General features: G+C 42.7%; 54 protein-coding genes and 2 pseudogenes (2 of these 56 cut by a window edge). 48 read left to right on the top strand and 8 right to left on the bottom strand.

Annotation, left to right across the window (positions count from 1 at the left end; all coding sequences use genetic code 11):
* From NZ043_RS27765 to NZ043_RS27670, 20 genes are all read left to right on the top strand, one after another.
* Positions 1 to 176: the 3' portion of a hypothetical protein gene (locus NZ043_RS27765; RefSeq protein ID WP_339309795.1), read on the top strand. The gene continues 595 nt to the left of window position 1, outside the view; the window shows 176 of its 771 coding nt (coding positions 596–771); its start codon lies beyond the left edge, outside the window; it ends in the stop codon at positions 174 to 176.
* 81 nt (positions 177 to 257) lie between these two features.
* The gene (locus NZ043_RS27760) at positions 258 to 638 is read left to right on the top strand and encodes a hypothetical protein (RefSeq protein WP_339309794.1); all 381 of its coding nucleotides are present in this window, start codon (positions 258 to 260) and stop codon (positions 636 to 638) included.
* Positions 613 to 927, top strand: coding sequence for a hypothetical protein (locus tag NZ043_RS27755; RefSeq protein ID WP_339309793.1), 315 nt, complete (start codon positions 613 to 615; stop codon positions 925 to 927). Before NZ043_RS27760 ends, NZ043_RS27755 begins: the two co-directional genes overlap by 26 nt.
* 12 nt (positions 928 to 939) lie before the next feature.
* On the top strand, positions 940 to 7,842 hold the full coding sequence (locus tag NZ043_RS27750) for an NlpC/P60 family protein (protein WP_339309792.1): 6,903 nt from the start codon (positions 940 to 942) through the stop codon (positions 7,840 to 7,842).
* Entirely contained in the window at positions 7,842 to 8,399 is a 558-nt protein-coding gene (locus tag NZ043_RS27745) for a phage tail domain-containing protein (RefSeq protein ID WP_339309791.1), read from the top strand. The genes NZ043_RS27750 and NZ043_RS27745 overlap by 1 nt, the downstream gene beginning before the upstream one ends.
* A gap of 4 nt (positions 8,400 to 8,403) precedes the next feature.
* Positions 8,404 to 8,841: a hypothetical protein gene (locus tag NZ043_RS27740; RefSeq protein WP_339309790.1), complete on the top strand. Its 438-nt coding sequence runs from the start codon at positions 8,404 to 8,406 to the stop codon at positions 8,839 to 8,841.
* Positions 8,842 to 8,854: 13 nt separating this feature from the next.
* Complete coding sequence (locus tag NZ043_RS27735; RefSeq protein WP_339309789.1) at positions 8,855 to 10,039, top strand: tail fiber protein; 1,185 nt, start codon at positions 8,855 to 8,857, stop codon at positions 10,037 to 10,039.
* Positions 10,040 to 10,051: 12 nt separating this feature from the next.
* Positions 10,052 to 10,450: a hypothetical protein gene (locus NZ043_RS27730; RefSeq protein ID WP_339309788.1), complete on the top strand. Its 399-nt coding sequence runs from the start codon at positions 10,052 to 10,054 to the stop codon at positions 10,448 to 10,450.
* A 58-nt stretch (positions 10,451 to 10,508) separates the two neighbouring features.
* Complete coding sequence (locus NZ043_RS27725; protein WP_339309787.1) at positions 10,509 to 10,640, top strand: hypothetical protein; 132 nt, start codon at positions 10,509 to 10,511, stop codon at positions 10,638 to 10,640.
* Between the two features lie 108 nt (positions 10,641 to 10,748).
* Positions 10,749 to 11,891 (top strand): phage tail protein, encoded by a 1,143-nt coding sequence (locus tag NZ043_RS27720; RefSeq protein ID WP_339309786.1) that lies wholly within the window; start codon positions 10,749 to 10,751, stop codon positions 11,889 to 11,891.
* A gap of 128 nt (positions 11,892 to 12,019) precedes the next feature.
* Positions 12,020 to 12,550, top strand: a complete 531-nt coding sequence (locus NZ043_RS27715; RefSeq protein ID WP_339312895.1) for a hypothetical protein — start codon at positions 12,020 to 12,022, stop codon at positions 12,548 to 12,550.
* A gap of 12 nt (positions 12,551 to 12,562) precedes the next feature.
* Positions 12,563 to 14,779, top strand: coding sequence for a phage tail protein (locus NZ043_RS27710; protein WP_339309785.1), 2,217 nt, complete (start codon positions 12,563 to 12,565; stop codon positions 14,777 to 14,779).
* A gap of 37 nt (positions 14,780 to 14,816) precedes the next feature.
* Positions 14,817 to 15,377: a copper amine oxidase gene (locus NZ043_RS27705; RefSeq protein WP_339309784.1), complete on the top strand. Its 561-nt coding sequence runs from the start codon at positions 14,817 to 14,819 to the stop codon at positions 15,375 to 15,377.
* A 168-nt stretch (positions 15,378 to 15,545) separates the two neighbouring features.
* Complete coding sequence (locus NZ043_RS27700; RefSeq protein ID WP_339312893.1) at positions 15,546 to 15,740, top strand: hypothetical protein; 195 nt, start codon at positions 15,546 to 15,548, stop codon at positions 15,738 to 15,740.
* A 40-nt stretch (positions 15,741 to 15,780) separates the two neighbouring features.
* Positions 15,781 to 16,170, top strand: coding sequence for a hemolysin XhlA family protein (locus tag NZ043_RS27695; RefSeq protein ID WP_127549651.1), 390 nt, complete (start codon positions 15,781 to 15,783; stop codon positions 16,168 to 16,170).
* A 2-nt stretch (positions 16,171 to 16,172) separates the two neighbouring features.
* Complete coding sequence (locus NZ043_RS27690) at positions 16,173 to 16,373, top strand: holin (RefSeq protein WP_339309783.1); 201 nt, start codon at positions 16,173 to 16,175, stop codon at positions 16,371 to 16,373.
* 65 nt (positions 16,374 to 16,438) lie between these two features.
* Positions 16,439 to 17,065 carry an N-acetylmuramoyl-L-alanine amidase gene (locus NZ043_RS27685; RefSeq protein WP_339309782.1) on the top strand — a complete coding sequence of 209 codons (627 nt, stop codon included), beginning with the start codon at positions 16,439 to 16,441 and terminating at the stop codon, positions 17,063 to 17,065.
* 119 nt (positions 17,066 to 17,184) lie between these two features.
* The gene (locus NZ043_RS27680) at positions 17,185 to 17,697 is read left to right on the top strand and encodes a hypothetical protein (protein WP_339309781.1); all 513 of its coding nucleotides are present in this window, start codon (positions 17,185 to 17,187) and stop codon (positions 17,695 to 17,697) included.
* Between the two features lie 69 nt (positions 17,698 to 17,766).
* A complete protein-coding gene (locus NZ043_RS27675; RefSeq protein WP_339309780.1) occupies positions 17,767 to 18,327 on the top strand; it encodes a hypothetical protein in 561 nt (186 codons plus the stop codon).
* Between the two features lie 191 nt (positions 18,328 to 18,518).
* A complete protein-coding gene (locus NZ043_RS27670; protein WP_339309779.1) occupies positions 18,519 to 20,105 on the top strand; it encodes an SIR2 family protein in 1,587 nt (528 codons plus the stop codon).
* A gap of 161 nt (positions 20,106 to 20,266) precedes the next feature.
* Here NZ043_RS27670 and NZ043_RS27665 read toward each other — a convergent pair whose 3' ends face one another.
* From NZ043_RS27665 to NZ043_RS27650, 4 genes are all read right to left on the bottom strand, one after another.
* Entirely contained in the window at positions 20,267 to 20,593 is a 327-nt protein-coding gene (locus tag NZ043_RS27665; RefSeq protein WP_339309778.1) for a toxin-antitoxin system HicB family antitoxin, read from the bottom strand.
* 526 nt (positions 20,594 to 21,119) lie between these two features.
* Complete coding sequence (locus NZ043_RS27660) at positions 21,120 to 21,791, bottom strand: SOS response-associated peptidase (protein ID WP_339309777.1); 672 nt, start codon at positions 21,789 to 21,791, stop codon at positions 21,120 to 21,122.
* Positions 21,792 to 21,827: 36 nt separating this feature from the next.
* The gene (locus tag NZ043_RS27655) at positions 21,828 to 22,685 is read right to left on the bottom strand and encodes an ATP-dependent DNA ligase (protein WP_339309776.1); all 858 of its coding nucleotides are present in this window, start codon (positions 22,683 to 22,685) and stop codon (positions 21,828 to 21,830) included.
* An 87-nt stretch (positions 22,686 to 22,772) separates the two neighbouring features.
* On the bottom strand, positions 22,773 to 23,972 hold the full coding sequence (locus NZ043_RS27650; RefSeq protein ID WP_339309775.1) for an AIPR family protein: 1,200 nt from the start codon (positions 23,970 to 23,972) through the stop codon (positions 22,773 to 22,775).
* 787 nt (positions 23,973 to 24,759) lie between these two features.
* Here NZ043_RS27650 and NZ043_RS27645 point away from each other — a divergent pair.
* A complete protein-coding gene (locus NZ043_RS27645) occupies positions 24,760 to 25,044 on the top strand; it encodes a hypothetical protein (protein WP_339309774.1) in 285 nt (94 codons plus the stop codon).
* Positions 25,045 to 25,058: 14 nt separating this feature from the next.
* Positions 25,059 to 25,391, top strand: a complete 333-nt coding sequence (locus NZ043_RS27640) for a YolD-like family protein (RefSeq protein WP_339309773.1) — start codon at positions 25,059 to 25,061, stop codon at positions 25,389 to 25,391.
* Positions 25,392 to 25,840: 449 nt separating this feature from the next.
* On the opposite strand, the pseudogene NZ043_RS27635 reads toward NZ043_RS27640, so the two are convergent.
* Positions 25,841 to 27,024: pseudogene (locus NZ043_RS27635) on the bottom strand (tyrosine-type recombinase/integrase).
* Between the two features lie 923 nt (positions 27,025 to 27,947).
* Here NZ043_RS27635 and NZ043_RS27630 point away from each other — a divergent pair.
* The 4 genes and pseudogenes from NZ043_RS27630 to NZ043_RS27615 all read left to right on the top strand — a co-directional run bounded on the left by NZ043_RS27630 (position 27,948) and on the right by NZ043_RS27615 (position 32,967).
* The gene (locus NZ043_RS27630; RefSeq protein WP_339309772.1) at positions 27,948 to 28,070 is read left to right on the top strand and encodes a hypothetical protein; all 123 of its coding nucleotides are present in this window, start codon (positions 27,948 to 27,950) and stop codon (positions 28,068 to 28,070) included.
* A 302-nt stretch (positions 28,071 to 28,372) separates the two neighbouring features.
* Complete coding sequence (locus NZ043_RS27625) at positions 28,373 to 29,395, top strand: phosphotransferase (RefSeq protein WP_249910813.1); 1,023 nt, start codon at positions 28,373 to 28,375, stop codon at positions 29,393 to 29,395.
* A gap of 739 nt (positions 29,396 to 30,134) precedes the next feature.
* A pseudogene (locus NZ043_RS27620) lies at positions 30,135 to 30,950 on the top strand (IS30 family transposase); the annotation flags it as partial.
* A gap of 715 nt (positions 30,951 to 31,665) precedes the next feature.
* Positions 31,666 to 32,967 carry an aldehyde dehydrogenase gene (locus NZ043_RS27615; RefSeq protein WP_091029307.1) on the top strand — a complete coding sequence of 434 codons (1,302 nt, stop codon included), beginning with the start codon at positions 31,666 to 31,668 and terminating at the stop codon, positions 32,965 to 32,967.
* Between the two features lie 105 nt (positions 32,968 to 33,072).
* Here the strand turns inward: NZ043_RS27615 and lexA are convergent, their stop codons facing one another.
* On the bottom strand, positions 33,073 to 33,699 hold the full coding sequence (gene lexA / locus NZ043_RS27610) for a transcriptional repressor LexA (RefSeq protein WP_017688034.1): 627 nt from the start codon (positions 33,697 to 33,699) through the stop codon (positions 33,073 to 33,075).
* A gap of 296 nt (positions 33,700 to 33,995) precedes the next feature.
* Here lexA and NZ043_RS27605 point away from each other — a divergent pair, with 296 nt between their 5' ends.
* The 8 genes from NZ043_RS27605 (at position 33,996) to NZ043_RS27570 (ending at position 41,049) form a co-directional block, all read left to right on the top strand.
* A complete protein-coding gene (locus NZ043_RS27605; RefSeq protein ID WP_091029310.1) occupies positions 33,996 to 34,373 on the top strand; it encodes a LysM peptidoglycan-binding domain-containing protein in 378 nt (125 codons plus the stop codon).
* A gap of 95 nt (positions 34,374 to 34,468) precedes the next feature.
* Positions 34,469 to 34,678: a DUF896 domain-containing protein gene (locus NZ043_RS27600; RefSeq protein ID WP_091029313.1), complete on the top strand. Its 210-nt coding sequence runs from the start codon at positions 34,469 to 34,471 to the stop codon at positions 34,676 to 34,678.
* Between the two features lie 125 nt (positions 34,679 to 34,803).
* Positions 34,804 to 35,313: a hypothetical protein gene (locus tag NZ043_RS27595; RefSeq protein ID WP_017688037.1), complete on the top strand. Its 510-nt coding sequence runs from the start codon at positions 34,804 to 34,806 to the stop codon at positions 35,311 to 35,313.
* A 28-nt stretch (positions 35,314 to 35,341) separates the two neighbouring features.
* The gene (locus NZ043_RS27590; RefSeq protein WP_091029314.1) at positions 35,342 to 36,133 is read left to right on the top strand and encodes an HAD family hydrolase; all 792 of its coding nucleotides are present in this window, start codon (positions 35,342 to 35,344) and stop codon (positions 36,131 to 36,133) included.
* 556 nt (positions 36,134 to 36,689) lie between these two features.
* Positions 36,690 to 37,652: an ABC transporter permease subunit gene (locus NZ043_RS27585; protein WP_339309771.1), complete on the top strand. Its 963-nt coding sequence runs from the start codon at positions 36,690 to 36,692 to the stop codon at positions 37,650 to 37,652.
* 12 nt (positions 37,653 to 37,664) lie between these two features.
* Positions 37,665 to 38,537: a carbohydrate ABC transporter permease gene (locus NZ043_RS27580; protein WP_036613592.1), complete on the top strand. Its 873-nt coding sequence runs from the start codon at positions 37,665 to 37,667 to the stop codon at positions 38,535 to 38,537.
* Positions 38,538 to 38,637: 100 nt separating this feature from the next.
* Entirely contained in the window at positions 38,638 to 40,272 is a 1,635-nt protein-coding gene (locus NZ043_RS27575; RefSeq protein ID WP_091029319.1) for an extracellular solute-binding protein, read from the top strand.
* A 102-nt stretch (positions 40,273 to 40,374) separates the two neighbouring features.
* Positions 40,375 to 41,049 (top strand): GntR family transcriptional regulator, encoded by a 675-nt coding sequence (locus tag NZ043_RS27570; protein WP_091020712.1) that lies wholly within the window; start codon positions 40,375 to 40,377, stop codon positions 41,047 to 41,049.
* 96 nt (positions 41,050 to 41,145) lie between these two features.
* Here the strand turns inward: NZ043_RS27570 and NZ043_RS27565 are convergent, their stop codons facing one another.
* Positions 41,146 to 41,691 carry a cupin domain-containing protein gene (locus NZ043_RS27565; protein ID WP_047843398.1) on the bottom strand — a complete coding sequence of 182 codons (546 nt, stop codon included), beginning with the start codon at positions 41,689 to 41,691 and terminating at the stop codon, positions 41,146 to 41,148.
* A gap of 179 nt (positions 41,692 to 41,870) precedes the next feature.
* Between NZ043_RS27565 and metH the strand changes: the two genes are divergently transcribed.
* The 14 genes from metH to NZ043_RS27495 all read left to right on the top strand — a co-directional run bounded on the left by metH (position 41,871) and on the right by NZ043_RS27495 (position 56,684).
* The gene (gene metH, locus NZ043_RS27560) at positions 41,871 to 45,311 is read left to right on the top strand and encodes a methionine synthase (protein ID WP_091029322.1); all 3,441 of its coding nucleotides are present in this window, start codon (positions 41,871 to 41,873) and stop codon (positions 45,309 to 45,311) included.
* Between the two features lie 76 nt (positions 45,312 to 45,387).
* Positions 45,388 to 46,326 (top strand): ribonuclease Z, encoded by a 939-nt coding sequence (rnz, locus tag NZ043_RS27555; protein WP_017688042.1) that lies wholly within the window; start codon positions 45,388 to 45,390, stop codon positions 46,324 to 46,326.
* Positions 46,327 to 46,683: 357 nt separating this feature from the next.
* On the top strand, positions 46,684 to 47,493 hold the full coding sequence (locus NZ043_RS27550; RefSeq protein WP_047843396.1) for a TIGR01457 family HAD-type hydrolase: 810 nt from the start codon (positions 46,684 to 46,686) through the stop codon (positions 47,491 to 47,493).
* 6 nt (positions 47,494 to 47,499) lie between these two features.
* A complete protein-coding gene (locus NZ043_RS27545; protein ID WP_091029323.1) occupies positions 47,500 to 48,321 on the top strand; it encodes a DNA-formamidopyrimidine glycosylase family protein in 822 nt (273 codons plus the stop codon).
* Positions 48,311 to 49,159 (top strand): deoxyribonuclease IV, encoded by an 849-nt coding sequence (locus NZ043_RS27540; protein ID WP_091029328.1) that lies wholly within the window; start codon positions 48,311 to 48,313, stop codon positions 49,157 to 49,159. The genes NZ043_RS27545 and NZ043_RS27540 overlap by 11 nt, the downstream gene beginning before the upstream one ends.
* 19 nt (positions 49,160 to 49,178) lie before the next feature.
* Positions 49,179 to 49,517, top strand: coding sequence for a cyclic-phosphate processing receiver domain-containing protein (locus tag NZ043_RS27535; RefSeq protein WP_091029331.1), 339 nt, complete (start codon positions 49,179 to 49,181; stop codon positions 49,515 to 49,517).
* Positions 49,517 to 49,834, top strand: coding sequence for a thioredoxin family protein (locus NZ043_RS27530; RefSeq protein ID WP_062834898.1), 318 nt, complete (start codon positions 49,517 to 49,519; stop codon positions 49,832 to 49,834). The genes NZ043_RS27535 and NZ043_RS27530 overlap by 1 nt, the downstream gene beginning before the upstream one ends.
* 2 nt (positions 49,835 to 49,836) lie before the next feature.
* Positions 49,837 to 50,610: an ATP-binding cassette domain-containing protein gene (locus NZ043_RS27525; protein ID WP_091034845.1), complete on the top strand. Its 774-nt coding sequence runs from the start codon at positions 49,837 to 49,839 to the stop codon at positions 50,608 to 50,610.
* A 6-nt stretch (positions 50,611 to 50,616) separates the two neighbouring features.
* A complete protein-coding gene (locus tag NZ043_RS27520; RefSeq protein WP_091029333.1) occupies positions 50,617 to 51,666 on the top strand; it encodes an SAM-dependent methyltransferase in 1,050 nt (349 codons plus the stop codon).
* A gap of 227 nt (positions 51,667 to 51,893) precedes the next feature.
* Positions 51,894 to 53,372: a serine/threonine protein kinase gene (locus NZ043_RS27515; RefSeq protein ID WP_091029334.1), complete on the top strand. Its 1,479-nt coding sequence runs from the start codon at positions 51,894 to 51,896 to the stop codon at positions 53,370 to 53,372.
* Positions 53,373 to 53,398: 26 nt separating this feature from the next.
* On the top strand, positions 53,399 to 54,418 hold the full coding sequence (locus tag NZ043_RS27510; protein WP_091029336.1) for an SAF domain-containing protein: 1,020 nt from the start codon (positions 53,399 to 53,401) through the stop codon (positions 54,416 to 54,418).
* A gap of 76 nt (positions 54,419 to 54,494) precedes the next feature.
* Positions 54,495 to 55,208, top strand: a complete 714-nt coding sequence (locus NZ043_RS27505; protein ID WP_091029338.1) for a hypothetical protein — start codon at positions 54,495 to 54,497, stop codon at positions 55,206 to 55,208.
* A 95-nt stretch (positions 55,209 to 55,303) separates the two neighbouring features.
* Positions 55,304 to 56,035 (top strand): hypothetical protein, encoded by a 732-nt coding sequence (locus tag NZ043_RS27500; protein ID WP_339309770.1) that lies wholly within the window; start codon positions 55,304 to 55,306, stop codon positions 56,033 to 56,035.
* A 7-nt stretch (positions 56,036 to 56,042) separates the two neighbouring features.
* Positions 56,043 to 56,684, top strand: a complete 642-nt coding sequence (locus tag NZ043_RS27495) for a hypothetical protein (protein ID WP_339309769.1) — start codon at positions 56,043 to 56,045, stop codon at positions 56,682 to 56,684.
* Between the two features lie 88 nt (positions 56,685 to 56,772).
* On the opposite strand, the gene NZ043_RS27490 is transcribed toward NZ043_RS27495, so the two are convergent.
* Positions 56,773 to 57,671, bottom strand: the 3' portion of a protein-coding gene (locus NZ043_RS27490) for a tyrosine-type recombinase/integrase (RefSeq protein ID WP_339309768.1). It continues 298 nt past the right edge of the window; the window shows 899 of its 1,197 coding nt (coding positions 299–1,197); the start codon falls outside the window, past its right edge — the gene reads right to left on this strand; the stop codon is at positions 56,773 to 56,775.

The following is a 57,671-nucleotide window of genomic DNA, read 5'->3' as shown; positions in this document are numbered from 1 at the left end:
ACAACGAGATTCAATGTCAGCTCACTATTTACAAAGCCTTGGGCGGTGGTACGCTTGATGTATCACAGGAGCGTAAGAAAGCCAATACCTCCACCATGGATCTGCAAGTCATGGAGCCTGAGCGCACACCAGATAACCCGAATGGTCATGCAATGACTATCAAGTTCGGAATTTAAACCATCACACTCAACCCTGCCGGTAATCGGTGGGGTTCTTTTTTTGGTAAAAACCACTTTTCAATTAAAAGGAGAATGAACATGAGCGAAATTGAACAAGCAGTTGAAACCCAAGAAGAGAAAACGTTGGACCAGACTTTAAACATTGGCAGCACCGTACGTTTGGCTGAAGGTATCCAAAAGACTATCAAGGTCGGGACAATAAAGTTGATCCGGGAAGTACGGCAGCATGCGAAGAACCTCAGGGGTATTCGTTTTAGTTATGTAATTGGACGTGATCCCATTGAAGCAACGCAAGTTGGTGAGCAGGATATTCCAGCCATTGATTGTCCATCTATTGAGCAGGCGTATCAAAAAGCGTTCGATCTGATCTTTGTTGAGGGTCTAACGGATGAAGAATATGAGCAAGTGGACATGGAGGGCATCCAGGCATTGGATGATGTTTTGGACCGATTTCTATAAGGAGTCTTTTCCTCCAGATACTGATTCCGATGACGATGATGAGGATTCGGGGGATGTTGAAGTAGATCAACCAGGAACGGACTGGATGGGGCTATGGGCACTCTGTATCAGCAATGGAATATCTGATACAGAGTGGCCTAATATGACCATACCTAAAATCCGAGCACTGATGAATGAAAAACAACGGTCTCGTGAATTCGAAATTACTCTTCATGGCGGTTCGGTTGAAAACAAAAAGCCGAAGAAAGCAAAATACTTATCCGATCTTGGTTTCTTCCAGCCAAGGTAGGAAGGAGGCAATATGGCAGAAGGTACAAATAGAGATGTCGTTGCTGCGCGGATTAATCTAGATACAGGCAAAGTCCTGCAGTCTTTCAAAAACATCGATACTGGAGCGCGAGGAAACGCAGATGCATTTAAGGTCTTGAATGCTGAACTATCAACCGCTGAGAAATCATACAAGAATATAACTTCAGCAATGGATAAAATGGCTTTAACCTCGGATCAGCGCCGTCAGAAGATAATAGCCGAATATGAAGCTCAACAAAAGCAAAAACTTGCTCAAACTGCTTTGCTCGGTGCCAGGGCTCAACAGATCGAGCAAACTAACCGCTTGATAGATACTAAAATGCAGGCGCAACAAGCCTTGATTAAGAGAAGAAATCAACAGATTGAGCAGTCTGAACGTGAGCATCAACAAAAGATGCAGATTCTTCAAAATCGTTCAGTTAAATCGGGACAAGAGGCTGCGAAAGCAACCGGTACGGGTACAGACGAGCGCACGCGGGAACGTGTTCTGCAAGAGGAACAGAAGATACGTGTTGCTCTTACAGAACGCCAGCGAAAAGAAGAAGCTCTCCGGGAAAAAGTGTTGCAAGAGGAACAGCGGATTCGACAAGCTTTGTCTCAAACTGAACAGCAAACCAAACGGATGGGGTCCACAATGGATGCCGTCTCTAAAAGTTGGATTGGTAGCTTAGGTGACATGGCTACACACGCAGTCGTATTCCACACGATGTACAAGGCAATGCATGAAGTCACTCAAGCCATGAAAGAGGGCTTGGTGGATATTGAATCCAACATGGCGGGGTACGTCCAGACCAACGAACACTATTTTGTTCATTTTGAAGATGGAACGAACAAGATGGTTATGGATACACAAAAGCTCAACCGTGAGACGAAAGCTTTCATTCAAACGGCCCATGAACTTGGATCAAACATTCTGGATGTTACGGAATCAGCTCGTCTCTGGGGCCGGATGTACAAAGATGTTAACGTTGTTCAAGAGCTTGTGCGTCAATCTACCAAGTTGTCCACGGTGGACATGGTTGAGCTTGAGGACGCTACCAAGTCCATGGAATCTGTAATGTCTCAATATGGAGTTCATATCACCAATGCCAATGAAGCTATGGTTATTGGTAACAGGGTCTTAGACTCCTGGTCTAAGGTTGCACACGATACAATGGCACCGGCGCGTGATCTTGGGGCTGCATTCCAACGTACTGGTAAAATAGCCGCTGAAACAGGCGTATCATTCGATGTAATGAACGGTCTGATTTCCTCAGGTGTGCGGAACACTGCCTTATCCGGGGAGAACTTGGGTAACATGTGGAAAACGGTCCTTGGTACAATACGGACGGATAAAGCGGTGGATGAGATTGAACGACTTGGTGTGAAAACCAAGGAAGTTGTTGATGGGGTAGAACAGTGGCGGAAGGCCGAGGACATCCTATTAGATTTGTCCATTCAGGTGACAGACAAAAACTATGACCTCACACAATCCTATGCGGATATTTCTCGTGGGGTATACCAGTATGCAAAACTTGCCGCATCGCTTAACGTGGGGGATATCTTGCTGGGAACTGCTGCGTCTGTTGGCTCTTCCGGATCTACAATGCAGTATCTGACCGTTCAAATGGATACGATCCAACGCAAGGCAGCTCAAACCAGAACTTCACTACTTGAAATCTTTAACACTGCTGGCGAAGATGGATTGCGCCAGATGATTAAAGATGTATTAGACGGAATTGACCAACTTTTAATCGGCCTAACAAAAATCCCTACAGGAGTATACGCAGCCGCCGCAGGGTTGAGCGGTTTGTTGCTGGCATATAAAGCCCTCAGCGGTCCGATTACGTCTGTAATTGCGGCAATTCAAGTACTGAATGCTGCCAAAGCGCAAGAAACTGTTTCAACGGTCGCAAGTACAACTGCAACAGCAGTTAATTCAGCAGCAAATACGGTTAATATCGTTTCCAGCGAAGGTGTAACTATCTCCACAGTTCAACAGACTGCCGCAAGGGAAGCACAAGCTGTAGCGACCACCACGGCAACAGTGGCAACCGGTGCATTGAGCAGGGCACAGGCTGCTGCTACGGTGACCATGGCGGCGGCAACTGCGGGACTATCTCTGCTGGTCGGAGCTATTGCTATTTTTGCGATGAAAAGTGGGGAAGCCGAAAAAGCAGAACGTGATCGGATTCAGATGATGAAGGACAACGATTCAGCGAGTCAACAAATGATTAGTCAGTATCAACGTCAGATTGATTTGTTGCCGAAGATGGTCAACGCTCATAATTCCTTAAAAGCGATGATTGATGGCGGAACGCTATCCACAAGTAAACAGGAACAGGCGAAACGTCAACTGGAAGAGATATCTAAGGCTCTGGCGATGACTATAGGTAAAGAAGGATTGGCACAGCTTGAAGCAGCGGGGTTCACGGATGAGGCGACTCAAACACAAATTTCTGCGCTTAATTCGCTCATTGATAAGCAAAGGGAAGCCAGAAAAGCTGTATTAGAAGATCAGAAAAACGGTTTACAGAACCAAATGAATGAAAACATCACAGCTATTGAAAAAACGAAGGAGAAGATAGAGACTCTTGAAAATAGTTTGATCGCTGGCGGTGTGGAGTTTATGAAGAACATTTTCAGTTTCAAAAGCGTGGTCGAATCATCCAACCAACTGGAGAATTTACAATTGAAACTGGGCTCTTTAGAGACCAAAAATCGCGAACTTGAAGCATCATTAAGTGATGCGAATGTTCAGATGCAACAAATGACAGTTGAATCTGTTGAAGCTCAAAAGGAGTCAGATGCTTTAGCCGGAATAAACGGTAAGGCTTCGGATACGATTGAAGAACTGACCGAAAAACTGGTTGAGCAGACCAAGGCTTTGAGAGAATCCGTTCAAGCGAGTATTTCTTCTGTTTCTGAGCTGAATCAAGTTGCGGACACACTCTCCAAAGGACAGTCTTTAAGTGCATCTGCTGTAGCAGACTTGATTTTGAAATATCCTGAATTAGCTTCTCAGATACGAAAAACAACGGATGGTTGGATATTTGAAGGTCAAATTCTAGAAAAATTGAGGCAAGCAAAAATCAAGAAAGCCATTGATGATCTGAAGGCTGAGAGGGATTCAACACGAAGCGTTGCGATGGAAAGTTTAAAACGAATTCAATTTTATGGACAAGAGTTTGAGTCTATCTCAACCTTTGCTGAAGCGCGCGAGAAAATTAAAGATATTGATAAAGAAATCACCGAGGAGCAGAAGAAGAATGCTTCTGAATTGAATAGCACGCAGCTTATGAATCAAGGCATAGCTAATTTTCTTCAACAAAAGGCAAATGAGCAACTTGAAGCTAAAAAACAAAAACTTAATGAGTTAAATGATGTCGTTAAAAAATATGCTGGTCAACTACAATTAAGTAATGACCAGATCGAAGCCATGACTAAGCTTCTGGAAGATGACACTTACGGGGTAGAAGACAATAACAAGGCCAAAAAAGAAACCGTAGAGATTATGACGGACTTACAGAAGGCGATTGAAGGCTACAACAAGTCACTTGAAAAGCTGGATTCTCAGCAAAAACGCGTCGCGAAGTCATCCAAAGAATATCTGGATATTCTCGCCCAGAAACGTGCTGCTTTGCTGGAGGAACAGAAGCTTTACGAGCAAGGATACGACGATCCGTCGCAACTCGTATCATCACAAGCAGAAATAACAACAAGCGGGTCACCGTCTTCAGATATTACTAGAATGCTATCCACTGCTGTAGATCTGGCAAACTCCGGTGTGATGAGATATAAGAAAATAGGCGGTGAATTTACCGGTTCGTTTGATGACTTCAAACAACGAGCCTATTCAGATTGTTCGCAGTTTGTGCAGGAGATGTTTGAAACAATCGGAGTACAGGTACCACGTACCGCAGCTCAACAAGCTAAAGTGGGAACTGCGGTATCAAAGAAAAATCTTCAAGTTGGAGATCTTGTGTTCTTCAATACGAATGGCAAAGACAACTCACATGTTGGTATTTATATGGGTGATAGCAAGTTTATTCAAATGGGGGAATCCGGATTAAAGGTTTCGGATTTGAATAGCAGCTACTGGGCACCGAAATACAACGGAGCAACTCGTATTCCTGGGCTTTCGACAGATGTTGCCTACCCGACATCCACTATTTCTCAAACAACCTCTGGCGGAGTGGCATATGCCGGTAAATACGCTTCTGAGATTAATGCTGCTGCCAATCAATTTAATGTCGATCCGTATCTAGTTGCCGCTGTGATTCAACGTGAATCCTCGTTCGGAGCCAAAGGAATTACTAATGTCATGCAAGTCAATGGCATGAACAATTCAACCGTTAAACAAAGTATAGATGCTGGTACGAAGATGCTCTCTGAGCTATTGAAGAAATCAGGTGGAGATGTCGCCATGGCTCTTGGCGGTTACAACATGGGCGCTGGTATCATTGACTGGTTTAAAAAATCAGGTGGATACAATTTAGCGGATATGAAAGCTTACTCAGCTAAGTATGACAAAGTTTATGCTGGTGACGGATACGGAGATGTAGGGTATGTAGATAAAGTGTTGGCTGATTATTCTCCACAAAAGTCCAGTACAACTACACAACCTACACAGAAGCAATTGAAGGATGCAAAAAACACTGCTGATAGCGAACTGCTTCGGATTAGTGATGAACTTTATAATATTGATGTTTCGGAACTGGAGAGTAAACTCGGAATTAAAGATATGAAAGTCTCTGACAAAGAGTTGGCTTTGAAACAATCTGAATTACGACAGAAGAATATGAAGAAAGATTCAAAAGAGTACAAAGCTGAATATGAGTTGCAGTTGAAACTCAAAACAGAAATCCAGAAACTGATGCAGGAGCAGCGTCAGATGATCGAACAATCCGGGCTGAAATCAGATGAGTTGACTAATAAGCGGCGAAGCCTGACTGAGAAAATCGGGGATGTGCAGTCCGAGAAAGAAGACATGAAGGATCAGTATGCCAGCGACCAATTTGATACCGCACAGGCCAATATGGAAGCTCGTGTTGAACGCATGCGTCAACAAGGCCGTTCTGAGATGGAAATGACCAAGACGCAGCTTCAGTTTTATCAAGGACAACTCAAAAATACTGCTCTAACTGAGGAACAGCGTGTTGAATCAGCTAAACAAGTGTATGACTTGACGAACAAGATTACGGATCTGAAATTTAAAAATTCAACCAATTGGATTGATAAACAAACGGATCAGATGGAACGTCAAGGTAAGTCTGAGATTGAGATTTATCAAATGCAGGCTGAGGCATACAACCGGATGCGAAACGATACCACGCTAAAAGCAGAACAACGAGCTGAAGCTGAGAAAATGTATCAAGATACTTCCAAGAAACTGATTTCGTCTAGGTACGAGTACTCGGAAAAGTGGATTACCAAAGAAGCTACGAAGATGGAAATGTCCGGTGCTCAAAAAGTTGACATCATGAAGTGGGAGCTTCAAGAGTTTCTGAAGATGCAAGCTGATAAGACGATGTCTTCTGAACAGCTATGGGATCTAGAACAGAAAATATATAAGCAGCGTAATGATCTGGATAAGGAGTACTATTCTGCTGCTGAGAAACGAATTAATCACTTGAAGGCGATCGGTGAAATGACTACCGAACAAGAACTTGCCGAATATATGAAACTTCAAGCTTCTTACCTGGTAGGAAGCGATCAACGGATGGATGCAGATGAGAAGGTCTACGATCTAAAGAAAAAACTTATGGACGAAATGACCAAAGCTGTATCCGAATCGGTAACCAAGCAGAAAAAGTTACTGGACAATGCGAGGGATGAGGAGATTAAACGTATCCAGGCAGAGAAGGATGCTTTCACTTCGGCTCAAGAGGCCAAAATCAAAGCCATTGATGATCTGATTCAAGCCATGGAGCGAAGTAACGATCAGGATGACTATGAGAGATTGCGTGCGGAGAAAGTAGCACGTCTGGAAAAACTTCAGTCTGCTGTTGGACCAGAAGGTATTGAAGAGCGGAAACAGGTTCAGAAGGATATCGAGGATATGGATCGTGAACACGGGCGCAAGCTTGCGAAACAAGCGCTTGAGGATCAGAAAACGGCATTGCAAGAGGAAAAAACAACTCGCGAAAAAGATTTTGACGATAAAATCCAAGATGCTAAATCACATTACGATAATCTGTCAGCAGCCTTTGATGAATTTTCTTCAAATACTGAACTATCTGCTGAAAACCTGAAAAACATTCAGGTACTGAAGGAGAGTGAGAAAAACGAAACGCTCCTTGGGATGCTTGATGTGTTTGTTTTAGAATACCAGAATCGCCTTGATCAGATTGCTGCGGCAAGTGCTTCACTTGGAGTTACTGATGTCTCTGGGGGAGCTTTGGCTCCAGGCACCGCTTCGAAGGACTCTTCATATCAAAAGGAAATTGATCTTTACACCTATAACGCTAACAAGGATGCTTGGGATGCAGCTAAAGCTCGTGGCGATGCTGAAACCATGCGAATCCTTCAAGAACAAAACGAGGCCATTCGTAAGAAATATGGAATCGATAAAGATACAGGTAAACTCCAGCATTTTAGTGAAGGGGGAGTAGTCAAAGGTCCTCGTGGTGCGGCTGTTCCAGTTATTGCGCACGCTGGAGAAGCTATCCTTAATGACCGACAACAGGATTCGTTGTTTAATCTCCTAAACATACGAATGCACAGACTAGACTTCACAATGCCTGAATTCTCAGTTCCACAAGGTTCAAACGGAGTAAATCCGGAGAGAACCGGTAGTCAAATCGTAATTCAATCAGGAGATACTTATATCGCGGACGAATCGACTGCGAAGGTCTTCTGGAGTGAACGCGATAATTTGATGCGGAGGATGCAGGCAAGAGGAGGTAAGGGATAATGATCAATGCTACTGCTGACGGAAAGTCTTTTCGAGAGATTGGGCTTGGCCTGAAGAAGCACAACATCCCGGTGTTGCCACCGACGAGGGACTACAGTCTTGAAATTGCAGGACGGGATGGAGAGATCGATTTTGGTAGCACCTACGGTCCAAGAGTATTTAACCTGGAGTGTATCGTTATGGCAGACGATGCTTCCCTTGACTATCATAGAAGAGTCGCCCAAGTGGCGGCTCTTTTTAATGCTAAAAAAGGGGATATCGTATTCACTTTCGACGATTTGCCAGGAAGAAGATACATCGGAAGATATGCCGGTACTCTTGATATTGAAAAGATTCTTTTCGACGGGGAACTGACAATTCCAATCAAAATGGGCAAACATCCCTTTCCGGAAAGCGATGAAAACATGCTGGAAGAAACTATTACTCATTCTCCAGAAAAGATCAAAGTAATTTCTTTGGGGGATGAGCGAGCAAGTCCAGTGATTGTTTTAACCAACACAGGTTCCACAACAATTCAAAAGTTCAAGATTCAGAATGAATACTTGTTAGAGGGGTGATCTGATGAACATTAGTAAATATTTAGCGACCAAACAACTGAATGTAACAGCAAGAGGGGAAAAATTCACATTCCCAGACAGGCTATATGTCGCTCTCTATAATTCCGATCCGACCTGGAATGATACGGGGCAAGAGGTGTCCGGTGGAGGTTACGGCAGGCAGGTACTTACCTTTGCTGAACCGGCTCAGATTTCAGTTCAAGAGTTTCACCCAGTTACCGGGGTCTTGAGCAATATACAAAAGATGGCCATCAAATCTGCGGCAGATGTAGCCTTTGCAGTAGCGACAGCAAATTGGGGCACAGTTACACATTTTGGACTGCGGGATGCTGTTACAGGTGGAAACCTTTATTATTTCGGAACGCTCGAAACACCACGAAGCATTTTGAACAATGACATTTTCAAATTCCTGACGGGTCAAGTTGAGATCAGATTGAACTAGGGAGGTATAAACGATGCTAGAAACCATGTATCCAGCTGCGGTCAACAGCAAGCAAACAGAGCTGGCAGAAGCCATTGACGATACTCAAACAAGTTTTACGGTACTGGATGGATCTGTTCTACCACCTGCGCCTAACCTGATCACTCTGGGAACGGATGAATCAGCCGAAACGGTACTTTATACAGAGAAAACTGGAAACGAGATTACAGGAGTAACGAGAGGATTTGAGAGTGGGGCAGTTTCGTGGGCAGCAGGAACAAAGCTAGCAAGATTCTTCACTGCGCATGATCATGATACATTTCGGGAAAACATTGCTGATCTTGACCAACGACTGAGCGATATCGTGATACCTCCTGCATCTTTGACAGAACAGGGAATTGTCATGCTTTCGAATTCTACAACAGGCAACAGGGATGATGTAGCTGCTACAGAGTCGGCAGTAGCTGAGGCTTTTCAGTATGGGGTTGAGCGTAAAGCGGAAGTGGTTGCCGCGCTTAACTCCATAGGTGTATCGGCATCCACAAGTGATTCCTGGGACTCACTCATTGCTAAGATGTCCGGGGTGATCCGGGCGACGGGAACAGCGGCGGTATCGCAGGTTCTGGCTGGGGCAACGTTCAGTAACGCAACAGGTAATAACCGGACAGGGACTATGGTTAACAACGGTGCAGGCGGGACGGTAACTCCAGGTACAACCAACCAAACAAAAGCGGCTGGATACTATAGTAGCGCAATGACGATATTGGGTAGTGCAAATTTGTTAGCTGCGAATATTAAGAACGGCGTAAATATATTTGGCGTTATTGGTACATTAAACGAGGGTGTGAGATATGCGTCTGGTACATCGTCATTCTCGACCACCTCTGTCCTATTTAGAAAAACAACTACCGAGATGGCTTATGCTTATGTATTGGAAGTTAACGGTTTAGCTTTCAAACCTAAGATGATTGTCATCACGATGGAGGCTGCGGTGGGATTGACTAGTGGCTCGGGTGCATATCCGCAAAGTACCGTGTACACTGAAAGACCGATACGGACATCAGGGGCCTACTCAGGCATGTCCACCGTCACGATGACAAACGGCGATAGGTTTTATGTTGAAGGGGAATACGCTTTTGTGAGCGCTACAGGATTTCGATTGCCGATTTATGTGACGCATACTAACTACAACTTAACTTGGTATGCATTCGATATTTAAGGAGGTTCAGCAATGGAGATAGGCAGAAAAGTTTATTACGAAAAAGGAACCGGAAATGTGATATGGGTTACCAGTGAACGGTCCGGGCTAGTCACTGAGACAACAGCAGAACAAGACTTTGCTTTCTATTCAGAATTGGCCGGACGCGTTCCTGAAACGGTAGGCTTGTTGCAATTGGAATTCGATGATTACGCGGCTGATTATGATGCTGGTGGTCAAATCACTCGGATTGATCTGGAGACAATAGAACCATTGTTTACGTATCCTGATCCAACCGATCCAGAGACGCCGCAGGAGCCACGTTCAGCACTCAGTAAACAGGTGGATCAGTTAGCGGCAGAAAGCAATGCAAACCAACTGGCACTCATGGAACTTCATATGATGCTGCTTGGCGAGATGCCAGATGCGTAATAATCTCGGCAGGCTGCTGATCCGTTGGGCCGTATCTCTCATGAGAGGGGGTGACACCATGTTAGCTGTATACGTAATGATGATTCATAAGGGCTTGATCAAGTTGGAGCAAGTGCCAGTAGGTAGCCGGGATAAAGTGGCTGCTGTATTGGAAGTGGCAGAGATGGACGAAAACGGAAATATCGTGTAACAGGCGTTCCAATTATGGAGCGCTATTTTTATGTCTGATTTCAGACCATTTAACAACTTACGAGCTATGTCGTATAGACCTAATAACAACAAAATGGAGGAATTAATAATGCCAATTGAAACGAATCGTTTAAAACTGCCCCTACCTTTGGGGAATGAGAGTGTGAGTCGTGTTGGGATCAATAATATCTTTGAGAAGATCGATGAGGGTGTTGCAACACGAGAAGAAGTAGAAGAACTTCGCCAATCCGTAAGCGAGATGGACATTCCAGACGCATCACTGACTGAAAAAGGTAAAGTGCAGTTATCGAGCAAAACAAACGGGAACAGAGAAGATGTTGCTGCTACTGAAAAGGCAGTTGGACTGGCTTTTCAAGCTGGAGTTGAGCGAAAAGCGGAAGTGGTTGCCGCGCTCAACTCCATAGGTGTATCGGCATCCACATCAGAATCATGGGATTCCCTAATTAACAAGTTGGCAGGAGTAGTAAGAGCTAAAGGGAATGCTGACCCTTCTGATGTACGCGCGGGAAAAAGCTTCTCTAATTCGAATCAAGTTGATATTGTAGGGACTTTGCTAGAACAGACAACAGATACATTGACAATTACGCCAGGGGTGAATACCAAAACGAATCCTCCTGGGATTTACGGCGGCGACATTATCGTCGCGGGGGAGCCAAATTTGGTTCCTGGGAATATTGTCAAGGGGGTTAAGATATTTGATGTTGAGGGGACATATAATCCAACTGATGTAATTCAATGGGGTGCTGGTAACAAACTTATTCAGGGTGCAACAAGGACGGAAACTTTCTATCAGGTATACCCACTATCCGAAACTGGAATTAATATTCTTTACTCAACCGACTACCTTGAGTTAACAGGTGCTGTCGGGGGTGGGTCTAATCTCCAATCATACTTACACCTGGCATATCAAAAAAGCAATAATGTATGGCAGTCCCTAGTCGTATTAGATGGTACAGGGTTTAGTGTTTCAAACTCAGGTGGGACAGGTACAGCCAACTATGTTCAATATATTAACGCATTGGTCATTGACCCCCAAAATGGATACATGACATACCAAAGGTCAACATCCAAAACATTATCTAACTTCTCACCAGTAGTGAAAAACTTCCCAACTACTAACTTAAAAAACCTATCGATTGTTATGAGCATAAGTACAACGGTACCGCACGCTAATACCCTAATGAAATTATACCAGAGTGGTATAACCACACTATCACGCGTGTTCACATAGGAGGTCAATGATGAATATTGTCACACACTACGGTACTAGTAAGGATAACGTTAAAGTAAGGCGTACCTAAATGGTGCGCTTTTATTATGCCCTCTGGAGTGGTCAGGGGGCTTTTCCTTTTGAAAGGGGTGAAGGCCATGTTTAACAGAGGGGCTTTTAACCGCATGGCCTTTAACCGCCAAATATCCGTATTCGTCTTTGGCCGGGCAGTTGCTGACATATCAGGATCTGCCGTAGCTGCTGCAACGATGGAAATGACGGGTTCGGCGGTTATGGATGTCAATGCGGGAGCGACAGGGGATTTTGTCCGAGAAATTTCGTTTGCGGCGGTTATGGATGTGGCTGCTGGCACAAAGGCAGATTTCATTCGAGAGATTACCAAACGAGCTATCATGAATGTCGGTTTTGGAGCAGTAGCCAAAGGGAGTCGGTACCATGTGGAATTCCTTGAATTCACCGGACCTTTCAAACCAGGTGATCAAGTTGTTATCGATGCCAATTCGTACAAGATAACTCAAAATGGAGTGAATGCTTCACATTTACTTGAAGGAGATTTCTTTGATTTAAACCTTGGAGAAAACAATCTCACATGGACAGATCCTGAAACAGGTAGAAACGTTCTGATCCGTGTTACACATAGAGACAAATTCCTGTATTGATCGGGGTGAATCATGCCTAATCCAACAATGAAAGTATTCGATAAGAACATCCGACGTGTAGGAACGTTGGTTGATAGTTCAGATATACAACGAAGAAGACGTATTAACAGTGACTATGAGGTAACATTTATGGTCCCAATGACCTCAGATGATTACCGCGAAAAAATAGCAATCAAAGGCCACGTTCAAGATGAGCGTGGCCAATTTTATGTTATTCAGTCTAGAAGCCGGTCCCGTGAAGGTCGTAAACTCATGGCTTCGATCTATTGTAATCATGTCATGTTCAAGCTTAATGACTTCAAGTTTCCCTATACCTCGTACATTGATGAAGCTTATGGCGTACATCTCAATGAACTTACGGAGTTGATTACAAAAGCTACAGGTGGGAGATTTACTTTTGTTATCCACGATACGTTTGATCTACATGACGTTAAGGATTTTGGAAGAGGAACATGTCTTGAAGCCCTGAATAAAATCATTGATATGTATGAATGCGAGGTAGAACCCGACAATTTCGTGATCAACCTCAAGAAGAGAATCGGAAATGATCACGGATTGCAATACCGGCTCAAAAAGAATATCGTATCCTCCTCCTTCAAGGACAAAGGTGAATCTCTCGTCACTAGAATGTATGCACAGATGAAAGATGGTCGGACATTCATTGGTATGGATGCATCCTTATTGACTGACCTGGAGCGTAGTCTACTATCAAGCGTACCTGGAACAATTGTGAATGGAAAGCTGGCGGTCAATTATCTCATATCTCCTTTTGCACAGTACTGGGCGAGTGATTCGGTTCCATTTTACGATGGAGAGATCATCGAACAGGATATTGAGGAAGCAGAGGACTTGCTGAGGGCTACACGTAAAGCGTTGCTTGAACAGGAAGTTGTTTCATTGGAAGCGACCATATCGACAGCAGACTTGTTCAAAATCGATCACACCGAACCCAAGCCTCATTTGGGTGATGATGTCATGTGTATTGACCCTGATATGGGAATGAACCGCCTAAAAGCCCGAATCACAGAACTCACAGAGTATCCATACAGTTTAGACAAGCATGCTGAACCGACGATCTCCAATATTAATTTAAGAGATTACGATGATATTATCAGTGACCTGGAACGAAATAAGAATATCACAAACAACCTGTTTTCAAACGGGAAGATCCGGACGGATGTCTTTGAATCATTCGCTAAGCAAGCGGTCATTGACATCAACAACAGCAAAACCGAACTGATCTATCCACCAGAAGGTGGGATACTTGCTCAAGAGAAAACGAATCCTCTGGAACAAGTCAGATTGACTTCTAAAGGGATAGGGATATCGACAGATGGCTGGAAATCGATACGAGCAGCAATCACAGCACGGGGAGTTGTGGCGGAGCAAGTAGTAGGTCAACTCGGTAACTTTGTCTCCATGCTGATCGGTAACGGTGAGGACATTGTACAGATCAATACAAACGGTATTGCAGCAGGAGCATCGTCATTTAATAGTGCGCCTTTCCGTTTAAACATGAAGGGCGATTTGATTGCGAATAGCTTAACCGCTAACTATGCCAACATTGAGTACTCCAACTTTAAAAACGGGGCAATCGTTGGTTCATCAATAAATGTAGGCAATGGGATGTTCACAGTTACTTCAGGAGGGATTATGTCCGCAGTAGGTGCGAACTTCTCTGGCTCTATAACGGCCTCTACTGTAACAGGAACAAATATCAATGGTGGTACAATTACTGGGGCATTGATCCGTTCGGCAGCAACTGGTAGACGAATAGAGCAAGACTCCCAAGGATTTCGTTCGTATGATGCTGGTAATAGAGTTCGAATTCAAATCGCTACTACTGAAGATGCTACTGCGGCGGCAATTATTTGGAGGGACACGAACGGATCTTCTGTCGGGGAGATTAATTCATATCAATCGAGCGGACAACTTTCTATTATTAGTAATAATTTATTTCTTGGCTCTAATAACTCCGGCAATCCAATTAGGCTCCAAGGAGCTGTTACATTTAGCGGGGCAGCAACGTTCAATTCTGGTGCAACAGGATTAACTATTTCAAGTGTGACAGGTCTTCAAGCGCAATTAACATCGTTACAATCGCAAATTTCAAGCCTGACATCTGCTTTCAATACTCATACTCATTCCGTGACTACAGCTAACCACAATCACGGCAATCCGCAAAACCAAACATCTGGTGGTGGAACCTTTACGACTTCGACCCCGTAGGGTAATATAGGAAAAAAGAACCAACGGAGGTAGAGTCATGAAAAAGTTTGCACATAAGGTTGCATATATTGCTGGCGGCATTATCATAGGTATTGTTTTTTCGACATCGGCCGGTGCATTTGCTGATCAGGTCAAATCACTTGTTGGAAAAAAGGTTACGGGTGAATACACAATCATTGTAGATGGTAAAAAATTATCAGACAAAGGAGCTCTTATTGATAGCAAGGCAAACGTGCCTGCTCGTGCTTTGTCTGAAGCATTGGGAGCTGATGTATCTGTGAGTGGTAAAATAATTACTATTACGTCTGAAAATTCTATCCCAGTCGGTACAGAAGAGACATCTCCTGTTTCTAATACCTATTCGGGTAAGTCAAAAGCATATCTTGAGTCAATGCAGAATGAATATAAAACCAAAATAATCCCACCTATTGTACAAGGCAGAAATGATGTTGTAAAAGGATTGGAGGAAGTCCGCAAGAGCGAAAATGTAGAAGCGATAGCCAAATGGGAAAAGTCTCTTTCTGAATATGATGCTGAGATAGCGAAATATGAAGCAGAACTAAAACTAATTGCTGAAGCATTACTTACTGCTAAATAGAATAAGTCTCTGAGGGTCCGTTATCGACGGACTCTTTTTTTTGTTTCTGTGACTATAAATCCGTAGCCACTCCGTAACAAAGATAAAAGATAATAAATACATGAAGCCCTATTCCTTAATTGGAAGGGGCTTATTTTCGTATAGAGAGGAGGAAAGGTCTTGGCAAAGATGACACATACACTCCAAGTTGAATTGGATTTGAATAAACCGGTTGAAGAATTGACCCAAGTAATCTCTGCGGTTCTTAGCTCGCATCCACTTAATCAAAAAGAGATTCTGACAGCTTTAGATTTGGAGATTGGGAATGCACTGGCAGCAATTGAGATTCAAGAACAAAAAGAATGCACAAAGACAATTGAATAGGGCAGGAAACATTTCCTGAACAGAGAGATGGGGGAAAACGATGGAAGCCATACCAGGAGGTGTGAATGACATGCAGGATGTGAACACGATTGTTGATTTAAAGGTCCAACTAGCTCGGATTGAGGAAGCGTTGAAACCTTTGGCTGCTTTGGCTCCAGGCGTAGCTGAAGTCAGAGAAATAGCCAAGGAAGCATTGCAGGCGGTCCAACAAATGACTCTTCGAATTGTTGAGATCGAATCCGCTCTGAAGAAGACAGCCGATGTTGCTCATGATGCAAAGCGCGATGCAGCAGATGCATTGTCGCGTTTAAATAAGCATGACGAGGACCAAAAGTGGTTGAAACGTACCGTGTACGGAGCGGCTTTAACTGGAGTGACTGGACTTATTGTTGCGGCTGTATGGGCCGGAATTAAGTTAGGGGGAATGTAATTATGACAAATAAATGGTGGCAAGCAGCAGGCGTTCGAGCTATCAAAACAGGGGCCCAGGTAGCAATTGGTGTTATCGGTGCAACTACTGTATTCACAGCAGTGGACTGGCGTGTAGTGGGGGGAACAGTCGTATTATCGGTAATCACTAGTCTACTCACAAGTTTGGCTGGGTTGCCAGAAGTAAGCAAAGGAGATGAATAGTAATGCAGTACCGTAAAGACCACATACCGAGATCCACGACAAATAGTCGCCGTTCGGGGATTTCTATGAACCCGAAAACGATCACCATTCATAATACGGGGAATGCCAATAGCTCGGCCGCCAATGAGCGTGCCTGGCTCACTAACCCTACCAATGTTCGTCAGGCCAGTTATCACATTGTTGTGGACGAGAAAGAAGCAGTTGAATGTATTCCGCTCAATGAGAATGCTTGGCATGCTGGAGACGGCAGCGGTGCTACTTCGGGAAACCGGACATCGATCAGTTTAGAAATCTGCGAGTCAGGCGACTACGCTCAGACCTTGGAGAATGCTACGGAGCTGGTGGCGAAGATGTTGGAGGAGCGTGGGTGGGGTGTGGATCGGCTGAGGCGCCACTTTGACTGGTCCGGTAAGATATGCCCACGTCTGATGTATGATGACGGCAAATGGACAGGCTGGTCTCTCTTCAAGGCTGCTGTGAATGTGAAGCTGGGGCAGATCGATAAACAGAAGGAGGATGAGGCTGCTATGGATAAGGCAACTGTTATTGTGAATGGGAAGAAGATCAAAGATGGTGTGTTGATCAAGGGGGAAACGTTTGTGCCGCTGCGTGCAGTGGGAGAATCTATTGGTGCTAAGATCGGCTGGGACAACAAAAGCAAAACGGCTACGCTAAGTACGTCAAAATACTGAGCAATGCGAATCTTTTTTTGGCTGAAAAGGTACGAGGTTAGTATCGTACCTTTTCTTAAATTTACAACTTGCACGGATATTGGTATTATCAAGAAGAAAAGAAGGAAGGAGGAGAAATCATGTTATCAGAAAAAGCGGTGATGTCTCTTACTGAGGGATTGTCTATCCTAAATGAAGAGATAAAAAAAGAAAAATCTACAATGGATATATTATGGAGGACTGTTCAATATCAGACTTCTAGACTTCATAGCAACTCACAGCCACTCGAAGAGGTATTAGATTCAATTTATGGACCTCCTGTAGGAGACGCAATTGAAATATTGATTTCAAACGAAGATAAAGATGGAGATTTAAAAGAGTACATAGTAGAAAACAAATCTTATTACCTGTCCTTAAGAGAAAACTTTCAATATGCATACTTAGCATCAGTAAGAAGTTATAATATCTCACCCTATGCATTGATGAACGTAGAATCTGTAACTGCTGATCAAAATTTATTTCGGTTTATGAGAGTTGACGGCTCATATATGGATTTAGATCTAGATGTTTCATCATTTATGAATCTTAATAATTTAACTATAATTGAAATGCTTTTGGTCTACAGAGAAGAGGCTACATCTTCTAGATTCTAAAAAAGGTATTCTAAATTATCTTGAGGGTTTAAACAAGCACGTAACTAAATTTCTAAACGAGGAATCGAAATGAGTGACCCTTTATTCAATAACGTTCCGATTGATCTGGAGCAGAGAAGAAAAACTAAGAGGTCAAATGGTCATTCAGCCCAAGAGAACGACGATATTCTAAAGAATATTGATTCTTTTTATTTTGATGTGGCTAAACATAATGTAAGCGACCCAGGAATGGCTGAAATAAGGCAAGGGTATTTACAAACCGCATTTACTTACCCGCAAAATAGTAATGGAAAAGAAGGTGATAGCATGGATGAGTCTAATAAATGGACCCTTGACCACTTAACCCGTGATGCCCGTGAGCGTGAAGAAAGGTATTATAAGGATGCTCAGGAGAGGGAAAAGCGCTATCGTGAAGACATGCTTGAACAGGATCGCAGATGGAGACAGGAGTCTAAAGAGCGTGAAGATCGCCTTTTATCAGCTATAAATGATATGAAGTCAGATCTACGTTCCGATTTCAAAGATGTTAAAGATGAAGCCAAAACAACAAAATTTACTGTTATAGGTCTCACTATTTCGGTAATATTGGGTGTAGCTGCTATGGTAGTTGCTGTTGTTCTCGCCAAATAATCAAAAGTAAAATAATAATTCTGGTATTATAATCTAAATCCGGAAGAATCGGTAAAAGGACCTCACTGGCTATGGAGCAGGTGAGGTTCTTTTTAATTTAATTAGATGAGTAAAGTACAATAAATAATAAAATTATAACACTGTACTCATTTAATGGTATATTGTACTTAAAAAGCTAAGGAGGGAGATATATGAGTAACAGCTTAGAATCTTTTTTCTCCAATCTTAAAGAAATAAATAGATTGCCTATCATGTTTATCGGTTCAGGGATGGCCAAAAGGTATACTTCCAATAGCTTTGATTGGAAGGGCTTACTGATCAAATGTATTTCTGCTTATCATGATATGCCAGACAGAAAATATAAATGGTATATAGAAAAAATTAAGTCTGAACATAATGTTGAAAACGATAGTCACATGATGTATAAGCTTCTCGGATCTTACATACAATCTGACTTTAATATGGAGTTCTATGAAGGAAAGTTTGAATTAGAGGGGATTGGTGATGACCAGATTCCTTTAAAGTATTTCATTAAAACAACTTTGGAAAATTATTCAATCAAAGATGAAATGAAGCCAGAGCTTGAGCTGTTGAGACGACTCAAAGATAAAATGTTGACGGTTATAACTACAAATTATGATACATTCTTAGAAGATTATGTATTTACGAGCCATGAGAAGATAATAAAACAACAAATTTTCACTGGTTCAGAGCTTGGAACCCTTATGAAGATTCATGGCTGTGTGACTGACCCAGATTCAATGATCCTTACCCAAAATGATTATGAAAATTACTATAAAAAAAGCAAAGTGCTTGCAGCAAAGGTTATCAATATGTTTGCAGAAAATCCTGTTCTATTTTTTGGATATTCAATCACCGATGAGAATATCAGGGACTTTTTGCATGATGTATATTCATGCTTAGAAACTAATGAAGAATTGGATCATTTCGAAAAACGCCTAGTTATAGTAGACTATGATCCATCAAAATCAGAACCTGTAATCGGCCCTCACACTATCGACTTTAATGGAACTCGAATAAATATGTCTAAGATATCAATATCAGATTTTTCCCAATTGTATCAGCAAATGATAGGTTTAAAGACATTTACTCAACTTCGGGAAATAAGGCGATTAAAAAACCTTGTATATGATATCGTCCATGATTATCAAGGTGAAAAGAAGCGTGTCATAAATCTTATGAATGATGAAGAAGATGGAGGAGATGAAGTTGTAGTAGTAATAGGTAGACCGTCACAGGCGATGGAACTTACTGGAGTGACTGGCGTGCGAAGCGATCAAGTATTTATGGACATACTCTATGACGATCTTGCCTCAATACTTCCTATTGAAATATTTGTTGAAAGAGGGCTTCCTCAGCTACTAAAAGGAAATTCTGTTATCCCTGTTCACAAATACCTATCCAGACTTCCATCGGAGAAAGATATTATCCTTGATAAAAATGTAACTGAAATGAGAGATAAGAATCCTGAGGATCTTCTAACAAAAAGTATGATAAGGGATTTTGAGTCATATGAGGAGTATAGATTTGATTCTTTAGATGAAATTTATCTATCCAATGTTCCTAAAACGAAAAAACTTCATTTTCTATTATTTTGGAGTATTGCGGCACTCCCTGAGGAAATAGAAGAAATAAGAGAATTCTTAATTAGACATTATGAGGAATTAAATGCGAATGTAAACTCAAGAACAGTTTTAAGAAAGTTGATCATTGTGTTAGACATTAAGGAAAATAAAGAGAGCACCCTACAAGGGTAGCATTAGTCCGACTAATACGCCTCATAAAGTGCTCATTTCATAATCATACGTTACCATAACAGAATTTATTCGTCAATACTTCGAATAACCACAATTTTTTCAATTAAAACACAGTCAAAAGAGCCCTTATAACCTTAATTGGTCAGTAGGGCTCTTTAAGTTTATCTACTCAATTTGTATAGGCAGTATTGATTCAAGGAGACACTCTCCGCAGCTGCACGTTCAACCAATTGCCGATGCAGACTCTTTGGAATCCGCAGGTTAAACTTCTCGCTGTACTCATCCTCACCGATCGGCTCAGGAATGACGTCTCCAAATTCTAACTTTACCGCCAGATGTCCCTCCATTGCTTCCCGAACACTCTCGTATTCTTCAGCAAAGGTATCTCCGTTGCTTTGGCATCCATCTAATTCCGCAACAGTTGCGAAGAAATAATGACAGCTCTCGTCTTTAACGGGTCTGATTTGTATCATATATGGGAGGGTCATGTAATACGCTAATCCCTTGTTTTGCTATGATTTTCCATTATTATTCGGCTAGGATATCATGTGGATTAAGGAAAGGGGAGGTGCTACTCCGCAATCCGGTCCAGTACGTCTTTGACGTATGCCGCCTTTGGCTTTTCAATAGGTACTTGCTTTACCTAATGTATTCGTATTAAAATAATTAGGTAGGTTCCCAAGTAGCTGCCCAAGAAAGAATATTCAAATGAAGCAACATCGTTCAAAGAGAAGTTTTATGGAGTGGGCTTGGATACTATTGGTTACTGTGTTATCGTTTAAAGTGATTTTGGAGATTTTAAAGCTTTTTAATTAAGCCAACAATTAACTAAAGCTACCTACAAATAACTATGGGATTTTATTTGGGCACTGATTTTTTATAATCAGTGTCCACAGGTGCAATATAAAATAAATTTGATTTTTGATTTATGTTGCTTTTGTCTCAAAGAACATAATCTTAGAAGTACCAAAAAGAGCAGTGAGGAATTTTTAGACCTCACTGCTCTTTTTCTGTTTAACCTACTTCATTAATTAAACCCTCATAGTTATTCCGTACATTGCCGACTTCCTTCGGCACCTCGTACGCTCGCATTTCTGACGCTTGATATGGCTTGAGTAGTCCAAGTAGCGACTGAACATCGTCATTATCTCTTCCGAGCCATTCAGACTCATCCTCAGGGCGCAGGATCACTGGCATACGATTATGAATGTCTTCCATGAGACTATTCGGTTCTGTAGTAATAATGGTGCATGTGTTCAGCTTGTTCCCGTCCGGATCTGTCCAGGTATCGTACAGTCCAGCAAGCGAGAATAAACGGTCATCCTTCATCAAGAAGCGCATTGGACGCTTTGCCGATTCTTCTTTCTTCCACTCGTAAAATCCATTTGTCGGAATGATACAACGCTTTGAACTGATCAGGCGTTTAAAGGAAGGCTTCTCAACCAGCGTCTCGGCCCGGGCATTAATCATCTTGTTACCGATCTTGTCATCCTTTGCCCAGGAAGGCACAAGACCCCACCGTAACGAACTCAATCGATTACCGTCTTTACTTCCGATAATGGTTGGGATGTACTGCATGGGTGCAGCGTTGTAATTAGGTTTGTACTCAAAGCCATCAGCTATAGAAGCATAGTACCTGTCCATTATCGCATCTATGGGGTCAGTGATCGTAAATCTACCACACATACAAAGCACCTCCTGTATTTTCTTTACAATATATAATCACACGATAAATTGATCAAACACAGGAATACGCAGCAAGCCTGATTTGGTCCAGTTGCGCATTTTAACTCTGGCCTGAATTCGAGGTTCCAGGTAAACGTTGTTCTTGTCTTCACCTGTTATCAGCTGCTGGCAAACTCCACGGAATGCTTGCTTATGTTTTGGACTGGGACCATGTTCAATAATTCCCACTGGACGCATTTTGCCGGTTGGATCTGGGACGGCAGCAAGCCACCCGAATTCGGATTTTTTGTATCCCGTGATGTACACATCTGTATAGGACCAGTTAATAACCTTCAGCCAATCCTTGGACCGTCTGCTGACGTACTGACTGTCTTTGCGTTTACCAACTACGCCTTCCATACCCATAGTCTCTATCTGAGTGTATAACTCCTCTCCAGCGCCTTCAATGTGGGGTACAATCCCAAAGTTTCTGGTGGGAAGTGTGAGGCCTCGGAGAATTGCTTTGCGTTCCATGAGGGGGAGCTTACGCAGGTCCTGACCCTTGTACTGCAAGATATCGAATATGGCGAACGTGGCTGGTAGCGTCTTGGGGAACTGCTGAACCTTTGAATGCTGCCGAGTGCTGAACCGGCTCATGACTGCCTCGAAGTCGTTTAATCCAGTCTCCGGATCGGTGCAAGCGACCTCGCCGTCCAAAATGATATCAGAGTCAAAGGGCAGTAGTAACTCGGGATACTGACGAGTACAATCGTTATTGTGACGTGTATATAACCGGACGTCGCCGGATTGTTGAGAATATATTAAGCGGTGCCCATCAACTTTAGGTTCAAAAATAAACCCTGAATGGCTGAATGGACCTGCTGCTGTTTCGAGCAGCATCGGAAAAATAAACATAAAAACACCTCACTCCGATTATAGCGCGGGGCTAAGCCGAAGTGAGGTGGTAAGTGTAGGTAACACAGGCCAGCATGAAGTCTTGAACTATCTTAGGTTCATTTGTTTCATCAAGTAGCTATTGAGCACATTTTGATACAATTGTTTCCAGTGATTAGTATCTTTACCTACAGCACCTGGGTTGTTTCCTAGTGTTCTGCTACGTTCAACTGATTCTACAACTAAGTCCTTTCCCAACTCATCAAAATACTCAAAAGGATTAGCTCCTTCACGCCATTCATATTGATCATTTTTTTCAACAAGAAGTGCTCGGAAAGCTCCTACAATTGGATAAATGAATCCTTTAGGGGATCGGTATTCGATAGTGTTTCCGTAATACTTCGTCTTGGATCTAATGCAATCGACACCTTTTATTCTACCGTACGCTCCATTACTGTGGGCCTCACGATACTTTCTGTCCATTTTACTTTCTATTTCATCATAAAGCTTAAAGATATCCACCATAACATTTCTCATTTTGTAGTATGGGTTATGCTTTTGTTGATTGACCATGTTATTATCGTATGTCTCGATATAATTCTTGATACAAGCTTGCTTACCGCTGAAGGAGGTAACAGGCATACCACTCATGTCAGGGTATTTTTCAAGGTTGAACATGTGTAATACGGTTAAAATCTCGCCAACTTCGATCGGCTTTTCTTCATTTTCTTTATAAGCTATTAGCTCACTGAATGGCTCGTTTTTTACTGTTTCTTTAATTATGACGTCGAATTTATCTTTAAGCTCCGCTATAGCGCTATCCTGAACCTGAACAGACGTATTTCTCGCTGCCGCCACGTCTTCAAAGATATCTTCAATCCCTGTTAAGATTTCTAGTTTTACAAATTGTTTCTTACCAGGCTCAATGCTTTCTCGGTTTTGTAAGATAGTTTTGTAAGTATGGCCACCATCAACATTTCCATGAAGTTCTTCATTTTCGAAAAAAATAGTGAGCATGGAATTCACATTGTCAAATTTAATCTCCTTGGCCGATAGAAGCAAACCTCGGTTTAGTAGAAAAAATGCGTTATTATCACCGATGAGCCCTTCTTTAATACGCCCAGCAACCTTAGTGCGCAAATTCTGCTCACGTGGGTTGGTTTGTGTTGGTATGTTATCAGGAATCTCTCGCACATCTACCAATGTTATGTAAGTCTCAGGTGTTTGCTTTTTAGTGACTGGATCAATCTGGCCGTAAGGATTCGGGATCTTTCTCAAACTCTCAACTCTAAACTGAACTTGTTTCATTTCTATTCCTCCTAATTTTCATAAGCTGATCACTGAAGCAAGTGATAGCCTCGTTTGAGTACAAGCCCATTGTAATATATGGAAATGAAATTAGCAACGCGATATTGACACACTTTAGTGTGTTTGATAATCTATAGTGGGTGATGATTTATGTACATTAACGAAAATAAATTTCTATTATCTATTGGTGAGGGTATCAGAATCGAGCGAAACAGAAGTGGTCTGAGTCAAAGAGAACTAGCAGAACAAGCAGGAGTCCACAAAAACTTTATCGGGCTAATAGAGAGAGGTGAAAAGGCGCCAACGGTTATTACTCTTAACAGAATCTGCAACGCATTAGGCATAGGAATCGGAGATTTCTTTCAACAGTTAAATCTTTAATTGCTATTATAAGACCGTCTGCTCTCTCTAATTAGAGAGCAGACGGTCTAAGTCTACTTTTTGGCGCGACTTCTTCGTATTCAAGACTCTCCAACACGAAAAGACCGGAGTATCTCCGGTCATTCTTCTTTCCTTTACATAACATTTCCCGCAACACATCACTCCAGCTCCTCTAATGAGTTACTCGACAGGCAAAAGAACAAATGTGCAAAGTCAGCGTCTTTGTGAACCAGATCATGCCCGCATTGAAAAGTGTACAGGAATATAGTTGCATAAAATGGTGTATGCTTTTATTACCTCTCCCATAGCGATTTAGTGGTATCGATTTACCTGGTCTTATGACTGGGTATTTTTACTGTTGATAAAAGAACATGTGTTCGCATATAATAATCACGAGGTGATTAACATGTTAACGGACTATCAACGTAAGGTCCTGCGGATCTTATATAACTACAAAGGTGGACGGCGTAGATTTCCTACAATCCATGAACTGACTGTCAAAACAGGTAAGCATAAACCAAACGTTATGGCTGCTTTGGACGCTCTTGTGGCTGCGGAATACATTCTTTGGGAAGACAGGTCTGACACGGCTAACATAGTGATCTTGGAAGGCTGGGAACGTGAGGGAGAACGTCCTAAGGTAGACCATACACCATCGTCTGGGAACATTGACTATTGGACTCAATACTAAGAGGGGGGCTTGTCGTGCGTAGCAGACTGAAGGATAACGGGTTGTATGAGACATCCAGGATGATGATTATGCCTGAACACAGAGAGGCATGGTTGGCTCAGTGTGAGCAACAAAAGAGACGTGGCAAGCCAAATTTGGACGATCAGGAAATGCAGCGAATCAGTGAAGTACTTGTTGACTCTTATAATAGAAGTAGTACGGTTGATTTGATATTATTTAACCCTTTCTTCGAAGAGCCGATATCAGGAGTAGTTGTGGGATTAAACTTTGCAAGGTGTGAAATAAAGTTGATGTTAGAGGATGAGTTCCGCTGGGTTTCTTTAGCCGAAATTGTCTCTTTTAATTAATGAGATTGTATCGCTTGGGAATTGAGAGCTTATACTTTATAATATCTGTATAAGCATATTATTTAATTAGGAGATTTTTGATTTAACCAGCGTTATATAGACTAGATTTATTGCATTTAATGTCAGAGTAGTAATGCAATCAAAGTGAGTATCTGAAACGAGTTTCTTCATTATAATAAGAAAAAAAGGGCGCCCACAAAAGCGCCCACAAAATGCCCACAAAAGTCTGAATAATTATGATTAGTTCTGATAAGCTGATCACTGATAATACTTGTTTTAAGCCGATTTATTATGGTGGGTGATCCACTTTGAAAGCATGGAACATAAATAGAACACAAGTCCACCAATGGGAACGCGATCAATATATTACTTTGTACTAATTGAAAAAACCTTGTAACTACGGGGTTTTGAAGTATCTAGCCGGGGGACGTTTTGAGGAGATTGCACTTCTATTGAGGTTGCGTCCCCCAAATGTCCCCCGGTTTTTGATTTTCTGATCCAAAAATACGGGAAGTGTACTCTTCATATTTATCAATGTTCCGCTTCTCTAGCTTTTTAGAAATATGAGCATACACATCGGATGTAATTTGCACACTGCCATGCCCAAGTTGCTCTTGTACAAATTTTATGTCTGCCCCAGCTTCAAGCATGACCACGGCATAGGTATGTCTCAAGGAGTGAATTGTTAATTCCTCACTCAAACCAGCCTTTCTCAAAATCCTCTTCGAAGCATTAAAGAGACTAGATTTAGGCATCGGACTACCGTCGTTTTTGCACAAGACTAGGTTCAAATCGTGTCTGTACATTGACTCTCCTAAATTGATCTTATTTTGATTCTGCCATGAAGCATGATATCTTAAATCATTAATAATTCCGTTACTTACACTAATTGTGCGGGTAGAATTTCGCGTTTTTGTATCTCCGAAAAGTTCGTCCTCGTCTCCGGCTTGAAAATCGAGTGTTTCATCCACGCGGATCGTCTTTTCTTTGAAATTGATATCCGACCACCTGAGAGCGGCAGCTTCACCTTTTCGTAAACCCGTTTCAATGAGCACTTTGAAGAAAATCCAATAAATGTACGCGTCACCTCGAGCCGTATGAAGAAATTTGGGAATGTCCTTTGAATCAATGAATTGGATCGTCTTCTTTTTGTGCTCTCCTTTAATAATTGAACCTTTACATGGATTGCGTAATATTTTCCCTTGAATCAATGCATGCTCTATGGCTGAGTATACTGTTGAGTTAATGATCTCGACCGTTCGTTTACTGAGTCCCTTTTTAAATAGAGAGTCCAAAAAGACTTGATACATATCTGGTTTTAAATCCTGGAGCATCAGACGCTTAAAATAAGGTTTGATATGGGTGTTAAGATTGTTATCATGTAGTTTGATTGTGTTCTTTCTTACAACACCTTTTTGTAATTATCAATCCAATTACGAATGTAATTTACCAAAGGAATGTCGGACTGTTCAAACCCTTGTTTGAGATGCCTTAAAAATTCAGCAGCAGCTAGTTCAGCCTCTGGTTTAGTTCGAAAGCCAGCCTCGGATTTCTCCTTTTGTTGTTGAGTGAACGGATCGGTGTACTTTAACCGATACCTCCAGCCGCTTTTTAATTTCTTAAAACTTGCCAATTTCATTCCTCCTACTAGAACGGTAGTTTTTTTTTTTTTTGTATGTAAAACCGCCTCACAGCGGTATAAGCGTAAGTTAATCAATTTTGAGCAGAGCAGTGAAATGTTTTTGTTGAAAGATGAAAAAGGAAGAACTTCGAATAAGAGTCGGAAAAAGATATTTTAAAAAAAATCATCAAAAAACGAGCCTTCGGTAACTAAGGCTCGTTTGTGCAGGAGTCATATTTGGCTCCAATAACTATGTTTGGATTAGTGCAGAAGTTTCTTGCGGAAAAGTAACTAAAACAATTCTACCCTATTTCACAGGATTTGACCATACTTTAGCTTTAAAGCTGGAGACCAGAAATTGTACCGATTGCCGAAAAGGACAAGGAAATGATCTGATTACCGATTAGATAAGTATTTAACTACTTGTCACTGCTCTAATTCATTAAGCTAGCGGGCAGTTTAGTTTAAGATTAAACTGCGGTGAACCATATCATCGCTAGTGATAAAGCAGAGAATTGAACTGGATATCGCATCGGCAACGCTGAGTTTGAAGGAAGGAGCTTAAAGTATTCACGTACTCGATACATGTGGAGTGTCTAATATTGATGGTTCGTAAGGAATAGATGAGATATGACGGTTTAGCTCAAACGACTTAATTGTATAGTGTTGACACTTCGCCCACTTGGAGTAATATGTTACTATTGAGATAGCATTCTATTTCCGATGAAGACATATTTTAGTTTGAATGTTATTTAGGAAGGAGAGACACTATGACAATGTTCGAGATATGTTCTATGCAAAGTCTATTTTATGAACAACGGCGGTTGTTTGTATAGAGCTAATAATATAAGTAACCGCTTAAATCTGGATAGTGATAATTGTTATAGAGTAGACTTTGCTACCTTAAAATTCAACTATTTTAAGGAGCGGCTATCATGAGATATGTAAATGCCGACATCATCTTTCCGGAAGAATTACTAAATGAAATACAAAAGTATATGAACGGTGAATTGGTTTACGTCCCTAAATCAAAAGCTTTGCGTAAAAAATTGGGGTGAAAATTCAGGCAGCAGAAAAATTATAATCTTAGAAATGATGAAATCCGGCGAAAGTTTCTCGATGGTGACACTATCGAGAAACTTTCAGATCGATTTTGCCTTTCAAGCGATACTATTAAAAAGATCGTTTATACAAAATAATAGCTTAACAAAAGTCGCATTGGAAGAAATTCCAATGTGACTTTTTTGTGTATAGTATAGTTTAAATTGTTTATTACATATTTTCAAGCTTTTACTATCGTTATAATAACATATAAGAGAAGTAGTTGATTTACTTCATAAAAACTGCAGGGGGATAACAAATGAATGATTTTTTTAGATTTGATACTGATGAAGAACGGCGGGCGTTATTAATCAGAGCAAGGAAAGTCGCTTTATCTGCAATTCGAAAGTATGACTTAGAATGGGATAACATCCAGTTTATTCAACTATCCGGCGATACGATCACGTATAAAATTGAAACCAGTACAGATAACAATTATTTACTTCGCATTCATTCGGACCGATTAAGCAGAGAGGAAATTCGTTCGGAACTCCTACTGTTACAAGCACTGAACAAATCGAAAGATCTAAAAGTACCAGAAGGGATGGCAAATTGTGATGGTATTTATGTATTGGAGATCGAAACAGAGACAGGATATAGGCGCCCTTATATAACGATGATGCGATGGATAGAGGGTGAAAAAGCAGCAGGTGAATTTACAGATAGTCAAGCATATAATATGGGTGTATTGATGAGCAGGCTCCATGAAGCAGCAAAGGATTTCAATCCACCTTCTGATTTTGTAAGACCTACTTGGGGAGTAGAAAGTTTTAAACGTGAAATGGCTAAGTTGGAACGTTACTATGAGCGTTTTTTATCCGAAGAGGGATGGAAGCTGTATCAAGATGCAGCTGAGAAGGTTGTATCCCAACTTACCACGATGCATCCAAGTGAACATAACTATGGACTCATTCATGCTGATTTACATACCGGTAATATGGTATTTGAGGATAATCAACCCTATCCGATTGATTTTGGAAGATGTGGGTACGGATATTATCTCTACGATATGGCAGGCACCATATTGGAGCTTTGGCCAAAGCATCGATGGATGCTTATCCAAGGTTATGAGAGTATTAGGAAGTTGGAAACGGACTATATTCGGGATCTGGAATGTTTTTTTGTCATGTTCATGATCGAGAACTCCTGCCATCACTCCTCTGATCCAAGAGAAACAACCAGTTTAATCGATGAACAAAAGTATGCCCAAGCATACATAAGAGAATATTTAAATGGTAATCCATTTTTATTCGAAGTGATCGAGCCTGTAAATGTGGATTAATACTAACCGATACCGGGCTAAAATAATGATATCTTATGGTGATGATTTACAATAGGTCGCTGTTTAGAGTGTTTGTTCGTATCATCTAGTTTTAAAAACGTGAGCTATGACTTCGAGTTTATATAAGATCTACTTGTGTACTTAGCGCTGAAACTTTTCTGTTTATTATGAAGATTTATACTTATTCATGAAGTTTGTCCGATCCAGTTGTTCTTCAGCTTCTCTAGTTCCCCCTTCATTTTCGGGGTATATTTTGACGGAGCTGTTTGGGTCGTTTCGTGATTTTTTAAACTGGCATTGAGTTGGAATGAAGGCGACTCGAATTGGTGGGTCGTCTTTTTTCTTTTCTAGGGGCTTGATGGTTTGCGCCGGATGTTCAGGTCAGCGAGATGCCAAATACGGTTGAGGCATTATGGAAGATCGAGCTTTTATATGGAAAGCATCCGTCCTATACGGAGAGTACGTATGCGGTAAAGTTAACAACAAAGCTGGAGGGGGAGCTTCGAAGTGCTCCTTGGTCAGCGATTTGAGGGATAAGTTCGATGAGTTCCTCAGAGATTTTAATGTTTTTGGAAGTATGGAGAAGGCAGAGCTGCATCAAACCATTGATTATGTGAAGCTTTAAACTTCATATTCTGCAGAATTAGCTTAATGTATTTATTAAGAACCCCTTTTATATCTTTAAAGCCTCCTAATCCAATTGGACACTCGAAGCCACCTCAGATAGCGTGCAGCTTCATCTGGATCCTATCAGGCGGAGCCAGCTCAAAGTGCTTATCAGGAACGTCGTAAGGCTTCGATACCTAACAGTAAATGGTCCGATACTCTGGCTGCTTCACTGGAGGAAAAACTTGAGGCCACATGGTCTCCAGGACAGATTATTGGACGTTTCCGCGTCGATGGTCTACCTGTAGTCTCCTTCAAAACCATCTATCGCTGGATTTACACGGGGAGGCTGGTTCGAGGTGTACTACACGTTCTGAGGGACAAAGGGAAGCGTCAGAAACCCACTGAAACTCGCGGTAAATTTACGGTTGGAAAGTCTATTTCGAATCGCCCGAAGGAAGTCCGTTCTCGTGAAACGTTTGGACACTGGGAACTGGATACCGTAGTTTCAGGGCGTGGGAAAAGTAAAGGGTGCGTAGCCATACTCATTAAACGGAAGACACGTCTGTATACGGCGATTCTTATGCCGGATCGGACGGCATTGTCCATGGAAATCGCATTGGGTGTAGCCATCTCACAATACCCCCAAGGGACATTCCTCACCGCCACCGCTGACCGTGGCAAGGAATTTGCTTGCTATGCCAGTGTGGAAACTACTCATGGCCTAGACGTTTATTTTGCTGATCCGTACTCCTCCTGGCAACGCGGATCCAATGAAAATGGGAATGGATTACTCCGAGAGTTCCACCCCAAGGGTAGGGATTTTGCTAGGGTAGAGGATGAAGATCTTGTCCGCTCACTCGATTTGATCAATAACAGACCCCGAAAATGCTTGAGGTGGAGAACCGCTCACGAATCCTTTTCAGAGGAACTGTCGCACTTAGCTTGACAATCTGTCTTTAAATGATTTATAAAACTTTACTTTCTAAAAATACCACATAATTAAATGTAAAAATATGACATATATTACATTGTGATTTGTATTTCCCCCCCTACAGATCTACTAACGTAACTTCCAAAAATTCCTCCAACTGATTAAGTAGTATATCCAATCTAAACAGATTTGGACGATCATGAAATGCAGCGGATGAGTGAGATACTAGATGAGTTTTTTTAATAGAAGTAGTACAAGTTGATTTGATATTATTTAACCCTTTCTTCGAAGACCGCTCTCAGGAGTAGTTGTTGGATTAAAATCTGCTCGTTGTGAAGTTGTGGCCAGGAATGGATAAATCATCTTAAAGCAAATTAAAAAATTTCCCCTAATTCTTCTTCATTAGCCCACGTAACTTTTTTGTGTTTATCTGTGACCAAGGTTTACCTTTATAACAAACACATTCGTTCGTCGATTTAGATAATCGCAAAACTCACTTTTCATTAATGTTAAACTTTCTGAAGCAAAAGATTTAAATCAAACTTCCTTAGAAATTCTGATAGCCACAGATAGAAAGGAATACTAGCATTCACTCTTTTAAAATTCCAACCATCGTCCAATACATACAAATGGATGTTTCATTTGTATGTTGAAAGTTTCATATAGAAGAGGTATACTTTATTTGAATTTTGAACAATTTAATTTTAAATAATTAATTGGAGATGTTAATATGGATCAAGCAAAACAACTAGTGACAGAACAACGTACATTCTTTTATACAGGACAAACTAAAAATATCGAGTATCGGATTAATGCGCTTCAACAGCTTAGAAAAGGAATTGAAAAGTATCAGCAACGGATTCAAGATGCACTTCGGGCAGATTTGAACAAATCAGAGGCGGAAGCTTACGGTTCAGAGATTCGTATTGTTTTGGGTGAACTGGATTTTGCATTAGAACACCTGCAGGAATGGGCTTCACCTAAACAAGTCCCAACCAATCCGGCTATGCCGGATGGGGTGAGCACCATTTACCCTGAACCATACGGAGTGGCGCTTATTATTGCACCTTGGAACTATCCTTTCCAATTGGCCTTCGGTCCACTGATTGGAGCAATTGCAGCCGGTAACTGTGCAGTTATCAAGCCTTCTGAATTAACACCAGCCGTATCTCGTCTGACGTATGATCTGATTCAGGAGATCTTCCCTCAGGAGTATATCGCCGTTATGGAAGGGGAAGTCGAGGCCAGCACAGCATTGTTGAAAGAGAAGTTTGATTATATTTTCTTCACAGGAAGCACGGGTGTTGGTCGCATTGTGATGAAGGCAGCTGCGGAGCACTTGACTCCTGTAACTCTTGAGTTGGGCGGTAAAAGTCCTGCTATTGTCCATAGCGATGCAGATCTGAAGCTGGTGGCCCAACGTATTGTTCGTGGTAAGTTCCTGAATGCAGGCCAAACTTGCGTTGCTCCGGATTATTTGCTTGTACATGAACAAGTTCATGATGAATTGATCAATCTGATTGGTGCAGAGATCAAAGATAAATTTGGAGATGATGTGTTACAGAACACTGATTTCCCGCATATTGTCAATGCTCGTAACTTTGATCGGTTATCGAAATTCCTCACAGATGGCAAAACGCTGATAGGTGGACGATCTGTACGTGAGCAGTTGCTGATTGAGCCAACTGTACTTGGAGATGTGAACTGGGAATCAGCTGTCATGCAAGAAGAGATCTTCGGTCCGATTCTTCCTGTATTTACGTACAGTGACTTGAAACCTATGCTGGATGAGATTGTTCGTCGGCCAAAACCATTGGCATTATATCTCTTCACACAGGATGAGCAACTGCAAGATCAGGTTTTGAATCAAGTATCCTTCGGTGGGGGATGTATTAATGACACACTTTCTCATATGACTTCACACTATCTCCCGTTTGGTGGTGTAGGAGAGAGCGGTATGGGCTCATATCACGGGCAACAGAGCTTTGATGTGTTCTCGCATCACAAGAGTGTTCTGAAACGCAGTGAATAATTATCCGCTAAAATAACATAAACATGAAAAAAAGAGGTTGTCCTGTTGATCAGGACAACCTCTTTCGTATTTCATTACATCTAGTTTTGTTACTCAAGTTAAATATTAATGAATATCTCGGAAAAGGCCAATGACTTTACCCAGAATACTAACATGTTTCAAACGTAAAGGTTCGAAGGTCGCATTCTCCGGTTGAAGGCGAATATGATCTTTCTCTTTATAGAACGTTTTCACTGTAGCTTCATCGTCTTCAGTCATTGCTACGACGATATCACCGTTATCAGCAGTTTGCTGTTGACGGACAATAACGTAATCTCCGTTAACGATTCCAGCTTCCACCATACTATCTCCGACTACCGAAAGCATAAACACTTTCTGTTCGCCTACATAATGTGTAGGAAGAGGGAAGTAGTCTTCAATGTTCTCGGTTGCAGTGATTGGAACCCCGGCTGTAACCTTACCAACGACAGGAATACGTGCAACGCTATGAGCAAATTGATGAGAATGCTCAGATTCTTCCTGGCTCAAAAGCTCAATGGCTCTTGGCTTGGTAGGGTCGCGTCGGATCAAACCTTTTTTCTCCAAACGATCCAAATGTCCATGTACTGTTGAGCTGGAAGCAAGTCCAACCGCTTCACCAATTTCCCGTACGGAAGGAGGATACCCCTTCAACCGGACTTCATTTCGTATAAACTCCAGAATAGCCTGCTGCCTGCTGGATATCTTCGACATACCGTATCAACCCCATTTTAGTAACGTTTGGGAAAATTATAACATAGAACCTCCGTTCGTACAAACATAAGTTCTAAATAAAATAGCATTAAATCAGTGTTTTTTAACTTATAGAACAGAAATTGTCCAAAAGTCAGAGCATAATACTGCAAATGCTTTGCAAAAGGAAGTGAAATAAGAAATTTCTCCTTCAAAAAAGAAGCGAACAATTGTTCTAAAAATCTATTGAACAAAACAAGTGTTCGTGTTATATTGATTTCAACAGATAGGAACAAACGTTTGGAGGCGGGTATTTAATGAGATATTCTACTTATCAAAGCATTTATGAACCAATGAATTCGGAACTGGTGAAGACTAAAATAGGGAACTACAAGAAGGTTTTAGCGCGTTTCAAGATTTCTTCATGGATGTTAAAGGTAGCCATTACCTCTTTGATTATATTTATTGGATGTAGCACCGTTTTAACTGTATTTGCTGGCAATGAGAATGATGTTCTGCCTGGAGGAAAGATAGCTGTTTCACAAGGGGAAACATTATGGAGTATTTCTTTGGAACATAAACCGACGAATATGGATACACGTATTTATATAGAAGCAATTAAGAAAGTGAATCAACTTCATACAACTTCCATCCAAGTGGGACAAGTACTAGCTCTACCGCAATTTGCAGAATAAAATGCACATCAATGAGTGTTAACGCGTGTCAGCTTGACAAGCTGCCTTTATAATGGCAAAGTTAATATGACTTTGTATTTTTGGAGGGGACAAGCTTGGATATAGATAGTCTGGTAGCACGCATTAACGAATTGGCTCGTAAGCAAAAGTCCACTGGATTGTCGGAGGAAGAACTTGCTGAACGTGCCGAGCTAAGAGAGATTTATTTGAGTAATATTCGCAACAATTTCAGACAACAACTGGATACCATTGAGATTGTTGATGATGAGAATGACAAAGGCCACCAAGGCAAACTCAAACACTAACGAAACCTAATGATATCATTATGATATTTAGGTTTCTTCCTGTTATTTTGAGTGTGCAATTTATAGGGGGAAATGTTGGTTTACAGTTATGTAAGCCGATACAAAGACACATAAGGGGGATTCTCATGTCGCGTTCGTTCGAGAGAACGGTTAAGAAAAATTCCAAGCAGTTAAATCAGCAACGCAAAAAAAGTGGTCAACCAATCACGGGTACACCAGGTGAAGAAGTCTTTAAGGGACGCAGCTTGTTGTTCCCAATATTTTTGATTGGTCTCGCCTTTTTGTATCTGTTTATGAGCACATTCCTTGTGCAAGCTCCAATGACAACTTGGGACTGGGTGACGATGCTGCTTTACGTATTTTTGGCAGTCATCTTCATGCTTCGCCGTCCATACATCAAGATTAGCAGTAATCGGATTATCACGACGAAGGGTAATCGTGAACGTTCAATCGGGGTTGACGATATTGTCAAATTCAGAATTGAACCAGGTACAGTTGTTATCGAACATAACAGTCGCGGGAAAAGATGGGTGTTTACCAAGTTATTGAACCGTTACGATACAGATGCGATTGCCGAACGTTTGTTGAAGTTTGCAAAAGCACACCAGATCACCGTGGAAACCGTCGAAAAGTAATTATTGCATAAAGGGGTAGATGATCGGAATGGCGTTAAAAGCGATTTTGTTCGACCTAGATGATACTTTATTATGGGATGAGCGTAGTGTTCGAGAAGCTTTTCATGAGACTTGTCTAATCGCAGCGAAAGAGACTGGGGTTAAACCAGAAGAACTTGAAGAAGCTGTTCGTAATGAGGCACGTGGACTGTATGAATCATATGAAACCTTTCCTTTCACTAAAATGATTGGAATCAATCCGTTTGAAGGCCTATGGGCTAACTTTACTGGTGGGGATCAACCTGAGTTCCGTCAGTTGGAACAGCTTGCTCCAGTTTACCGTAAAGAATCCTGGCGTCGTGGCTTGTTGAAGTTGGGTATAGATCGGGAAGATCTTGCTGAACAGTTGGCCGCGCAGTTTGGAGTAGAACGGAGATCCAGACCTCATGTATACGAAGAAACGATGGACACCTTGCGCCAGTTACAAGGAAAGTACAAACTGTTGTTGTTAACAAACGGTTGTCCTGCTTTGCAACAAGAGAAGTTGGATGGTGTACCTGAATTGACTCCTTTCTTTGATGAGATTATTATCTCGGGTAACTTCGGAAAAGGAAAACCAGATCCGTCGATATTTGAACATGCTTTGAATAAACTGGGTGTTAAACCCGAAGAGAGCATGATGGTTGGAGACAAGTTAACGACTGATATTCGTGGTGCTTTATCATCTGGCATCCAATCCGTATGGATTAACCGTGAGCATAAGACCAACAATGAAACGTATGCGCCAGACCATGAAATAACGCATTTATCGGAATTAAATCAGCTTATTGCTAATTTCTAAGCAGATCAGCTATAACATCTTTCCTCAGCACCCTGAAACATTGGAAGCTTCTATGAACGATGCTGTCGTTCTTGAAGTTACCAATGTTTTTTTATTTGAGCTTGTTGACTAAATTACCTTGTTAAAAGAGATCTCCATTTTTTTTACTAAAAGTTATTGAAATTAGGGGGAAGCTGGATTAGAATATAACTAACATACTAGTATGACTAGTATTTAGATTGTCCTAAAGCAATTTCTTTTTGACTTACTTCATTAAAATGGAAGCAGGGAGTTATTGCTAATTATTTTCTATTGATTGTAAGCGCTTAATATTTTGAAAAAGCTTATTTCGATTTGGAGATCACACCACTTAGTAAGTGCTAATTAATGATGTGAAGCACCTTGGATTGTGTGATTCTACATAATACATCAAATTGATATCGCTTACATTTAGCATTTATCTATTTCGTAGTGGGGGTGAAGTTGAAGGATTGGTTGTCTTCTACAAGAGGAGAAACGATGGGAGTTGTACATGAATTACTCTTACTTATCAAGTCCTGGATCGGAGTGAAAACACATGGAGTCGGAAACCGCTAAAACAACGTTAACCATGACATCTTTACGTAAAGAGAGCAGATTACGAACGGCAGCAACTTTGTTCCGCAAAGACTGGCAGCTGTATTCACTATTAATCCTTCCCATCATCTATCTCCTTATTTTTAAATATGGGCCGATGATTGGTAATGTGATTGCGTTCAGACGTTTTGTTCCCGGGGGAAGTATATTTGGAGAAACGTGGGTTGGATTAAGGTACTTCAAAATGTTTATTGAGGACCCTACCTTCTGGAGAGTATTCGGTAATACGCTTATGTTAGGCGGACTTGCGTTACTCTTTACATTCCCGGTTCCAATCATTTTTGCCTTGATGCTTAACGAAGTGAAGAGTAAACGATTCAAAAAGTTTGTACAGACCGCGTCATATCTGCCTCATTTTCTGTCCATCGTTATCGTTGCGGGTATGATCCTGCAGCTGACAGCAGTGAATGGTTCCATTAATGGGCTGGTGGCTTTCTTTACCGGAGACAATATTCCTTTTATGCAGCAGGCTGAATGGTTCAGAACAATCTATATCACTTCTGAGGTATGGCAGGGTATGGGTTGGGGAGCGATTCTGTATCTGGCTGCACTGACAACCATTGATGATTCTTTGTATGAAGCTGCGCGTATCGATGGTGCCAATCGGTGGAAGCAAACGATTCATGTAACAATACCAGGGATCTTGCCAACGATTGTGACGTTATTGATTTTGAACATGGGAAATTTCCTGGCTGTTGGATTTGAAAAAATCTTACTCTTGTACAACCCGTTGATCTACGAGACATCTGATGTGATCTCCACTTACCTTTATCGGGTCGGATTGGAATCCAGTAACTTCAGTTATGCTACCGCAATTGGCTTGTTCGAATCGCTGATCGGTCTGATTCTGGTGTTCTCCGTAAATGCCATCTCACGCAGACTGACACAAAGAAGCTTATGGTAAAGGAGGAGCATCATGCAGGAATCCAGATCTTACAAGGTATTTAAAGTATTCAATGTCATCTTTCTGCTGTTCGTGGTATTCATAACACTCTATCCATTCTTAAATGTCGTGGCACAATCCTTCAGTAGTGAGTCCTATATTAATTCCGGTAAGGTTAGTTTGTTCCCAAGAGGATTCAATGTGGAGACATACAAGACCATCTCGCGTGACAGCATGTTCTGGACCAATTATAAAAATACGATTATCTACACTGTAGTAGGTACGTTAATCTCCATGTTCATGACGACTATTTTCGCATATGCTCTGTCCAAAAAGAGGTTGATGGGTCGCAAGTTTCTGACGATGTTCGCCGTATTCACGATGTTCTTCAGTGGTGGATTGATTCCAAACTATGTCTTGATTAATTCCCTTGGGTTCAACAACACCATGTGGGCACTTGTTGTTCCTGGCGCAATTAGCATATACAACATGCTGATCATGAAGTCATTTTTTGAAAATATGCCTGAAGAACTGGAGGAAGCTGCCTCCATAGACGGTTTGAACACCTACGGGATCTTGTTACGCATTATATTGCCGCTTAGTAAAGCAGTTATGGCAACCATGGTGTTGTTCTACGCAGTAGGTCATTGGAATTCCTGGTTCCCAGCCTTTCTGTATTTGGACAAAAAAGAACTGTTCCCGGTCACCATTTATTTGCGCAATATGATTGCAGGAGCGACAAGCGGGGCATCTGCCGGTGCAACCTCAGCTGATAACCTGACACAGATTGCTGCCAATATTAAGTCAGTAACGATGGTATTAACCATCTTGCCGATACTCACCATCTATCCATTTGTCCAAAGATACTTTGTAACCGGTATCATGTTAGGGTCTGTTAAACAGTAATGCGCAGCAGCTAGAGTGATTCACATGATTAACTTTTAGAGATTGATTAAAAAGTTTTAAGGCAAGGTCAACCTAAACCAAATTCAGGGGGATAACCTAAATGAATCAAAAGCCACGTAAGTTTGTTGGTAAAATGGTGTTGGCAACAATGATGACCGTTGTTCTGGCAGCATGTAGCAGCGGTACCGGAGCTGGAGGTGACGTCACAGAAGTTCAAACCAAGGCAGCGATGGAGACGTACAATGTAGGGGATACATTCAAGGCGACTGAGCCATTTAATCTCTCCATACTATATAGTGATCAACCTAGTTATCCATACAAAAAAGACTGGTTACTTTTTAATAAAATTACCGAACTGACGGGTGTTACGCTTGAGCCAACGATTGTACCCATGAGTGATTACCCTCAGAAGAGATCTCTGTTGATTAGCTCCGGTGATGCACCACTGGTTATTCCTAAAACGTACCCTGGTGAAGAGTCTGCATTTGTATCCTCCGGTGCGATTTTGCCAATTAGTGATTATATTGATTTGATGCCAAATTTCAAGGATAAAGTGGAAAAATGGGGTCTGGAAGATGAACTTGAAGGACTTCGACAGGAAGATGGAAAGTACTATGTACTCCCGGGTCTGCATGAAGAAGTATGGCCAGATTACACACTACTCGTAAGAACGGATGTTTTTGAAGAAAATAACATCGCCATCCCGACCACATGGGACGAATTGTATGATGCAGCGAAGAAACTGAAAGAGATTTATCCGGATTCCATTCCGTTTTCGGACCGATTCCAATTTAATAGTACGTTGAACATCGCTGCTACTGGCTTTGGTACCAAGGCTGGATGGGGTTTTGGTAACGGATTGACGTATAAGGAAGATCAGGATGAGTTTGTGTACACGGCTACAACACCAGAATATAAAGAGTTGCTAACGTACTTTAACAAGTTGGTATCCGAAGGGCTACTCGATAAGGAGAGCTTTACACAGGATGATGATCAGGCTGTACAGAAATTTGTATCCGGAAAATCATTCATGATTAATGGTAATTCCCAAACGGTGGTGCTGCACCGAAATGATATGAACAAAACGCTGGGAGAAGGTAAATACTCAGTTGCAAAGATTACAGTACCTGGTGGACCAAAAGGGCAATTAATGTCCGGCTCCAGACTTGAAAACGGTGTTATGATCTCCGGGAAAATTCAAAAAAGCGAAAACTTCAAAGCTATTATGCAATTTATTGATTGGTTATACTACAGCGATGAGGGTCAAGAGTTTGCCAAATGGGGCGTTGAAGGCGAAACATTTACCAAAGAGGGCGGAACACGTAAATTGGTAGAAGACGTGAACTACAATGGCTTGAATCCGAAAGGAACGAAAGACTTGCGTATTGACTATGGATTCTCTGGTGGTGTATTTGCCTACGGGGGTACCACAGATCTGCTGCAATCGATGTTTAGTGAAGAAGAGTTGAAATTCCAGCAAGACATGAAGGATACCAAGGAAGTGATCCCGGCAGAACCACCGATTCCTTACTCTTCAGAGGACCGTGAACGGGTGACACTTCTGAGTACACCACTGAAAGACTATTCGGATCAAAATACACTTAAATTTATTTTGGGTGAGCGGAACTTGTCTGAATTCGATACATTTGCCAAAGAGCTGGAGAGTCAAGGTTTATCTAATTATCTGAAGCTGGCAAATGATACGTACAAAGCCTACAAAGAAAACAAGCAATAATATAGTTGATGTTGGCCAGATTACCGTTTCACACCGATATATAAGTGGAACGGTAATTTGTGCTAAGATGAATGAATACGGCTGATAGAAAGAGGTCTAGGCATGTCACTTAATCAAAAAATTAGAGGCTCGACCCGGGCATATTCATATAACCTGTTAAAAGAACGAATTCTTCATCTGGAACTTAAGCCGGGTACCAAGATTTCAGAGAAAGAGATTGCAGATGAACTGCAGGTGAGCAGAACACCTGTGCGAGAAGCATTCATGAAGCTTGCTGAAGAAGAACTGCTGGACATTATTCCCCAGAGTGGAACGATCGTCTCTCATATTAATCTGGAGCATGTGGAAGAAGGCAGGTTTATGCGGGAGAAGATGGAGAAGGAAATCGTGACTTTGGCTTGTGTTTCTTTTCCTGAAGAGTTCAGATTTCGACTTGAAACCAACATTGCAATGCAGGAAGTCTGTATAGGAAAAAACAATTTCTATCGGCTTTTTGAACTGGATGAAGAGTTTCATCAGATTTTGTTCCAGGGCACGGGGAAGCTGAGAACATGGAAAATGTTGCAACAACTGAATATTCCGTTTAATCGGTTGCGTTTATTACGTCTAGCGGAGGACTCCAACCTGGAGGTCATTATTTCCCAACACAAAGAGATTTATCGGCTTATCACAGAGCGGCAGACTGAGCAAGCTGTTCAGGTGATGGAAGCTCATCTTAGACTAGTTGTTATTGAACAGGAATCGATTAAGGCGAAATACCCGCATTATTTTATATAATGCAACGATGTTGTATAATACTCTCCATATGCATATGCGAAAACCCCTGTTCAATTGAACAGGGGTTTTGGTTAAGCAAGTTGTAACACGAGAGTGTTAGGCTTGTTTGATAAAAGTAGGATCAGGGTATGGATCTGCAATCCAGCCATCTTTTTCGATGAACAGACGTACAGCAATAATTTGTTTATTCTCCATTAAAGTGAAGAAGTGCGGTGTATTCTCAGGTACAGAGATAACGTCTCCTGGAGACAATTCTACATTAAAGTAGCCTACATCGTCTGTAGCTTTGATAACAAAGATTCCTTTACCAGCGACAATTGCACGAATCTCATCTTCAGCGTGGGTGTGGATCTCTTCGAACTTGGCCAGCTTTTCTTCGATATCTGGTGTTTGTTCGGACAGCGTGATGACATCCCAGATCTGGTATCCACGACGTGCAGCCAAATCTCTGATTTCATAATCGTAAGTTTCCAAAACCTCAGTTTTCTGTTCATCAGTTAATCCAAAGTTATTTTGCAGATCAGTGTTCAGTTTGGATGCGTCCCACTTCTCGTATAATACTTCGTATTTGTTCAAGAAATTTCGAACATTTTCGTCACCAGTGATGCGTTCGTTCGTATTTCGGATAACAATTTCAGCCATGTTCTTTCCCTCTTTTCCACTTGGTTTAATTGAATTATATCGGATTGCTTTGTTTTTGTCGATTCTCAAATTCCGTTCATATTCGTGCAAACCCGCCATCTTTCGGGATCAAACCCGATCTTTCACATTAAGTTAGTTTCTGTTAAACTAAGATTTAACGTTTTGCGGGGGTGAAGATATTGGATAAGATTAGTCTACACGATGCATTAAAACAACGAATATTAATCCTCGACGGTGCAATGGGGACCATGATTCAACAAGTTGATCTGACTGGCGAAGATTTTGGCGGCGAAGATTTGGATGGATGTAATGAAATGTTAGTGCTTACTCGTCCAGAGCTGATCCAGCGCATTCATGAAGAATATCTGGAGGCTGGAGCCGATTTAATCGAAACCAATACATTTGGTGCCACATCCGTTGTACTTGCTGAGTACGATATTCAGGATCGGGCACGTGAGATCAACCTGGAAGCAGCCAGAATTGCGAAAGCGGCGGTTGATCGTTTCTCTACACCTGAATCTCCACGTTATGTGGTAGGTGCGATGGGACCAACAACCAAAACACTGTCTGTAACTGGGGGAGTAACGTTCCAGGAACTTATCGACAGTTATTTGGAGCAAGCGCTTGCTTTAATAGAGGGAGGCGTTGATGCGCTACTACTCGAAACCTCACAGGATACCCTCAATGTAAAAGCAGGCAGCATTGGAATTCAGCAGGCCTTCGAACAGAGTGGCGTTACACTGCCCCTGATGATATCAGGAACGATAGAACCGATGGGTACGACCCTTGCGGGTCAGAACATCGAATCCTTTTATATATCCTTAGAACACCTTAACCCAATTTCGGTAGGACTAAACTGTGCTACGGGTCCTGAGTTCATGCGTGATCACATTCGCTCGCTTTCTGGAATGGCATCGGTTGCCGTTAGTTGTTACCCGAACGCGGGTCTTCCGGATGAGAACGGTAATTACCATGAGTCACCAGACTCGCTTGCTCAGAAGATTGGTGCTTTTGCCGAACAGGGCTGGTTGAATATTGCTGGTGGATGTTGCGGGACAACCCCTGCACATATTCGGGCGATGCGCGATACACTTGCCCAGTACCCCCCAAGAGAAATGAACGGAACACATCCACCGGCATTGTCTGGTATAGAACCAATCTACATTGAACAGGACAATCGTCCGTACATGGTTGGTGAGCGTACGAACGTCCTGGGATCACGGAAATTCAAACGACTCATTGTAGAAGGCAAATATGAAGAAGCTTCGGAAATTGCTCGTGCTCAAGTGAAAAATGGAGCGCACATTGTTGACGTGTGTGTACAAGATCCGGACCGTGAAGAGTCTGAAGACATGGTGAAGTTCCTTGAACTGGTTGTGAAAAAAGTTAAGGTTCCTCTCATGATTGATACGACGGATGCTTCAGTAATTGATCTGGCCCTTCAGTACTCACAAGGTAAAGCGATAATTAACTCCATTAACCTTGAGGATGGCGAAGAGAAATTTGAGTTGATTACGCCTTTGCTTCATAAATATGGTGGTGCGGTTGTTGTCGGAACGATTGACGAACGGGGTCAGGCGATTAGTCGGGAAGACAAGCTTGACGTAGCCAAGCGCTCTTACGATTTGCTAGTGAACAAATATGGACTCAAACCAGAAGACCTGATTTTTGATACGTTGGTGTTCCCGGTTGGTACCGGAGATGAACAGTACATCGGTTCAGCCAAAGAAACCATTGAAGGTATAAGAGTTATTAAGGAAGCGATGCCTGAATGTCATACGATACTCGGTATCAGTAACATTTCATTCGGACTGCCTGAAGCAGGTCGTGAAGTGCTGAACTCTGTGTTCTTGTATGAATGTACCAAAGCAGGTCTCGACTATGCCATCGTGAACACAGAGAAACTGGAGCGTTATGCGTCCATTCCAGAAGAAGAACGCAGGCTCTCGGAAGAGCTTTTATATAACACGAATGATGACACACTGGCGGCGTTCGTAGCGGCGTTCCGTAACAAAAAGGTTGAGAAGAAGGAAAAAATCTCGAACCTTTCATTAGAAGAGCGTCTCGCTTCATATGTAGTCGAAGGAAGTAAAGAAGGATTGCTGCCAGATCTCGAACAGGCACTTGCCAAATATACAGCACTTCAAGTGATTAACGGTCCACTGATGCGGGGGATGGAGGAAGTAGGTCGTCTCTTTAACAACAATGAGTTGATTGTAGCTGAGGTGTTGCAGAGTGCGGAGGTTATGAAGGCTTCTGTAGCATATCTGGAGCAATTTATGGAGAAGAATGAGACTTCGGTTAAAGGCAAGATCATTCTCGCCACGGTTAAGGGCGATGTGCATGATATCGGTAAAAACTTGGTAGAGATCATCCTGTCCAATAACGGTTACCGGATCATTAATTTGGGTATAAAAGTACCACCAGAACGTATTATTGAGGCATACCGAGAAGAAAAAGTCGATGCGATCGGCCTCTCGGGGTTATTGGTAAAATCAGCGCAGCAGATGATTCTTACTGCTCAGGATTTGCGAACAGCAGGTATTGATGTGCCTATTATGGTTGGTGGAGCGGCGCTAACACGTAAATTCACCAAAAATCGTATCCGTCCCGAATATAACGGAATGGTTGTTTACGCCAAAGACGCGATGGATGGTCTGGATCTGGCAAACAAATTGATGAATCCCGTTTCACGTGAAGCGATGCAACTGGAGATGGAAGCTGAGAAAGAAGCTGATGCTTCAGGTGCTGTAGCTGTTCAGGCTCTTCCAGAGCTTACACGAGTGGAGCGTTCGGATATTGCTGTAGATCATCCGGTTCTTGTCCCGCCTGATCTGGAGCGGCATACGATGCGTAACTACCCATTATCACATATCCTGCCATACGTGAACATGCAGATGTTGCTTGGACATCATCTGGGGTTGCGTGGATCAGTAGAACAACTGCTTGCTTCAGGTGACAAAAAGGCTACAGACCTGAAAGCAGTCGTGGACGATATTATGCAAGAGGCTGTTCGTGACGGGATTATTCAGGCACATGCCATGTATCGTTTCTTCCCGGCACAGTCCAGTGGTAACAGCATCATCATCTATGATCCAAAGGACACCAGCAATATCTTGCATACCTTTACGTTCCCACGTCAAAAAGTTGAGCCGTTCCTGTGCCTGTCCGACTTCCTGAAACCTGTTGAATCCGGTCAAATGGATTACGTTGGTTTTATGGTTGTTACTGCCGGACACGGCGTGCGTGAACTATCCACTGCGTGGAAAGATCAAGGGGATTACCTTCGCTCGCATGCTCTGCAATCCGTAGCGCTTGAAGTAGCAGAGGGATTAGCTGAGCGTGTGCATCATATGATGAGAGATATCTGGGGATTCCCTGATTCTGCTCAGATGACCATGAAGCAACGTCATGGGGCACGTTATCAGGGAATCAGGGTATCCTTTGGATATCCGGCTTGTCCGGATCTGGAAGATCAAGGGCCGTTGTTCAAGTTGCTGCAGCCTGAGGATATCGGTGTGGAATTGACGGAAGGTTTCATGATGGAACCTGAAGCATCTGTATCAGCGATGGTGTTCAGCCATCCGCAAGCCAAGTATTTTAACGTAGAAAAGGCATAAATCAGTAGAGTGTCAGGCAAAGCCCTCCGCAATGTCGGAGGTTTTTTGCTGGCAACAGAAAGAGGTGCGATCCAGAATGGAACTATATTTCCTGGGAACTAATGCTGGTGTACCTACGCTTCAACGGAATGTAACTTCCATTGGGCTACGCATGTTGGATGAGCGCAGAGCTTTGTGGTTGTTTGACTGCGGGGAAGGAACGCAGCACCAGATTTTAAGTTCTCCGCTTAAACTGAGCAAATTGGAGAAAATATTCATTACTCACCTGCATGGTGATCATGTATTTGGACTTCCAGGACTGCTTTCGAGCAGAGCCTATCAAGGTGGCACCACACCATTAACCGTATATGGTCCGCCAGGTACGGAACGAATGATCAGTACAACAATGGAGCTTAGCCAATCCCGGGTGAACTATGATTTGAATATCGTGGAACATACGGGCGGCGTCCTGTTCGAGGATGACAGTTTTATCGTGGAAGCTGCTTTGCTTGAGCATCGGATTGACAGCTATGGATACCGGATTACGGAAAAAGATCGTCCAGGAAGCCTGGACCCAGCCAAACTGGCGGAATACGGTTTGAAACCAGGCCCATTGTTCGGCCGACTGAAACGTGGAGAAACCATTACGCTGGATAACGGTGATTCGCTTCGTCCAGAAGATGTATTGGGAGCGCCAAAACGAGGCATGGTGATCACCATATTAGGTGATACACGTCCATGTGACAACGTACAGCCACTTTCCATCAATGCAGATGTACTTGTGCATGAAGCTACATTCATGCATGATTTGGCCGATACAGCGCATGAGTACTATCATAGTACTTCTAAACAAGCGGCAGAAGCGGCTAGAGCAGCCAATGTAGGGCAACTAATCATGACTCACTTCAGTTCACGCTATAAGGATGAGGATCAACTTCAGCCACTTTTGGAAGAGGCGCAGTCCGTATTCCCGAATACCAGACTTGCAAACGAACACCAGCTTATTCCTGTCGTGCATCGCAAGCAAGAATCTTAACCCTGATTGCGAACCAGTGCACGGCTAAACACGTCATATAAAGATCCGGGTAATTGCACGGGACTGAGGGAGAGGAACTCCCGCGGTCCCTTTTGCAATCTGGTCAGAAAGCGTGTAGGATGGGCAATATGAAGAGGGAAATGATTCAAATTATTTTCCGGGAAAGCGCAGGAAATGACAAGCTTGTACAGAAGACGCGCGAGTTAAACCGTCGCTGTTCGATCCGGTTCGACTTGTTGCGTGCATATGTCAGCAAGCCATTATTTTTTTGCCTGAATACATAGGTTCGCGGTCAAGTTCGAGGTAAATGATTAAGGACATTAAATGTTAATGGAATGAAGAAAGGAAGTGCTGTGTGTGATTAAGGCCTATCTGATTGACTTGGATGGTACGCTCTATCATGGCAGACATCGTATCGAAGGAGCCGATCAGCTTATTCGAACACTGCAAGAGCTAGGAAAGCCGTATTTATTCGTAACAAATAATTCTTCCCGTACACCACAAGGTGTGGCAGATCATCTGAACGGGATGGGCATACCTGCCGACGCGTCTCAAGTATGTACTTCTGCTGTGGCGGCTGCTGAATATGTTGCTGAAGAGTCCCCTGGTGCAAAAGTGGCATGTATTGGAGAAGCAGGACTGCTGGAAGCCATTGAAAAAGCAGGACTACAGCTGACGGAAGATGCACCAGATTACGTGATACAGGGGATTGATCGTGAATTTTCCTACCATAAACTGACCAAGGCGCTAAGGTGGATTAATGCGGGATCAAAATTCATCATGACCAACCCGGATCTGCAGCTTCCTTCCGATGATGGACTGACACCTGGGGCGGGGACTATTGGAGCAGCAATTGAAGCAGCAACCGGAGTTCATCCTACCGTTATTGGCAAGCCATCGAGTGTTATAATGAAGTCGGCCATTAGCCGGCTAAACCTGGCGTCTCATGAAGTGGCAGTGATCGGAGATAATATGCGAACCGATATTGCAGCTGGAGTGGCAGCAGGGTGTGAGACGCTGTTGGTACTTACCGGTGTGACCACACGGGATAATATGGATGGACACATTCAAGCAGCCAAGGCTCGACCTGATCATGTGTTTGAAGATTTGCATAAATTGATGGAGTGGCTGTCGCAAGAGGCAGACCAAGCTTCCAAAAAGGGGTAATGTACGATGCCGGAACTACCGGAAATGGAAAATTACCGGACCTTGCTGTCCGAGAAAATACTTGATCTACTGATTACAGGTGTTGTAATTAACCGCGATAAAACGATAAATACGGAGCCTGATCTGTTCATCAATGAACTTACAGGTAATCGCATCATATTTGTTGAGCGCCGAGCGAAGCATCTGATTTTCCACTTAGCTAATGGCAAACGTCTGGTGCTGCATCTCATGTTGGGCGGTATGATTTTCTGGGGCACGGAAGAGGAACGCCCTGATCGTTCCACACAAGTGGAAATCCAGTTTGGCGATCACATTTTATTCTTTATTGGACTGCGCTTGGGTTATTTACATCTGCTTACTTCGAAAGAAACCGAAGAGGCGATGTCTGATCTTGGACCTGAACCATTGGATCGACGGATGAACGTGGAACGTTTTGCTTCTCTGTTGAAAGGTCGTCGGGGTACACTTAAGACAACGTTGGTAAACCAGCATATCATTGCAGGGATTGGCAACTGTTATTCGGATGAGATTGCTTTTGCTGCTGGTCTGAGACCAAGCTCCAAAACGCAGAACATCGCGACTTCACCTGAGCTGACGGAGCGCTTGTTCCATTCGATGCAGTCCGTGTTGCGTGAAGCGGCTTCTGAGGGTGGTTATATGGAAATGCCACTGATGCAAGGCGATACGAAGACAGGAAGTTTTGACGAGCAATGTCGAGTGTACGATCGGGAAGGCGAGACTTGTCCGCGCTGCGGGGGAACAATTGAACGAGTGGAAATTACGGGCAAGAAGGCGTTCTTCTGTCCGAAATGCCAGCATGAGGCCTAAAACTGGTATCGGGGCACATGTTAGCACCAGAGGTGGATTTCTTCAGGCAGCCAAGAGAGCGTATGAGATGGGGGCAACGGCGTTTCAGTATTTTCCGAAAAACCCGCGCAGTCTCAGCCTGAAAAGTCTGGATCTTAAGGATGCTGAGCAGTGCAGGGATTGGTGTGAACAGCATGGACTGGCTTCGATTGCACATTCACCCTATCCTACGAATCCGGCGTTGGGCGTGACCCGTGGAGAGGCGGGGTTTCATGCTACAATAGCTTCTATTCGCAATGATCTTGAAATTTCGAATGCTTGCGGTTCTGTTGGGACGGTGGTCCATTTTGGACATATCAAAACAAACGATCCGCTGGAGGGTTATCAGAACCTCATTCATTGTCTGGATACCGCCTTGGAGAATTGGAATGGACATTCAAAGGTGCTGATTGAAAATCAGGCAGGTGATCATGGCCCGATGGGCACGACAATGGAAGAAATGATACAGATTCGCAAATTAAGCCGATATCCGGAGCATATTGCTTTTTGTTTTGACACATGCCATGCTTTTGCTTCAGGTATTTGGGCGTCAGGCAACGAAGCTGCGATGCTTGATAAGGGCAGGAAGCTCGGATACTGGGATAATGTTGCTGCTGTACATTTTAATGATTCCAAATATGCGTCTGGTTCGTGTAAGGATAGACATGCGAGAATCGGACAGGGATATATCGGAAATGAATCAATGAAAGCATTGTTAACTGCGCCTGAGTTCCAAAAAGCGGTTGTTGTGCTTGAAACAGAAACGGGCGAAGATGGAACGCACCGTGATGATATAGTGCTCATGCGTTCCTGGTTATAGTGGGGAGAGGAGCGATTGTATGCATGTTTTTTTGGATGACTATCGGGCATGTCCGAAAGGGTTTGTTCTGGCAACGAATGCAGAAGAGTGCCTGATGCTGCTAAGAGAAGGTGACGTGGACATTTTGTCTCTGGATTATGAGCTTGGTCCAGATTCGCCTAATGGCGGAGAGGTTGCGGCATCCATTGTACGAGAAGGTTTATTTCCGCGTGAGATCTATTTGCATACGTCCAGTATGTTTGGGAAACGCCAGATGTACGAGATGTTATATAGCAATAAACCGGATTCGGTAACCATTCATAATGGTCCAATGACGGGTGAGGTCATGCTGCGTGTTGCTGCGGGAGAAGAACGTTAATGAAGCCAATTACATCCAAAATGTTAATGCGCGGCGTATGGGAAGGCATGCCACAGGCTGTATTTATATATACCCCTTTATGTGGGACATGTGCGGCAGCGCGGCGTATGTTGGAGGTAGTGGAGCACATGCTGCCAGAAGGTATTTTATCCGAAATGAACATCCATGACATTCCTGAACTTGTGCAACAATTTCAAATTTCAAGCGTACCAGCAGTGATGCTGTTTGATGGCCAGCAAGATGTTCCAAAAATGGTTTATCGGATGAGCTCTGTGGAGCATTTACTCTCGGAGATCCGGAAGGCGGTGCTGAAATGAGTATAATCTCGATGGAACATGTCTCACTTCGACGAGAAGAGAATCAAATCTTGGATGACGTACATTTGTGCATCGAACAAGGCGAACATTGGGTTATTCTGGGTCGGAATGGTTCTGGCAAAACAACGTTGCTGGAAATGATGAACGGATATATGTTTCCAAGCCAGGGACGCATTGAAGTACTCGGTAATTTGTATGGACAATGTGACGTCAGGGAAGTACGTAAGGAAATCGGTTATATCAGCCAAACGTTGATTGAGAAACTCACACCCAGAGATCCGGTATGGGAGGTCGTCGCTACAGGAGCTTATGCTTTTTTGCGTTTTTATCAGACAATTCCTGATGAAGTAAAAGCAAAGGCAATGAGTTTGTTAGATGACATGGGCTTTGCCAACTTGGCCAACAACCCGCTTGGAACGTTATCCCAAGGGGAGCGTAAAAAAGTCATGCTTGCTCGTTCATTAATGGCTGAGCCAAAATTGCTGATTATGGACGAGCCTTGTGCCGGACTAGACTTATATGAACGTGAGAAAATGCTGGCTGAGATTGATCGTCTGCGCCAGCGTAACATTACAGTTGTGTATGTAACACATCATGTTGAAGAGATCGTACCTTTATTTACGCATGTGGCCTTGATCCGCGATGGACGTATTGCGGCAGCTGGCCCCAAGCATGAAGTTTTGACACAAGATACAATTAAGCATACGTACGATGTGCCGGTCGATATCCAGTGGGATAATGGTCGTCCGTGGATACGCGTACGTTCTGGAGGGTAACACAATTTGAGTACACAATCGTCTTGGGAAGAAGGCAACTTCTCCCGTTTTATCTGCACGGCCAATCATGGCTTTGCCCCTTATGCTCAGGAAGAGTTGCGTCGTACGTTTGGTGCGGTGAAGAGCACGGTACTCGTACCAGGAGAAATATTGCTTGCGGGTCTGCCTGTAGCGGAGGAAGAAGTTGCAGATAAGCTGTGGGCAGAGTATCCAACGTTTTTACGTCATATTCAACCTGTTCAGTTTCAGGAGAATACAGAAGATTCGGAACAATCTATCGAGAAATTGATTGCATTTGTGCTGAATCATAAGGAACTGACTGGTACCCCTGTCGTGCTGCAGGTACGGAAGACAGAAGGGTCCTTTTGGCAAGAAAATGCGGCCTCATTGAAGCAATTGCTGACAGAAAAGCTGGATGAGCTAGGCTGCGAATGGGTTGTACGTGATGCTGAATATGTCATTTCCGTATTTGCTGCGAATGATATGTTGTATGCTGGCGTATCCAGACCTGAACAGAACCTGTCAGACTGGAGCGGGGGAGCCGTACGTTTTCAAAAAGAAGATGGACAGATTTCGCGTGCTAAGTTCAAATTGCTTGAAGCCGAGCAGACGTTTGGCATTGACTTTACTTCTTTTCATAAAGCACTTGATATCGGTGCAGCACCAGGTGGATGGACCTCGTTCCTGCTTGAACGTGGGCTTGAAGTTACGGCGGTAGATCCGGCGAAGATGGATGCAACGCTGCTGGCATCACCAAAACTGACTTTCTTGAAGAAAAACGCAGGGGATGTTCGTTTCCGCGAAGGAGAATTCGACCTGCTCGTATGTGATATGAGTTGGAGTCCCAAGCTGATGAGCCGACTTGTATCAGACCTTCTATATAGTCTGCAACCCGGGGGAACAGCGATTGTTACCGTGAAGTTATTGCATAAAAAGCCGCTCGCACTCATTAAAGATGTGATTGATACGTTTGAGCGTTCGCGGATGCAGATTCAACGTTCCAAGCAGTTGTTCCATAACCGGGAAGAGATTACACTTTATATGGTCAAATATTAAGAGATCTAGCCTTGATTAAAGCAGCTAAAGGCATTATGAAATTGATTCGATTAAGCTCATTAAATTTTGTGCTTTACAATCTATTCCTGCCTGTACTATAATGATACCAATATTAACCATAACAAACCTGAGGGAAAGCATCCCGAAGTGAACGAAACCGGATATCCGGTCTGTTCTACTTCGGTGAAGCTTTCCCTTTTTTGTTGTGTAATGAAGGAGGAATTGATATGAGACATCCGGCCAGGCTGGAACGCGGAAGCCTGCTGGGAGGTAGATATCGTATCGTATCCATTCTGGGAACAGGCGGAATGAGCCATGTATACGAGGCGGAGGATCTCAAGTTGCCGGGCAAGATATGGGCAATTAAAGAAAGCGTAACGATTATGCCATATGAAGGCAGTATGGAGACGGAGGCCGCTCTTCTGACATCACTTCGCCATCCAAGATTGCCGCAAATTGTTGATTTTTTTGTCCCGGATGAAGATGGGTACACGTACTTGGTGATGGAATACATCGACGGGTTAACGCTCAGTGAGTATTTCAAGCAGTGTCGTGGGAAGATCCCGATGGAGCAGTTGACGGAGCTTGTACTTCAATTGCTCGATGTGTTGAGTTATTTGCATAATCTGAATCCACCTGTGATCTATAGGGATCTGAAACCATCAAACATCATGATCACTCCGGAACATGAAGTAAGATTAATCGATTTTGGCATCGCCAGAAGTTACAAACCGCAAAGTGCCGAAGATACCGTCAAGTTGGGAACTGCTGGTTTCGCCGCTCCAGAACAATATGGCTCGGGTCAGACCGATGCTCGTTCAGATCTATATGGACTCGGAGCATTGCTGCTGTATCTTATGACAAGTGGGGCCTATACGGAATGGATTCAGGGTGTGGAAAGTTCTATCCGGAGCGATGTTCCACGGACGTACATCCCTGTGGCAAGAAGATTGTTAAGATATAATGCCGAGGAGCGATTCCAATCTGCCGATGAGGTGCGAAAGGAACTGCTCCGAATACCCGGTGGAATAACGCCTGGTGGAGATGCAACCATGACCTTGAATGGCGGAACAAGAGTTATTGCCTTGACTGGTGCTTCATCTGGTGTAGGGGTTACCCACACGGCTATAGCTATCAGTCATTATCTCGAAAGGCAAAACTTCAAAGTAGCTGTTATTGAAATGTCACCTCGCTCTCAATCCTTTGCAAGAATTCAACAAATCGCTCAAGCGGGTAAACCGGTGCCAGCAGGCAGACAGTTTGCAGTGGATGGTGTGCATTATTGGAAACAATCCGGGCGAGCGGATATTTTGTCTTTGCTTGGGGGGAGTTATCAATTCATCGTGATGGATCTCGGTAGTGGTCAGGACCAGAACCGGCTGGAAGAATTCCTGCGTGCAGATCTGCCGATTGTGATAGGCTCAGGTGCCGAATGGCGACAGGCGGAGATTGGCGCTTTTGTTCGATCACATCATCGGTATCCACAAGAGAAATGGATATATTGTCTGCCTCTGGCAGCAAGTGAAGCAGTTCAGCGAATTCGTAAAGCTCTGGATACATCGAGTGTATATAGTCTGCCGTTACATATTGATCCTTTTGACAAGGATGGACAGATGGATAAAGTGTTTTCTCATATTTTAACGCATATGATGGCACAACAACCCAAGAAACGGTCATTCTTTTCACGAAGGAAAGTACATGATTAGAAGAGATTACGAAAGGAGAGCCTTTTTTGTCTAAATTAAGAAAACAAAGCCGTCAACTGATCTATGCCGGACTTATCGGAGCAGGAGCTGTAGGGTTGGTGTTCGGAGGATATGTTATCTACAATGTCAAAACGATGGGGGATGTCAGGTCAGCCGTAGAAGCCCGGTATTTATCGGCATATGAGGAAAAGGAAGCTGAATTAAAGCAACAATGGGATTCGGGAGCACAAGGATGGGTTACGATTCGGGATATTGAAGCAGGTGAACCGATATTACCGGAGGATCTGAAGCTCATTGCTGTTCCAGATGCACAAGCACCGCGAAATCTCTGGTCCAGTACCAAGCAGATGGAAGGCCAAGTGGCCAAAATAGAGTTGAAAAAAGGAACAGCCATTACCACCGAGATGGTGTATGAGGATGCACCGGCTCCGCCCGATTTAAGAAATCGAGAGCTGCAAGTTGTATTACTGCCGTCCTCACTTGTTAAGGGAGATATTATTGATGTTCGTATCCAATTCCCTACCGGACAAGACTATGTTCTTTTATCGAAGAAGAAAGTGGAACGACTCAATGCAGCTACCTTATGGATTACGATGACGGAGGAAGAGATTCTGTCACTCTCAAGTGCAATTGTAGATGCCTATTTACATAAAGCTTCAATCTATGCCTTAACCTATGTAGAACCACAGTTTCAGACACCTGCAATCGCGACGTATCCTGCCAATTCAGAAGTGTTAAAACTGCTGGAAAGTGATCCGAATATTGTTCGACGAGCCGAACAGGAGTTATCCAGACAGGTGCGAAGTTCGCTTGAAAGTTCACTGGCCGCCTCCGTGACAGCACCGTCAAAAGGAGTGGAACAGGATGTGGCACAATCCTCAGTTACCTATAACAGTCGTCCATCAGCCAATAATTCGGCAACGTCGGATGGAGTGATGTGGAATGATGGTTCAGGAAACGGGGCAGGAGCTAATTCTGGAAGCGTAAATAATCCTGCTGAAGCTTCACAAACAGAACAGCAGAGTTTGCTAACGGGTGGAGAGTAGAGATTAATCTAAGGTTTTCACATTAAAATAATTCAGATAACAGAGGTTTAAAGAAATAGAAAGGGGTGTAACATCTATGCATACATGGATCTTCGCGGGTTTATGTGAGAAGAATGATCTGATGTTGTATCTTTGCAAGATACTAGCTTCGACAGGCAAAAAGGTCTTGCTCGTAGATGGAACCTTACAACAGAAGTATGGGTACGGTGTAGGTGACAGTCAGCAGTCTTTGCGAATTACGGAATTTGAAGGATTTGATATCGCTTGTCATTTTGTCACTTCAGCAGCTGTAGAGAATCATCTTGAAGTAAATGGAGAGCGATTGGACAGTTATGACTATGTGTTATATGACATGGAGACCTCACACTTTGCTTCCCGTAGTCTCTGGCTAACCGCTGATGTAAGAGTCTGGGTGAGTGATTATGAGCGTTACAATCTGGAACGTGGCAAGGGTTGGTTGAAGCGGTTGCTTGATGAACAATCTTTGCCTGGTGAGCTGTCATTTCAAAGGCTCTTCATTAACGGGGTTGACTGCAAGCTTGAAGCTCGTTATCTGTGGGCGTATCTGGAGGGCAGTCCGTTTGTGTGGACAGGAGAATCCTTAGTGCTTCCGTGGGATGAGTTAACAGCGGCGGTTAAGCTTGAGAATGAGCATCATCGCCGAGTTCATCTGGGACCTTTGTCACGAAACTACAAAAAATCGTTGTGTCGTGTGGTCCAACAGTTAACAGGTTGGGAAAGTGTCCGTAGTCGCCGTGCGATGAAAGAAGCAGAGAGGATGAGAGCATGAGCACCATTACATTTTGGAGCCCTTTTGCAGGAACGGGTTGCACTTCAAGCACATTAATTAGTGCTTAAGCGATGGCACTTCACTACAGGACAAGAGTGTTACTTGTTAATGCAGGCCTTGCCGGAACTGGCACAGAAGCTGCCCTACCATCCAAAGATACGGATACAGCGGATTTTATGTTCTCCTTCGAAGAGGGTGGCTGGGATGCGATTGAACGGCTGCATTCGAGCGGAAGTCTGAATAAGCACAATCTCAGGGATTATACCAAGCCACTTCTTAAGGAAAGACTTGATTTCCTAACCGGAAGAATGGATGAGATGGAACGTTCCCCGCAGGAACATGGTGAGACTGTCAAAAAGCTGCTAAATGTAGCTAACGAGTATTATGATCTGGTTCTTCTGGATGCGGATCATGCTGGTGTTGATTCACAGCTCAAGCTGCAACAGGCGGACTATGTTGTAATTAATCTCGATCAAAATATGCGAAATCTGGAGTTGTTCTTTGAAGAGATCCTGCCAGAACGAATGAACAATAAGAATATACATGTTGTCATTAACAAATACGATTTGCATTCCCGTGCAACGCTTTCCAATATTCGGCGCCAGTTCAAATACAAAGGCACGATATCTGCGATCCCGTACACAACCGGATACCTGGATGCAATGAATCGGCGAGATGTCGCTAGGTACTTGCAGTTGGAAAGTTTGACTGAGGATAAGGATATTCGTAAAGGGAGCTTTACTGCAAGCATGAGCGAACTCGCTCGCCTGATTATGGACGGTGCAGGTATGCGCACAGTTCTGAAGAGGCTGGAAAGGGGAGCCTGAACCTCCGATGCTCTGGAATACCATATGGATAAGTTTAATTTTGATTCTGTGTCTGACTTATATCTGGTTCAAGTATAAAACGTTTCTGCGTGAAAAGAATGCTCGTGTTCCTGAACAGGAATCATTCACGATTGACATGTTGATTGAGAAGGTGAAGAACTCACTTCATGAGCTTAGTCATAGTCAGCTCGCGGATGCGGGTCTGCATGAAGAAGAATATCGTCGAAGAATCAATCAACGTGCCGAGATGAGAAAAGCACTGAAGGGTTGTGTCTCAGGCAGTATCAGCGACAAAACGTATGTCAAAAATCTGATAGGGGATTTGCTGACCCGAAGCATAGGGCTGAACAAATCAAATGTAGATGAAGTTATTTTGTTTGCAGAACCAGATTTGTTGACGATCCAGGACCGATTCGAAATTGTGTTTTATCTGTACCAACAGCAGTTCGGTGTTGATGCACTCTCCCGCATGATTGATACCTACGATCTTGGCAGACTGAGGATGGAGGAAGGTACGGACGATGGAGGAAGTTATTATATCTCTGAGGAGGATATTCAGTATGTTTTCGAGTGCGAATATCGAGAGCTTGGATTCAGAGAAAAGACGGATATTATCGTTCAGCGTATCTATCAGCATTATAAAGGATAAATAAATAGAAATCCCTTATATCGCAAGGGATACAAGGGATTAACTAGTTTAATAATTTCGAAAACTCACAGAAAAATCACTTTTCTTGCTATTTTGGTGGTGAATCAAGTATATCTGCGTAATGTAATTTTATCTTGTTAGATGTATCTTTTTTCATTTTATCAGTAACATGAGTATATACCTGTAAAGTTGTCTTAGCATTAGTATGCCCAACTCTGCTCATTGTTGATCTCAGGTCTGCTCCAGCTTCTGCAAGCATACTAATGTGAGTATGTCGGAAAATATGTGGAGTTGCAGGTTTTATAATAGTTGTATTCACAAGAATCTTTTTCATACGGCCTAATATAATCTTTGGGAAAAAAGGATATCCGTTTTTTCTACAAAAAACAAAATTCATATCTTGATAATTTGTAGTTCGAGGCGCCTTTTTTTGATTTTCTTTATGCACTTCTAATAATTTCATGATACTAATGTCAATGTCAATAGTTCTTATCGAACCTTCTGTTTTTGGAGGAGTTAATATATAAACACCACGGTTATCATTTTTGCTGTATATAGTTTTTGTAATTCGTATTTCATTTGTTTCGAAATTTATATCTGTCCACTTAAGGGCACACATTTCACCAGATCTCATACCTGAGAAGATTAATAAATAGAACATTTCGATATCTTGATATTGTCCGTATTCTCTTGTTGAGTCCAAAAATTCTATCAGTTCTTTTTTTTCGAAATACTTCTCAGCTATTACATCATTCTCTATTTCTTCAACAGTTCGAGTTTTTCTGGGAATAACCGCTCCGAAACAGGGATTATCGTACCTAATTTTATTTTTTATCGCATACTTAAAGATCATATTAGCTACACTATTCATTGTAATAATTGCACTGGTAGAATATCCTTTTTCATCGTAACTATTAAGCACATTTTGATACTGTCGATGGGTAATATTATCAATTTTCATTTGTGCCAGGTACTTACCAATTGACC

It is taken from the genome of Paenibacillus sp. FSL k6-2145, from assembly GCF_037976585.1.
In the GTDB taxonomy this organism is placed as follows: domain Bacteria; phylum Bacillota; class Bacilli; order Paenibacillales; family Paenibacillaceae; genus Paenibacillus.
Note: the sequence above shows the minus strand (reverse complement) of the source record. Positions and strands in the feature narration are given on the sequence as shown.

Coding starts and splice junctions, on each gene's coding strand:
- NZ043_RS27755 (WP_339309793.1), top strand. CDS start 613: ATGATGTTTTGGACCGATTTCTATAAGGAGTCTTTTCCTCCAGATACT.
- NZ043_RS27650 (WP_339309775.1), bottom strand. CDS start 23,972: ATGAAACAAGTTCAGTTTAGAGTTGAGAGTTTGAGAAAGATCCCGAAT.
- lexA (WP_017688034.1), bottom strand. CDS start 33,699: ATGTCGAAGATATCCAGCAGGCAGCAGGCTATTCTGGAGTTTATACGA.
- NZ043_RS27680 (WP_339309781.1), top strand. CDS start 17,185: ATGTTATCAGAAAAAGCGGTGATGTCTCTTACTGAGGGATTGTCTATC.
- NZ043_RS27760 (WP_339309794.1), top strand. CDS start 258: ATGAGCGAAATTGAACAAGCAGTTGAAACCCAAGAAGAGAAAACGTTG.
- NZ043_RS27725 (WP_339309787.1), top strand. CDS start 10,509: ATGTTAGCTGTATACGTAATGATGATTCATAAGGGCTTGATCAAGTTG.
- NZ043_RS27705 (WP_339309784.1), top strand. CDS start 14,817: ATGAAAAAGTTTGCACATAAGGTTGCATATATTGCTGGCGGCATTATC.
- NZ043_RS27540 (WP_091029328.1), top strand. CDS start 48,311: ATGAGGCCTAAAACTGGTATCGGGGCACATGTTAGCACCAGAGGTGGA.
- rnz (WP_017688042.1), top strand. CDS start 45,388: ATGGAACTATATTTCCTGGGAACTAATGCTGGTGTACCTACGCTTCAA.
- NZ043_RS27565 (WP_047843398.1), bottom strand. CDS start 41,691: ATGGCTGAAATTGTTATCCGAAATACGAACGAACGCATCACTGGTGAC.
- NZ043_RS27590 (WP_091029314.1), top strand. CDS start 35,342: ATGGCGTTAAAAGCGATTTTGTTCGACCTAGATGATACTTTATTATGG.
- NZ043_RS27700 (WP_339312893.1), top strand. CDS start 15,546: ATGACACATACACTCCAAGTTGAATTGGATTTGAATAAACCGGTTGAA.
- NZ043_RS27595 (WP_017688037.1), top strand. CDS start 34,804: ATGTCGCGTTCGTTCGAGAGAACGGTTAAGAAAAATTCCAAGCAGTTA.
- NZ043_RS27660 (WP_339309777.1), bottom strand. CDS start 21,791: ATGTGTGGTAGATTTACGATCACTGACCCCATAGATGCGATAATGGAC.
- NZ043_RS27745 (WP_339309791.1), top strand. CDS start 7,842: ATGATCAATGCTACTGCTGACGGAAAGTCTTTTCGAGAGATTGGGCTT.
- NZ043_RS27690 (WP_339309783.1), top strand. CDS start 16,173: ATGACAAATAAATGGTGGCAAGCAGCAGGCGTTCGAGCTATCAAAACA.
- NZ043_RS27570 (WP_091020712.1), top strand. CDS start 40,375: ATGTCACTTAATCAAAAAATTAGAGGCTCGACCCGGGCATATTCATAT.
- NZ043_RS27695 (WP_127549651.1), top strand. CDS start 15,781: ATGGAAGCCATACCAGGAGGTGTGAATGACATGCAGGATGTGAACACG.
- NZ043_RS27730 (WP_339309788.1), top strand. CDS start 10,052: ATGGAGATAGGCAGAAAAGTTTATTACGAAAAAGGAACCGGAAATGTG.
- NZ043_RS27670 (WP_339309779.1), top strand. CDS start 18,519: ATGAGTAACAGCTTAGAATCTTTTTTCTCCAATCTTAAAGAAATAAAT.
- NZ043_RS27740 (WP_339309790.1), top strand. CDS start 8,404: ATGAACATTAGTAAATATTTAGCGACCAAACAACTGAATGTAACAGCA.
- NZ043_RS27750 (WP_339309792.1), top strand. CDS start 940: ATGGCAGAAGGTACAAATAGAGATGTCGTTGCTGCGCGGATTAATCTA.
- NZ043_RS27615 (WP_091029307.1), top strand. CDS start 31,666: ATGGATCAAGCAAAACAACTAGTGACAGAACAACGTACATTCTTTTAT.
- NZ043_RS27495 (WP_339309769.1), top strand. CDS start 56,043: ATGCTCTGGAATACCATATGGATAAGTTTAATTTTGATTCTGTGTCTG.
- NZ043_RS27645 (WP_339309774.1), top strand. CDS start 24,760: ATGTTAACGGACTATCAACGTAAGGTCCTGCGGATCTTATATAACTAC.
- NZ043_RS27530 (WP_062834898.1), top strand. CDS start 49,517: ATGAAGCCAATTACATCCAAAATGTTAATGCGCGGCGTATGGGAAGGC.
- NZ043_RS27605 (WP_091029310.1), top strand. CDS start 33,996: ATGAGATATTCTACTTATCAAAGCATTTATGAACCAATGAATTCGGAA.
- NZ043_RS27585 (WP_339309771.1), top strand. CDS start 36,690: ATGGAGTCGGAAACCGCTAAAACAACGTTAACCATGACATCTTTACGT.
- NZ043_RS27720 (WP_339309786.1), top strand. CDS start 10,749: ATGCCAATTGAAACGAATCGTTTAAAACTGCCCCTACCTTTGGGGAAT.
- NZ043_RS27685 (WP_339309782.1), top strand. CDS start 16,439: ATGAACCCGAAAACGATCACCATTCATAATACGGGGAATGCCAATAGC.
- NZ043_RS27505 (WP_091029338.1), top strand. CDS start 54,495: ATGCATACATGGATCTTCGCGGGTTTATGTGAGAAGAATGATCTGATG.
- NZ043_RS27710 (WP_339309785.1), top strand. CDS start 12,563: ATGCCTAATCCAACAATGAAAGTATTCGATAAGAACATCCGACGTGTA.
- NZ043_RS27675 (WP_339309780.1), top strand. CDS start 17,767: ATGAGTGACCCTTTATTCAATAACGTTCCGATTGATCTGGAGCAGAGA.
- NZ043_RS27665 (WP_339309778.1), bottom strand. CDS start 20,593: ATGACCCTCCCATATATGATACAAATCAGACCCGTTAAAGACGAGAGC.
- NZ043_RS27515 (WP_091029334.1), top strand. CDS start 51,894: ATGAGACATCCGGCCAGGCTGGAACGCGGAAGCCTGCTGGGAGGTAGA.
- NZ043_RS27655 (WP_339309776.1), bottom strand. CDS start 22,685: ATGTTTATTTTTCCGATGCTGCTCGAAACAGCAGCAGGTCCATTCAGC.
- NZ043_RS27735 (WP_339309789.1), top strand. CDS start 8,855: ATGCTAGAAACCATGTATCCAGCTGCGGTCAACAGCAAGCAAACAGAG.
- NZ043_RS27625 (WP_249910813.1), top strand. CDS start 28,373: ATGAATGATTTTTTTAGATTTGATACTGATGAAGAACGGCGGGCGTTA.
- NZ043_RS27575 (WP_091029319.1), top strand. CDS start 38,638: ATGAATCAAAAGCCACGTAAGTTTGTTGGTAAAATGGTGTTGGCAACA.
- NZ043_RS27545 (WP_091029323.1), top strand. CDS start 47,500: ATGCCGGAACTACCGGAAATGGAAAATTACCGGACCTTGCTGTCCGAG.
- NZ043_RS27535 (WP_091029331.1), top strand. CDS start 49,179: ATGCATGTTTTTTTGGATGACTATCGGGCATGTCCGAAAGGGTTTGTT.
- NZ043_RS27630 (WP_339309772.1), top strand. CDS start 27,948: ATGAGATATGTAAATGCCGACATCATCTTTCCGGAAGAATTACTAAAT.
- NZ043_RS27580 (WP_036613592.1), top strand. CDS start 37,665: ATGCAGGAATCCAGATCTTACAAGGTATTTAAAGTATTCAATGTCATC.